The sequence below is a fragment of the Pigmentiphaga sp. GD03639 genome, assembly GCF_029845405.1.
GTDB lineage: Bacteria > Pseudomonadota > Gammaproteobacteria > Burkholderiales > Burkholderiaceae_B > Pigmentiphaga > Pigmentiphaga daeguensis.
Map to the genome: position 1 here is coordinate 1 of NZ_JAOCLR010000031.1, position 55,598 is coordinate 55,598.

The 55,598-nt window shown below is 68.9% G+C and carries 55 protein-coding genes (1 of these 55 running past the window's edge); 13 read left to right on the top strand and 42 right to left on the bottom strand.

The window, feature by feature from the left end; translation table 11 throughout:
* The 5 genes from N5K27_RS23840 to N5K27_RS23860 all read right to left on the bottom strand — a co-directional run.
* Positions 1-289: Kdo hydroxylase family protein (locus N5K27_RS23840; protein WP_279819537.1), on the bottom strand; the 289-nt coding region annotated here is incomplete at its 3' end.
* Positions 290-293: 4 nt separating this feature from the next.
* Positions 294-833, bottom strand: coding sequence for a TlpA disulfide reductase family protein (locus tag N5K27_RS23845; RefSeq protein WP_087836816.1), 540 nt, complete (start codon positions 831-833; stop codon positions 294-296).
* Between the two features lie 113 nt (positions 834-946).
* The gene (locus N5K27_RS23850) at positions 947-1,621 is read right to left on the bottom strand and encodes a BON domain-containing protein (protein ID WP_087836817.1); all 675 of its coding nucleotides are present in this window, start codon (positions 1,619-1,621) and stop codon (positions 947-949) included.
* Positions 1,621-2,211 carry a phosphoheptose isomerase gene (locus tag N5K27_RS23855; RefSeq protein WP_279819541.1) on the bottom strand — a complete coding sequence of 197 codons (591 nt, stop codon included), beginning with the start codon at positions 2,209-2,211 and terminating at the stop codon, positions 1,621-1,623. The genes N5K27_RS23850 and N5K27_RS23855 overlap by 1 nt, the downstream gene beginning before the upstream one ends.
* A 163-nt stretch (positions 2,212-2,374) precedes the next feature.
* Positions 2,375-2,860, bottom strand: coding sequence for a YraN family protein (locus tag N5K27_RS23860; protein ID WP_279819543.1), 486 nt, complete (start codon positions 2,858-2,860; stop codon positions 2,375-2,377).
* Between the two features lie 26 nt (positions 2,861-2,886).
* On the opposite strand from N5K27_RS23860, the gene rsmI reads away from it, so the two are divergent.
* On the top strand, positions 2,887-3,816 hold the full coding sequence (gene rsmI, locus N5K27_RS23865) for a 16S rRNA (cytidine(1402)-2'-O)-methyltransferase (protein ID WP_279819546.1): 930 nt from the start codon (positions 2,887-2,889) through the stop codon (positions 3,814-3,816).
* Between the two features lie 127 nt (positions 3,817-3,943).
* Here the strand turns inward: rsmI and N5K27_RS23870 are convergent, their stop codons facing one another.
* Both N5K27_RS23870 and N5K27_RS23875 read right to left on the bottom strand, forming a co-directional pair.
* Positions 3,944-4,822: an IclR family transcriptional regulator gene (locus N5K27_RS23870; protein WP_176400661.1), complete on the bottom strand. Its 879-nt coding sequence runs from the start codon at positions 4,820-4,822 to the stop codon at positions 3,944-3,946.
* A gap of 80 nt (positions 4,823-4,902) precedes the next feature.
* Entirely contained in the window at positions 4,903-5,571 is a 669-nt protein-coding gene (locus N5K27_RS23875) for a hypothetical protein (RefSeq protein WP_165963023.1), read from the bottom strand.
* A gap of 173 nt (positions 5,572-5,744) precedes the next feature.
* On the opposite strand from N5K27_RS23875, the gene N5K27_RS23880 reads away from it, so the two are divergent.
* On the top strand, positions 5,745-7,001 hold the full coding sequence (locus N5K27_RS23880; protein ID WP_279819549.1) for an MFS transporter: 1,257 nt from the start codon (positions 5,745-5,747) through the stop codon (positions 6,999-7,001).
* Between the two features lie 15 nt (positions 7,002-7,016).
* Here N5K27_RS23880 and N5K27_RS23885 read toward each other — a convergent pair whose 3' ends face one another.
* From N5K27_RS23885 to N5K27_RS23935, 11 genes are all read right to left on the bottom strand, one after another.
* The gene (locus N5K27_RS23885) at positions 7,017-8,003 is read right to left on the bottom strand and encodes a septal ring lytic transglycosylase RlpA family protein (protein ID WP_087837658.1); all 987 of its coding nucleotides are present in this window, start codon (positions 8,001-8,003) and stop codon (positions 7,017-7,019) included.
* A gap of 126 nt (positions 8,004-8,129) precedes the next feature.
* Complete coding sequence (gene rapZ, locus N5K27_RS23890) at positions 8,130-9,047, bottom strand: RNase adapter RapZ (protein ID WP_087837515.1); 918 nt, start codon at positions 9,045-9,047, stop codon at positions 8,130-8,132.
* Between the two features lie 345 nt (positions 9,048-9,392).
* The gene (hprK, locus tag N5K27_RS23895; protein WP_087837516.1) at positions 9,393-10,325 is read right to left on the bottom strand and encodes an HPr(Ser) kinase/phosphatase; all 933 of its coding nucleotides are present in this window, start codon (positions 10,323-10,325) and stop codon (positions 9,393-9,395) included.
* A gap of 38 nt (positions 10,326-10,363) precedes the next feature.
* The gene (gene ptsN / locus N5K27_RS23900; RefSeq protein WP_087837517.1) at positions 10,364-10,840 is read right to left on the bottom strand and encodes a PTS IIA-like nitrogen regulatory protein PtsN; all 477 of its coding nucleotides are present in this window, start codon (positions 10,838-10,840) and stop codon (positions 10,364-10,366) included.
* Positions 10,841-11,261: 421 nt separating this feature from the next.
* A complete protein-coding gene (gene raiA / locus N5K27_RS23905; RefSeq protein ID WP_132979082.1) occupies positions 11,262-11,591 on the bottom strand; it encodes a ribosome-associated translation inhibitor RaiA in 330 nt (109 codons plus the stop codon).
* Between the two features lie 275 nt (positions 11,592-11,866).
* A complete protein-coding gene (locus N5K27_RS23910; protein ID WP_087837519.1) occupies positions 11,867-13,342 on the bottom strand; it encodes an RNA polymerase factor sigma-54 in 1,476 nt (491 codons plus the stop codon).
* A gap of 9 nt (positions 13,343-13,351) precedes the next feature.
* Positions 13,352-14,161 carry an LPS export ABC transporter ATP-binding protein gene (gene lptB / locus N5K27_RS23915; RefSeq protein WP_087837520.1) on the bottom strand — a complete coding sequence of 270 codons (810 nt, stop codon included), beginning with the start codon at positions 14,159-14,161 and terminating at the stop codon, positions 13,352-13,354.
* Positions 14,158-14,766, bottom strand: coding sequence for a lipopolysaccharide transport periplasmic protein LptA (gene lptA / locus N5K27_RS23920; RefSeq protein WP_132979081.1), 609 nt, complete (start codon positions 14,764-14,766; stop codon positions 14,158-14,160). Before lptA ends, lptB begins: the two co-directional genes overlap by 4 nt.
* A gap of 7 nt (positions 14,767-14,773) precedes the next feature.
* Positions 14,774-15,391 carry an LPS export ABC transporter periplasmic protein LptC gene (gene lptC / locus N5K27_RS23925; protein WP_087837522.1) on the bottom strand — a complete coding sequence of 206 codons (618 nt, stop codon included), beginning with the start codon at positions 15,389-15,391 and terminating at the stop codon, positions 14,774-14,776.
* Complete coding sequence (locus N5K27_RS23930; protein ID WP_087837523.1) at positions 15,388-15,996, bottom strand: HAD hydrolase family protein; 609 nt, start codon at positions 15,994-15,996, stop codon at positions 15,388-15,390. Before N5K27_RS23930 ends, lptC begins: the two co-directional genes overlap by 4 nt.
* Positions 15,997-16,001: 5 nt before the next feature.
* The gene (locus N5K27_RS23935) at positions 16,002-17,018 is read right to left on the bottom strand and encodes a KpsF/GutQ family sugar-phosphate isomerase (RefSeq protein ID WP_087837524.1); all 1,017 of its coding nucleotides are present in this window, start codon (positions 17,016-17,018) and stop codon (positions 16,002-16,004) included.
* 211 nt (positions 17,019-17,229) lie between these two features.
* Between N5K27_RS23935 and N5K27_RS23940 the strand changes: the two genes are divergently transcribed.
* On the top strand, positions 17,230-17,769 hold the full coding sequence (locus tag N5K27_RS23940) for an adenine phosphoribosyltransferase (protein WP_087837659.1): 540 nt from the start codon (positions 17,230-17,232) through the stop codon (positions 17,767-17,769).
* Positions 17,770-17,806: 37 nt separating this feature from the next.
* On the opposite strand, the gene uvrA is transcribed toward N5K27_RS23940, so the two are convergent.
* Positions 17,807-20,713, bottom strand: coding sequence for an excinuclease ABC subunit UvrA (gene uvrA / locus N5K27_RS23945; RefSeq protein ID WP_087837525.1), 2,907 nt, complete (start codon positions 20,711-20,713; stop codon positions 17,807-17,809).
* A 384-nt stretch (positions 20,714-21,097) separates the two neighbouring features.
* Between uvrA and N5K27_RS23950 the strand changes: the two genes are divergently transcribed.
* From N5K27_RS23950 to N5K27_RS23960, 3 genes are all read left to right on the top strand, one after another.
* On the top strand, positions 21,098-22,312 hold the full coding sequence (locus tag N5K27_RS23950) for an MFS transporter (RefSeq protein ID WP_243724382.1): 1,215 nt from the start codon (positions 21,098-21,100) through the stop codon (positions 22,310-22,312).
* 160 nt (positions 22,313-22,472) lie between these two features.
* Positions 22,473-22,985, top strand: coding sequence for a single-stranded DNA-binding protein (ssb, locus tag N5K27_RS23955; protein ID WP_087837527.1), 513 nt, complete (start codon positions 22,473-22,475; stop codon positions 22,983-22,985).
* Between the two features lie 19 nt (positions 22,986-23,004).
* A complete protein-coding gene (locus N5K27_RS23960) occupies positions 23,005-23,403 on the top strand; it encodes a VOC family protein (protein ID WP_087837528.1) in 399 nt (132 codons plus the stop codon).
* Positions 23,404-23,459: 56 nt separating this feature from the next.
* Here the strand turns inward: N5K27_RS23960 and N5K27_RS23965 are convergent, their stop codons facing one another.
* Together N5K27_RS23965 and crcB are read right to left on the bottom strand one after the other, a co-directional pair.
* Positions 23,460-23,672: a hypothetical protein gene (locus N5K27_RS23965; RefSeq protein WP_087837529.1), complete on the bottom strand. Its 213-nt coding sequence runs from the start codon at positions 23,670-23,672 to the stop codon at positions 23,460-23,462.
* Between the two features lie 19 nt (positions 23,673-23,691).
* Positions 23,692-24,075 (bottom strand): fluoride efflux transporter CrcB, encoded by a 384-nt coding sequence (gene crcB, locus N5K27_RS23970; RefSeq protein WP_132979078.1) that lies wholly within the window; start codon positions 24,073-24,075, stop codon positions 23,692-23,694.
* 100 nt (positions 24,076-24,175) lie between these two features.
* Here crcB and N5K27_RS23975 point away from each other — a divergent pair, with 100 nt between their 5' ends.
* Positions 24,176-25,663: an AMP nucleosidase gene (locus tag N5K27_RS23975; RefSeq protein WP_087837531.1), complete on the top strand. Its 1,488-nt coding sequence runs from the start codon at positions 24,176-24,178 to the stop codon at positions 25,661-25,663.
* 60 nt (positions 25,664-25,723) lie between these two features.
* Positions 25,724-27,298, top strand: a complete 1,575-nt coding sequence (locus N5K27_RS23980) for an EAL domain-containing protein (RefSeq protein ID WP_279819573.1) — start codon at positions 25,724-25,726, stop codon at positions 27,296-27,298.
* Positions 27,299-27,304: 6 nt separating this feature from the next.
* Here N5K27_RS23980 and N5K27_RS23985 read toward each other — a convergent pair whose 3' ends face one another.
* From N5K27_RS23985 to N5K27_RS24015, 7 genes are read right to left on the bottom strand one after another with little or no spacing between them, the layout of a single operon-like run.
* Entirely contained in the window at positions 27,305-28,060 is a 756-nt protein-coding gene (locus N5K27_RS23985) for a citryl-CoA lyase (RefSeq protein ID WP_279819576.1), read from the bottom strand.
* Between the two features lie 14 nt (positions 28,061-28,074).
* Positions 28,075-30,192, bottom strand: coding sequence for an acetate--CoA ligase family protein (locus N5K27_RS23990; protein WP_279819579.1), 2,118 nt, complete (start codon positions 30,190-30,192; stop codon positions 28,075-28,077).
* Positions 30,189-30,674: a MaoC/PaaZ C-terminal domain-containing protein gene (locus N5K27_RS23995; RefSeq protein ID WP_087837535.1), complete on the bottom strand. Its 486-nt coding sequence runs from the start codon at positions 30,672-30,674 to the stop codon at positions 30,189-30,191. The genes N5K27_RS23990 and N5K27_RS23995 overlap by 4 nt, the downstream gene beginning before the upstream one ends.
* A gap of 7 nt (positions 30,675-30,681) precedes the next feature.
* A complete protein-coding gene (gene fabG / locus N5K27_RS24000; RefSeq protein WP_087837536.1) occupies positions 30,682-31,428 on the bottom strand; it encodes a 3-oxoacyl-ACP reductase FabG in 747 nt (248 codons plus the stop codon).
* Positions 31,429-31,471: 43 nt separating this feature from the next.
* Entirely contained in the window at positions 31,472-32,434 is a 963-nt protein-coding gene (locus N5K27_RS24005) for a tripartite tricarboxylate transporter substrate binding protein (protein WP_279819583.1), read from the bottom strand.
* A 49-nt stretch (positions 32,435-32,483) separates the two neighbouring features.
* The gene (locus N5K27_RS24010; RefSeq protein ID WP_279819586.1) at positions 32,484-33,950 is read right to left on the bottom strand and encodes an aldehyde dehydrogenase family protein; all 1,467 of its coding nucleotides are present in this window, start codon (positions 33,948-33,950) and stop codon (positions 32,484-32,486) included.
* Between the two features lie 4 nt (positions 33,951-33,954).
* Entirely contained in the window at positions 33,955-35,211 is a 1,257-nt protein-coding gene (locus N5K27_RS24015; RefSeq protein WP_279819588.1) for an iron-containing alcohol dehydrogenase, read from the bottom strand.
* Between the two features lie 95 nt (positions 35,212-35,306).
* On the opposite strand from N5K27_RS24015, the gene N5K27_RS24020 reads away from it, so the two are divergent.
* The 5 genes from N5K27_RS24020 (at position 35,307) to N5K27_RS24040 (ending at position 39,972) form a co-directional block, all read left to right on the top strand.
* Positions 35,307-36,092: an IclR family transcriptional regulator gene (locus N5K27_RS24020; protein WP_087837540.1), complete on the top strand. Its 786-nt coding sequence runs from the start codon at positions 35,307-35,309 to the stop codon at positions 36,090-36,092.
* The gene (locus N5K27_RS24025) at positions 36,089-37,114 is read left to right on the top strand and encodes a nitronate monooxygenase (protein WP_279819592.1); all 1,026 of its coding nucleotides are present in this window, start codon (positions 36,089-36,091) and stop codon (positions 37,112-37,114) included. The genes N5K27_RS24020 and N5K27_RS24025 overlap by 4 nt, the downstream gene beginning before the upstream one ends.
* Before the next feature lie 43 nt (positions 37,115-37,157).
* Positions 37,158-38,363 carry an MFS transporter gene (locus tag N5K27_RS24030; RefSeq protein WP_087837542.1) on the top strand — a complete coding sequence of 402 codons (1,206 nt, stop codon included), beginning with the start codon at positions 37,158-37,160 and terminating at the stop codon, positions 38,361-38,363.
* 105 nt (positions 38,364-38,468) lie between these two features.
* Positions 38,469-39,560 carry a glycosyltransferase gene (locus tag N5K27_RS24035; RefSeq protein ID WP_279819595.1) on the top strand — a complete coding sequence of 364 codons (1,092 nt, stop codon included), beginning with the start codon at positions 38,469-38,471 and terminating at the stop codon, positions 39,558-39,560.
* Between the two features lie 67 nt (positions 39,561-39,627).
* Positions 39,628-39,972, top strand: coding sequence for a hypothetical protein (locus tag N5K27_RS24040; RefSeq protein ID WP_087837544.1), 345 nt, complete (start codon positions 39,628-39,630; stop codon positions 39,970-39,972).
* Positions 39,973-39,983: 11 nt separating this feature from the next.
* Here N5K27_RS24040 and N5K27_RS24045 read toward each other — a convergent pair whose 3' ends face one another.
* The 14 genes from N5K27_RS24045 to N5K27_RS24110 form a co-directional block, all read right to left on the bottom strand.
* Positions 39,984-41,093 carry a sensor histidine kinase gene (locus N5K27_RS24045; RefSeq protein WP_176400663.1) on the bottom strand — a complete coding sequence of 370 codons (1,110 nt, stop codon included), beginning with the start codon at positions 41,091-41,093 and terminating at the stop codon, positions 39,984-39,986.
* Positions 41,094-41,175: 82 nt separating this feature from the next.
* Entirely contained in the window at positions 41,176-42,192 is a 1,017-nt protein-coding gene (locus N5K27_RS24050) for a UDP-glucuronic acid decarboxylase family protein (protein WP_087837546.1), read from the bottom strand.
* Positions 42,189-43,190: a glycosyltransferase family 4 protein gene (locus N5K27_RS24055; RefSeq protein ID WP_087837547.1), complete on the bottom strand. Its 1,002-nt coding sequence runs from the start codon at positions 43,188-43,190 to the stop codon at positions 42,189-42,191. The genes N5K27_RS24050 and N5K27_RS24055 overlap by 4 nt, the downstream gene beginning before the upstream one ends.
* Positions 43,183-44,268 (bottom strand): glycosyltransferase family 9 protein, encoded by a 1,086-nt coding sequence (locus tag N5K27_RS24060; protein ID WP_279819603.1) that lies wholly within the window; start codon positions 44,266-44,268, stop codon positions 43,183-43,185. The genes N5K27_RS24055 and N5K27_RS24060 overlap by 8 nt, the downstream gene beginning before the upstream one ends.
* Positions 44,265-45,254, bottom strand: a complete 990-nt coding sequence (locus tag N5K27_RS24065) for a glycosyltransferase (RefSeq protein ID WP_254914556.1) — start codon at positions 45,252-45,254, stop codon at positions 44,265-44,267. The genes N5K27_RS24060 and N5K27_RS24065 overlap by 4 nt, the downstream gene beginning before the upstream one ends.
* On the bottom strand, positions 45,251-46,990 hold the full coding sequence (locus N5K27_RS24070) for a carbamoyltransferase C-terminal domain-containing protein (RefSeq protein WP_279819607.1): 1,740 nt from the start codon (positions 46,988-46,990) through the stop codon (positions 45,251-45,253). Before N5K27_RS24070 ends, N5K27_RS24065 begins: the two co-directional genes overlap by 4 nt.
* Before the next feature lie 22 nt (positions 46,991-47,012).
* Positions 47,013-48,158, bottom strand: coding sequence for a glycosyltransferase family 9 protein (locus N5K27_RS24075; RefSeq protein WP_087837551.1), 1,146 nt, complete (start codon positions 48,156-48,158; stop codon positions 47,013-47,015).
* Positions 48,155-48,736 (bottom strand): HAD-IIIA family hydrolase, encoded by a 582-nt coding sequence (locus N5K27_RS24080; protein WP_087837552.1) that lies wholly within the window; start codon positions 48,734-48,736, stop codon positions 48,155-48,157. Before N5K27_RS24080 ends, N5K27_RS24075 begins: the two co-directional genes overlap by 4 nt.
* Positions 48,727-49,458: an SDR family oxidoreductase gene (locus tag N5K27_RS24085; RefSeq protein WP_087837553.1), complete on the bottom strand. Its 732-nt coding sequence runs from the start codon at positions 49,456-49,458 to the stop codon at positions 48,727-48,729. The genes N5K27_RS24080 and N5K27_RS24085 overlap by 10 nt, the downstream gene beginning before the upstream one ends.
* Before the next feature lie 16 nt (positions 49,459-49,474).
* Positions 49,475-50,767: a glycosyltransferase gene (locus N5K27_RS24090; RefSeq protein WP_132979160.1), complete on the bottom strand. Its 1,293-nt coding sequence runs from the start codon at positions 50,765-50,767 to the stop codon at positions 49,475-49,477.
* A gap of 146 nt (positions 50,768-50,913) precedes the next feature.
* A complete protein-coding gene (locus N5K27_RS24095) occupies positions 50,914-51,432 on the bottom strand; it encodes a hypothetical protein (protein ID WP_087837554.1) in 519 nt (172 codons plus the stop codon).
* 36 nt (positions 51,433-51,468) lie between these two features.
* Positions 51,469-54,189 (bottom strand): ATP-binding cassette domain-containing protein, encoded by a 2,721-nt coding sequence (locus tag N5K27_RS24100; protein ID WP_279819613.1) that lies wholly within the window; start codon positions 54,187-54,189, stop codon positions 51,469-51,471.
* Between the two features lie 81 nt (positions 54,190-54,270).
* Positions 54,271-55,200: a glycosyltransferase gene (locus N5K27_RS24105; RefSeq protein ID WP_087837556.1), complete on the bottom strand. Its 930-nt coding sequence runs from the start codon at positions 55,198-55,200 to the stop codon at positions 54,271-54,273.
* Positions 55,187-55,598, bottom strand: the 3' portion of a protein-coding gene (locus tag N5K27_RS24110; RefSeq protein ID WP_165963021.1) for a PIG-L family deacetylase. The gene runs 266 nt beyond the window's last position; the window shows 412 of its 678 coding nt (coding positions 267-678); its start codon lies off the right edge, out of view; the stop codon is at positions 55,187-55,189. Before N5K27_RS24110 ends, N5K27_RS24105 begins: the two co-directional genes overlap by 14 nt.

The window sequence follows — 55,598 nt, forward strand, 5'->3', positions numbered from 1 at the left end:
CGTAGTAGCGGCGCACCAGCGCGCCGATGGCGGCCTGGCGCTCGTCTTCCACGGCCACGCCGGTCAGCTTGCCGGTGGTGGCGTTCAGGCTGATGTTCTTGCGCTTCGGATCGACCAGCGCGGGGTCGAGCAGGCCGGTTTCGGCCTGGCTCAATTCGAACCGCAATTCGGGGAAGTACAGGACCTTGCCTTCTTCCAGTTCGGCCACGGGCGTGGACGCGCCGGCCTGGCCGGGCGCGTCGTCCCAGGAGCGGTGGTCGATGCGGACGATGCGGGAGGGCGCGCTCATGGCGTCAGCTGGCCAGCGCCTTTTCGATCGTGGCGTGGAACTCGGCCACGTTGGGCTCGCCCAGGTAGCGCTTGATGATGCGGCCCTGCTTGTCGATCAGGAACGAGGTGGGCGTGAGCTTGACGTCCTGGAAGCTGCGCGCGATCTCGCCCATCGGGTCGAGCGCGACCTTGAAGGGCAGCTCGCGCGACTGCGCGAAATTGAGCACGTAGTTGGCCGGGTCGTAGCTCATGGCCACCGCGACCATCTCGTAGCCCTGGGGCGCGTACTTCTTGTAGGTCTCGACCATCATCGGCATTTCCTTCACGCAGGTCACGCAACTGGTGGCCCAGAAGTTGACCAGCACCACCTTGCCGCGCAGGCTTTCGGTGGTGAACTTGTCGCCGTGGATGGAGGTGAAGGTGGTGTCGGGGGCCTTGGCGGCGGGGGCCAGCGCGAACCAGGCGCCGGCGGCGGCCAGCAGCGCGACCACGAGGATGGCGGCCAGCTTGGCGGCGCCGCGCTGGGCGCGGGCGGATCCGTTGACGGGAGCTGAAATCGACATAGGGGGCGATCCGTTGCGTGGCGGGCAGGGCGGCGCAAGTCCGCGCCCGCGATGCGACCCATTATAGGCCGGGATGCGCGACCCGCCCGCCTTGCGCCGGGCGGGGACGCCGGTCAGCGGTTGCCGGACGAACCGGTGGCGGCTTGCGACTGGTCCTGCTCGGCCTTCACCTTGGACAGGTCCTGCAATTCTTCTTCGGTGATGTAGTCGAACACCTTGACCACCTTCTTGACGCCGCTCACGCCGGCGGCGATCTCGGCGCCGCGCTTGCCTTCGCGTTCGGTGACGCGGCCCATCAGGTAGGCCACGCCGTTCTCGACCGTGATACGGAAGGAGTTGGCGAAGAGATCCTTGGCATCCACCAGCGAAGCCTTGATCTTGCCCTCGATGAATACGTCGTTCGAGCGGGTGGCCAGCGAGGTCGGGATGCCGATCTGGAGTTCGTTCACGATGGCGCGGACGTTCTCGACGCCGCGCGCCTGTTCCTCGGCATCGCGCTTGGCGGCCTCGTCCGGGACTTCGCCGGTCAGCAGCAGCTTGCGGTTGTAGGCATTGGCGTTGATGTGGCCCTTGTCGCCATAGCGGCCCGACAGGCGGCTGGAGGCCTTGAGCTCGATGTTCTTGTCTTCGACCTGGATGCCCACGGTACGGCGGTCGGTGGCGGCCATCGTGCCGACGTAGGCGCCGCCCAGGACGATGGGCGCGCAGGCGGACACCGCCCATGCCGAACTTGCGACCACGAGGGCCAGGACCAGGGGGCGTACCGCAGCGGCCGGTTTGCGAAACATCAGAGATCTCCCAGCAGTTGAGCGTCGATGCCGTCGCACATGGCGTGCAGCAGCAGGATGTGGACTTCCTGGATGCGCAGGGTGCGATCGTGCGGCACGCACAGGTGCACGTCGTCTTCAGTCAGCATCTGGCCGATGCGGCCGCCGCCCTTTCCCGTCAGCGCGATGACGCGCAGCTCGCGCGAATGGGCGGCCTCGATGGCCTCGATCACGTTGGCCGAGTTGCCGCTGGTGGAGATGGCCACCAGCACGTCGCCCGGCTGGCCCAGCGCATTGACCTGCTGGGAGAACACCCGGTCGTAGCCGAAGTCGTTGCCGACCGCGGTCAGGATGGAGGAGTCGGTATTGAGCGCGATGGCGCCCAGCGGTAGCCGTTCGCGTTCGAAGCGGCCGACCAGTTCGGCGGCGAAGTGCTGCGCATCGGCGGCGGAGCCCCCATTGCCGCAGGCCAGGATCTTGCCGTTGTTGGAAAGACTGAACACCAGCGCGTCCACGGCGGCCGCGGTGGGCGCCGCGAGGGTGTCCTGGCAGTGTTCGAACAGCGCGACGGCGTCGCGGAAATGGGCGGATATGCGGGCGATAAGGTCCATGCCGGGATTATCTCATGCAGGGGAAACGGCCGGCTCGCCGGCCTGGCCGGCAAGTGTGTCCGCTGTAACCGGCCGTGACGCTTCGGTTGCGGGGCGGCGGTCAAGACTTGGAGCGGCTTCGGCAATGATAGTTTCCCTGACTCGCCGATGGGAGTCCGCCCCGCTATCGGAAACCAGGCAGTGTCTCGAGCGAAAAGGCGTGGCGTATCCAGCGGGGTGGCGCGTCGGCCTCGAAGGCCAGGACGTCGAAGCGGCAGGGCGGCAGCGGTCCCTTCCAGCGGGTGCGCAGGAAATGGGCGGCGGCCCGCGCCAGGCGCACCCGCTTGGCCGGGCCCACGCTGGCGGCCGAGCCGCCGTAGCGTCCCAGGGCGCGCGCGCGGACCTCGACGAAGACCAGGACGGGGCCTTCGCGCATGACCAGGTCGATTTCGCCGGCGCGGCACGCCACGTTGCGGGCCACCAGGACCAGCCCCGCGGCGCGCAGGTGGGCCAGTGCCGCGTGCTCGGCCCGGTCGCCGGCCTGCTGCGTGGGCGAGCGGCGGCGCGGCGACTCCGCTTCCTGCCGGCGGCCCGGCCGGGGGCGGCGGCGCGCCGCCCGCCGCTGCGCCGCATGGGCCAGGGCGTAGGCCTGCGTGTCGGCAGCCGTCATGCGCGCCCTCGCGGTATCCTCGCGCCATGGACAACGAATTCGAATCTTCCGGGCCCGCCACCGGCGCCTGGGAACGGTTGGCCGGCAAGGTCGCGGTGCAGCACTGGCCCGCCCCCGCGCTGTATGTCGTGGCCACCCCCATCGGCAACCTGGGCGACCTGAGCCTGAGGGCCCAGGCCTGCCTGCAGCGGGCCGACGTGATCGCCGCCGAAGACACGCGCATGACGCGCCCCCTGCTGGACGCCTGGGGCATTTCCACGCCCTTGATGGCGGCCCACCGGCACAACGAGGCGCAGGCGGCCCAGGCCATCGTCGGCCGGCTGGCCGCGGGCGAGCGGGTGGCCCTGGTTTCGGACGCCGGCGCGCCCGGCGTCAGCGATCCCGGTTCGCGCATCGTGCGCGAGGTGCGCGCGGCCGGCTACCCGGTGGTGCCGGTGCCCGGCGCCAGCGCCGTGATCGCCGCCCTGATGGCCAGCGGCGCAACCTCGGACGAGAATCCGGCGTTCGTCTTCGCCGGTTTCCCGCCTCCCAAGGCGGCCGCCCGCCAGCGCTGGCTGGCCCAGTGGTGCGCGCTGCCGGCGCCGGTGGTCATGTACGAGTCGCCGCACCGGATGGCCGCGACCATGGCCGACCTGCTGGCGGTGTGCGGCGCCGCGCGGCGACTGACCGTGGCGCGGGAGCTGACCAAGCGTTTCGAGGAGATCGCCGCCATGCCGCTGGCCGAGGCGCAGGCCTGGCTGGCCGCCCATCCCCAGCGGGCGCAGGGAGAGTTCGTGCTGATCGTGGAGGCGGCGCCCGAGGAAGCCGCCGGGGCGCTGGATGCCCGGACGGACGAGGTGCTGCGGGCCTTGCTGGATGTGCTGAGCGTGCGCGATAGCGCCAAGGTCGCGGCCCGCATCACCGGCGCGCCGCGCGATGCCTTGTATGCCCGTGCGCTGGCGCTGAAGGAAGCGTAGCGGCAAGGGAAAGCCACGGCGGGGCGGATAGGGAAGGGACATGGCATGGCGACCCGGGATGCGAGTCGCCCAGCATGCCTCAATCGGACGGGCGCCGGCGCGCCGGTAGGACAGGCGTGTCCCGGTCTCAGCCCGGCGCGGCCGCGCCCGCCTGGCCCGCGCCCAGCACGGCGGACACCGCGGCGGCCGCCTGCATCAGCTCCCGCACGGTATCCGGATGGGCCCGCGCCGGCAGGTAGTGGATCGAGGCGACGATGGCCAGCGCGCCGAACAGCGAGCCGTCGGCCTGGAAGATCGGCGCCGCCAGGGCGTTGATGCCGGTGAAGATTTCCTCGGGCGCCTCGGCCCAGCCGCGCTGGCGCACGAGCTGGATCTCGGCGCGCAGGCGGTCGGGGTCGGTGATGGTCTTGGGCGTGCTGGCCGCCAGGGGCTGGGACAGCATCGCGTCGCGCAGCGACGGCGGACCGAAGGCCAGCACGACCTTGCCCTGCGCCACGGTGTGGAAGCCGGGGAACTGCGTGCCGGGACTGAGCAGGATTTCCAGCGCGCTGCGGCCGCGCACGACGTCCAGCACGACGACCTTGTTGGGATCGAAGGTGGTGATGACGATGGTCTGCCCGACGCGGTTGCGCAGGTCTTCCATGATGGGCTTGGCCAGCGATACGACGTCGAACTGCTGCACCAGCTTGCGTCCCAGCAGGAACAGGCGCCAGCCCACGCGGTAGCGGCTGGTGCGCTTGTTCTGCGTGACGTAGCCCTGCTGGCGCAGGGCGGACAGGTGGCGATGCACGCGCGCCTTGGGCATTCCGAGCAGTTCGGCCAGTTCCGTGACCCCGCATTCGGTGCCCTGGGCCGCCATCAATTCCAGGATGCGCAGGGAGATGACCGAGGTCGACGAGATCGCGGCCTCGTCGCCCGAGGTCGGCAGCGCATGGCCGGTCTGGGCGTCGTCCGCGGCGGGTGCGGTGGCGTCGGAGGGAAGAAGGTCCGGGGCGGGGGGATGCATGGATCGAAGCGTGTCTTGGCAAGGCCGGTGGATTCTCGATGGACGCATGCCCGCCCCGTGCCTGGGCCGGGAAGCGCCCGTCAGGGCAGGGTCAGCATGCGCTCGCCGTACACATGATAATGCTGACGCTTGGGCTTGCCGGCGTCTTCCGGCAGAACATAGCGCAGGGAACTGCGCAGGCGGCATCCCTGGGGCAGGATGAAGCAGCGGATGAAGCTGGTGTCCGTGGCCTCGGTGGTGGGCGCCAGGACCGGGGCGTGGCCGAGCTCGAACCACGCCGAGCCTGCCGGATGCACCGTGGTCTTGCCCTGGGTCTCGATGGTGATCTCGCCCTTCAGGCAACAGCGTATGCCGGGGCCCTGGTGCACGTGCGTCAGCGCCACGCCGCCGGGCGGGAAGTCGACGCGGTCGCAGCGCATCAGCCAGTCGAACTGGCTGTCCAGCTCGATTTCCTGTTGCAGCTTGAGGGTGGACGTGGCGCCCGGGGCGCTGCGCAGCGTGCCCGCGGGAGCATCGGGCGCCACCAGTTCCCAGCGCCACAGCACGGCGTCTTCCTCGCCCGCCACCAGCGCGATCTGGTCCTGCCCGACCCAGGCCGATTCCTGGCGCTGGTGCTGGGTGCCGTCCGAGAACTCTACCGTGATCCCGCCCTGCACCACGTAGACCGACCGCGGCATCCGCGGCAGGTAGACCGGCGCGTGGCCGGCGGGGATGCGGTCTTCGTAAAGCCTGATGATGAAACTGCGCATGGATGACTCCTGAAGATATGGCCGGCCCCATGCCGGGCAACGGACCATTTGTATCGATAAACAATACGTTCGTATCATTTATCGTAAACCATGAATGCATGGCTTGGGAATATTCGGATAGAATATTTATCGATACGTTTGTATCGTTGATCGATACACCAAGGAGACGAAGCATGGCATCCTCCGCGACCTCGCTATCCGGCGTGGCCCAGGAAAAATGGTACGTAGGGCGTACCAAGGAACAATGGCGCGCGTTCGGTTCGGCCTACATAGGCTGGATGCTGGACATCATGGATCTGATGCTGTTTGCCATGGTGATCACGCACATGCGGGCCGAATTGAATTTCGACAGCGGCGCGGCCGGCGTCATCGCCTCGATGACGCTGCTGGCCACGGCCTTCGGCGGCCTGATCTTCGGCTTCCTGGCCGACCGGCTGGGCCGCACGCGGTCGCTGGTGCTCAGCATCGCGTGCTATTCCATCGGCACAGCCCTGTGCGGGTTCTCGCAGAACGTCACGCAGCTGCTGATCTTCCGCTTCCTGCTGGGACTGGGGGTCGGCGGGGAATGGTCGGCGGGCGCGGCCCTGGTCACCGAAACGTGGCCGGCCAAGCACCGCGGCAAGGTGATGGCCTGGGTGCAGAGCGCCTTCGCGGCGGGCTACGCGCTGGCCGCCATCGTCGCGGCGCTGGTATTGCCCACGCTGGGCTGGCGCTGGGTGTTCGCCGTCGGACTGGCGCCCGCGCTGTTCGCGTTCTGGGTGCGCCGCCATGCGGCCGAGCCTGAAATCTGGGCGGGCCAGAAAGAGCGCCTGGGCGTCGGGGCGACCCTGAAGCTGCTGTTCGGGCAGCATCTGCGCAGCACGGTGGTCGGCCTGGCGTTCACGGCCGCCGCCATGTGCGGCTACTGGGGCTTGTTTACCTGGATTCCCACCTATCTCGCGACGCCCGTCAGCGCAGGGGGCGCCGGCCTGGACCTGACCAAGTCCACGACCTGGATCGTCATCATGCAGGTGGGCGCGGCGCTGGGTTTCGTCTGCTTCGGCTACATCGCCGACCGGATCGGCCGCCGCATGGCCTTCATCCTGTTCTTCCTGCTGTCGGCCGTGTGCGTGCCGCTGTACGTGCAGATCGAGTCCAGCCTGGTGCTGCTGGCGTTCGGGCCGCTGGTCGCGTTCGTGGGCACGGGCTTCTACAGCGGTTTCGCGCCCACCTTCGCCGAACTGTTCCCGACCAGTATCCGCGCGACCGCCCAGGGCTTCATCTACAACACCGGCCGGGCCACCAGCGCGCTGGCGCCGGCCGCCGTGGGGTTCTTCTCGGCCACCCACGGCGTGGCGAGCGCCCTGGGCGCCACTGCCGGGTTCTTCGCGCTGGCCGCGGTCATCGTGTATTTCTTCCTGCCCGAGACCAAAGGCGGCGAACTGGAATAGCGATCGCGCGCCCGGTCAGCGCACGACGATGACCGGGGCGATGTCCAGCCGCGCCTGCACGCGCTGCGCGGCCGCCAGCGCGCTCTCGCGCGAGGGGTAGGGGCCCAGGTGCACGCGGTGCAGGCTGTCGGTGTTCACGATGCGCAGCGGTTCGGCCTGCTCCCCCAGCTGGGACCGGATCCGGGCCGCCAGGTCTTCGGCGTTGCGCTGGCCGCTGAAGGCGCCTACTTGCAGGAAGATGCCCGATTGCGGCGCCGAGACCACCGGCGTGGTGGCGGCCAAGGGGACCTGCACGCCGCTCGCCATGGGACGAGGGACTGCCTGCATGGCGTTGCCGTCCGGCGAGGCGGACGCCAGCGGCGGCAGTTCCCGTATCTGGCTGGCCGGCGCCTGCGTGGCCACCGGAATGGCGACCACCTCGGCTTCGGCCGCCGGCGCGGGGGCGGCGGCCAGCATGGGGGCGCTGCCTCGCTCGCTGCGGATCCTGGCGATTTCCTCCGGTCCCAGCCACTCGACCTCGACCTCTCCGCTGCCCTGTGAGAGCAGGCCCAGCTTGTAGGCGGCCGTGTAGGAAAGGTCGATGATGCGGTCGCTGTGGAAGGGGCCGCGGTCGTTCACGCGCACGATCACCGACTTGCCCGTCCCGACCCGCGTGACGCGGGCGTAGCTGGGGATGGGCAGCGTGGTGTGGGCCGCGGTCATCGCGTACATGTCGTAGATCTCGCCGTTCGACGTGCGCGCGCCATGGAACTTGCGCCCGTACCACGACGCGATCCCGCGCACCTTGTAGGGCTGCATGGACGTGTCGGGCACGTAGCGCTTGCCGAAGATCACATAGGGCTTGTTGGCGCCGCTGGCCAGCGGCTCGACGGCCGGCAGCGGGTCGGGCACGAGATCCAGGTTGGCGGGCGGGTTGGACGGCGGACCGTCGTCCTTGTAGTAGCCGCCGCCGCGCGAACCCGAGGACCCCTTGGGCGTGGTGCCGCAAGCGGCCAGCAGCATCGCTGCGCAGACCGCCGCCAGGAGCAGGGGGCCTTCGGTCCTTCCGCGCGGTGGGCGGCTGGTGGTGGGGCGCGCGCCAGGCAAGGGAAGCCGGTCGGTCTGCTTCATCGTCTAGGGTCCTGAATGCTAAGGTCTGGCAAGCGGCGGCGCCTCGGTGGGGCCACCGCCCGGATCATAAAGGTCGAACTGCTTTTGTGCACGGTGGCGCACCAGCACCTGTCCCTGGCCCGCGAACATGGCGGCCAGTTGCTCCACCACGTAGACCGACCGGTGCGTCCCGCCCGTACAGCCTATGGCCACCGTCAGGTAGCTGCGCGTGTCCTGCATGTACTCCGGCAACCAGGTGCGGATGAAGGCGGCGATGTCGTCGATCATGCGCCCCACGCTGGGAATGGCTGCCAGGAAGTTCGCCACCGGGGCGTCCCGCCCCGTCAACGGCCGCAGGACCGGGTCGTAGTGGGGATTGGGCAGGCAGCGCACGTCGAACATCAGGTCCGCGTCCAGCGGCACGCTTTCCTTGAACGCGAACGATTCGAAGGTCAGGACCAGCGGCACGGTATCGGCCTGCACCACGTTGCGCACCCAGGACCGCAGTTGCGAGGGCGTCAGGCCCGTGGTGTCGATGACGTGCCCCAGTTCGCGCAGCGGCCCCAGCAACTCCCGCTCGTGCGCGATACAGGCTTCGACCGAGGGCGCCACGCCTTCGTGGAACAGCTTGTCGGTCAGCGGATGGCGGCGGCGCGATTCCGAATAGCGCTGCACCAGCGTGCCGGTATCGGCGTCCAGGAACACTACGCGGATCTCGGTGCCCAGCGCGCGCAGCGCATTGATGGTGCCGGGCAGGCTGGCGATGGCCCCGCTGGAACGCGCATCGATGGACACCCCGACACGCTGCAGCCCTTCATCGTGCGCGGCCGCGATGAAATCGTGAAGAAAGCGGACCGGAAGATTGTCGACGCAGTTGTAGCCGGCATCCTCCAGGGTACGAAGAGCCACGGACTTGCCCGAGCCCGAGATACCGGTGATGAAAACGACACGTAACACAGCAGGCTTTGCCTCGTAGGAGGTTCATTCATCGAAGCCTGAACAATAACGCACATTCGTCGCCCCCCCTACGCGCTTCGCGCGCCCCCCAGGGGGCGAAACCGGCGGACCGGCAAAGCCGGATCCGCGGTTTCCTGGGTCTAGGGAAACTATCTTGGATCGAAGCACTGTTGCTACCGCTGGCAGCCAGCGAAGCAACGGTGCCACAAACCAAGATAGCGGCACCAGACCCAGGATGCGGTGGATCCGGCTCCGCCGGTCCACCCGCATCGCCCCCTTGAGGGGGCCCGCGCAAGCGGGTAGGGGGTGGGCTTCCCTTGCGCCCGAAGGGCGTAGGGGGGGCCTCTACGGCTCGCCGTTCTGGATCGCGTCCATCTGCCGTTCCATGAATTCGGTCATGGTGTCGATGCCACGCAGTTGCAGGATGGCGTTGCGCACCGCGGCTTCGACCAGTACGGCCAGGTTGCGGCCGGCGGCCACCGGCAGGACGACCTTGCGTATGGGCAGGGCCAGCACGTCCTGCGTCAGGGCCTGGAGGGGGAGGCGTTCGAAATTGGCTTCGGGCGAGGTGGTGCGGACCAGGTGGACGATGATCTTGAGCTTCATCTTCCGGCGCACCGAGGTCTCGCCGAAGATCGCGCGGATGTCCAGCAGGCCCAGGCCTCGCACTTCCAGCATGTTCTGCAGCAGCGGGGGGCAGCGGCCTTCGATGATGTTGGGCGCGATGCGGGAGAACTCCACCGCGTCGTCGGCCACCAGGCCGTGGCCGCGGGAGATCAGTTCGAGCGCAAGCTCGCTCTTGCCCAGGCCGGATTCGCCGGAGATCAGCACGCCCATGCCGAGCACGTCCATGAATACGCCGTGGACGGTGGTGACGGGGGCGAGCTTCTTGCCCAGGTAGATGCGCAGGAGGTCGATGACCTGAGCCGCCGAGCGGGGCGATGCCAGCAGCGGCACGCCGCGCTGTTCGCAGTGCTCCAGCAGGTCGGCCGGCGCGGCCAGGCCGTCGGCCATGATGATGGCCGGCACGCCGCTGGCCAGCAGCTCGTCCAGGTGGTGGGCGCGTCGGCGTGCTTCCAGCCGGGCATAGAACGCCAGTTCCTCGTGGCCGAAGACCTGGATGCGCGACGGGTGGATGAGGTTCAGGTGGCCGACCAGGTCGGCGGCGGCCAGGCAGGTGTCGGGCAGCGGCGAGCGATTCGCGTTCGAGCGCCCGGCCAGCCAGCTCAAGGAAATCTTGTCGGTGTTCTCGTCGACCAGTTTTTCGATAGTAAGCATGGGGCACACGGAGAAGGCGGCCGGCCGGGCCCGCCGGGTCAGACCGCGGCGTCGGACTGGGCCGGCTCCCAGTGGGTCAGCAGCGAATGGATCGCGCTGGCCGACGGTTCGGTGGCCAGGGCCTCGCGCAGCGCGCGGTTGGACAGCATCTGCGCCAGCTCGGACAGGATTTCCAGGTGTACCTGCGTAGCCTGCTCGGGCACCAGCAGGAACACCAGCATCTGCACCGGCTTGCCATCGGGGGCGTCGAAATTGATGGGCTGGGCCAGGCGCACGAAGGCGGCCACGGCATCTGTCAGTCCCTTGATGCGGCCGTGCGGCACGGCAACGCCTTGCCCCAGGCCGGTCGAGCCGAGCCGTTCGCGCGCGAACAGGCTGTCGAACACCACCGAGCGGGCGATGCCGTGATTGTTCTCGAACAAAAGGCCGACTTGTTCGAAAACGCGCTTCTTGCTGGTGACTTCCAGATCAAGCAGCACGTTCGAAGGGGGGAGTATCCGCGAGATCAGATTCATAACGTATGCGCCGGTCGGGCGATACAAATTCGCACAATAGATGGACCAGGCGACATCTTTTGGAGATGGACGTCGATTATAGCCACCGGCCCGGTTCTGTCACGGAAAGCGGCACTTTTGTGCCCCGCAAACAACCCGTCCGTATCCCGACCCGGCATCACATGCCCTCGTCCCACGAAGGAAGCGCCCACCCGGGACCCTACACAGTCCCTCGAAAACCATGGCGCAGCGCGGCATTTCTCGATCCCGATCACGGCTAACTGGACGCAAACCCATCCCTTAAACGTTACAACGGCGGGAAAAGCCTCCTTTCCCCGCCGACCGATGTTTACCCCCAGGGCACAGCGGATCCGGCTTTGCCGGTCCGCCAGTGCCGCCCCCTTGAGGGGGCGCGCGAAGCGCGTAGGGGGTGGGCTTCCTTTCAGGGCGTAGGGGGGGGAATTCTTTTTATTGCTTCCTCGACCCGAGGTCGCTGGACCTTGTCCTTGTACTTGATGACCTGGCGGTCGACTTTATCGACAAGGGCATCGATGGCCGCGTATAGATTTTCTTCTTGGGCCTCGCAATGGACGTCCTTGCCTCGGAGATGCATGGTGATTTCCGCGCTGTGGCGCAGTTTTTCCACGGAAAGCAGCACCTGGATATCGATGACGTGATCGAAATGCCTCAGCACCCGCGTGAGCTTGTTCAGGACGTACTCACGTATGGCAGGGGTCACGATGAGGTGATGTCCGCTGATGCTCAGATTCATGTAAAGCCCTCCTTGAAGCAATGTACCGGGAGACTTCCCCGGAGCCCGCGCCCATGTCCGCAGGGCATGGGCGCTTGTGGCACGAGCGTGCCACTTTGCTTGCGTCGCTCCGATGTTCCGGATGTCGCCACGCAATCGAAGTGGCTGGCACATGCGTTTTCAGCGGTTGCTATAAAGATGAGCCTTTATCCGGGGCTTTCAAGTACGGTCTAACCCTAGCATCGCGATTGGGTGATGGATACGCGGCATGCGATGCCGCGCGGGCGCGATCCGTACTAGATGCTCTTACGCAGCGAAACCGGCGGAATCTTGAGCGCTTCGCGGTATTTGGCCACCGTGCGGCGGGCCACGACGATACCCTGCTCCCCCAGCGTCTGCGCAAGTTGGCTGTCGGATAGTGGCTGGGTAGGATCCTCCGCACCAATGAGTTGCTTGATCAGCGCACGGATCGCCGTGGACGATGCCGCTCCTCCGGTCTCCGTGGCGACGTGGCTGCCGAAGAAATACTTGAGCTCGAAAGTCCCCAGGGGGGTAAGCATGTATTTCTGCGTAGTGACGCGTGAGATCGTCGACTCATGCAAGCCTAGTGTATCTGCTATTTCGCGTAATACAAGAGGCCGCATGGCGACTTCGCCATGGTTGAGGAAACCCTGCTGCCGGTCGACGATGGCCTGGGCCACGCGCAGGATGGTGTCGAAGCGTTGCTGGACATTGCGTATCAGCCAGCGCGCCTCCTGCAGCTGCGAGGACAGCCCGGGATGGGCCGAGCTGCGTTCCGATTTCAGGATCTGCGCGTACATCTGGTTGATGCGCAGCCGCGGCATGGCTTCGCCGTTGAGCGTCGCGCGCCACTGGTTGCCGACCTTGCGCACGATCACGTCGGGCACGACGTAGTCCGCCGCGGGCGACGAATAGCGCGAACCGGGCCGGGGGTCGAGCCGGCGGATCAGGCTCTGGGCCGCGCGCAACTGGTCGTCGTTGCAGCCCAGCGCCTTGCGCAGCTTGGCGTAGTCACGCGCACCCAGCAGGGGCAGGTGCTGGGCCGCGATCTGGCGGGCCAGCGCCAGCACCTCGGCATCGCGGGCCTCGGGCAGGCAGTCGAGGTCCGGCGTGCGCAATTGCAGGCAGAGGCATTCGGAAATGTTGCGGGCGCCCACGCCGGCAGGGTCGAAGGACTGGAGCAGCCCCAGCGCGGAGCGCAGTTCGTCGGCGTCGATTTCCAGCTCGGGCGGGAACAGCGCGGCGAGCTCTTCCAGCGACACGTCCAGATAGCCGTTGTCGTCCAGCTCGTCGACCAGCGCCGTCACCAGCGCCGCATCGCGCGGCGTGGCCTGCGTGAGCGCGAGCTGGCCCAGCAGGTGCTCGCGCAGCGACGCGTCGGGCGCGGCCAGTTGCGGCGCGGTGTCGTCGTCGTGTTCGCCGCCGGGGCGGTGCAGCTCCGGCATGTCGGGCAGGTCCGGTCCGTCGCCGGCGTCGGCCGGCGTCGGGGCTTCCACGGTCTCGCCGCCGGGTTCCCCGTCGGCTTCCGGCGCGGCGGGCGCGGTCGTGTGCATGCTGCCGTCGGCGTCGACCCGCAGCGTAGCCGCCACGGGATCGTCCTCGCGTTCGAGCAGCGGGTTCTCTTGCAGGATCTGCTCGATCTCGTGCTCGAGTTCGAGGGTCGACAGCTGCAGCAGCTTGATCGACTGCTGCAGCGCCGGCGTCAGCGCCAGGTGCTGGGAGGTGCGAAGTTGGAGTCCGGGTTTGAGCATGGGCACCGCTTACATGCGGAAGTGTTCTCCGAGGTAGACCCGCCGCACGGCCGGATCGCCGACGATCTCCTCGGGGTGTCCGCTGGCCAGTACCGTGCCGTCGCTGATGATGTAGGCGCGGTCGCAGATGCCCAGGGTCTCGCGCACGTTGTGATCGGTGATGAGCACGCCTATGCCGCGTCCCTTGAGGAAGCGCACGATGCGCTGGATCTCGATGACGGCGATGGGGTCCACGCCGGCGAAGGGTTCGTCCAGCAGGATGAAGCGCGGATTGGTGGCGAGCGCGCGCGCGATCTCGACGCGGCGGCGTTCGCCGCCGGACAGCGAGATTGCGGCGTTGCTGCGGATGTGTCCGATCTGCAATTCGTCCAGCAGCGATTCCAGGCTTTCGTTCACCTGTTTCGCGTCCAGCGGCGCGCCCTGTTCGTTGCGCTGCAGCTCGAGCACCGCGCGGATGTTCTGTTCGACGTTGAGCCGGCGGAAGACCGAGGCGTCCTGGGGCAGGTAGGAAAGCCCCAGCCGCGCGCGCTTGTGGATGGGCAGGCTGGTGACCGAGACGCGATCGATATCTATGCTGCCGGCGTCGGCGGGCACCAGTCCGACGATCATGTAGAAGCAGGTGGTCTTGCCCGCGCCGTTGGGGCCCAGCAGTCCCACCACCTCGCCGCCGTCCACGTGCAGCGACACGTTCTTGACCACCGTGCGTCCTTGATAGGACTTGCGCAGGCCTTCGGCCCGCAGGCGGCCGTCGCCCCGGGCGGACTCTTCGGCGCGCGGCGCCCCGGCCGGCGTTCCGGCCTCGACGAGCGGCGCGTTCATTGTGCCGCCTTGCCCGAGGTCGGGGCGCCGCAGCCCGCCGCCGGCGCGCCGGCGGCCGTCTGGCCGCGCGGCTGGATGATGGTGCGCACGCGCTGGTTGGACGTCGGGGCTTGCGGCCCGCCGGTGGCGGTGTAGGTATCGGTGCGCTGGTTGTAGGTCACGCGCTGGCCGCGCACTTCGTCGACCATCTGTTCGCAGGCCAGGCGCTTGACGACCGCCTTCGAGATGAAATGGATCAGCTCGCCGCGTCCGTCGTACTCGACGCGTTCGGCCACGCCCTCGACGTATTCGTCCGTGCCTTCGCGCCGCTGGCGCACGTTGACAAGCTTGCCGCCGTTGGCGGTGGCGACGCCGAACTGGTAGCCCTCGGCGTCCTCGCGCAGCTCGAGGCGGTCGGCGCGCAGGATCAGCGAGCCCTTGGTCAGCACGACGTTGCCGGTGAAGATGCTGGTCTGCTTCAGGTCGTCGTAGCGCAGCGCGTCGGCATCCACCGTCGTCGGCTGGTTGCGGTCGGCGGCGGCCGCGAGCGCCTGGGCGCCGCAGGCGAGGGCCGCCAGGGCGAGCATGGCCTGGGCGGCGTATCGGGAAAATCGGTGATGTGGCACGGTGTTTCTATCCTTTGGATGGCTGTCGGGCCGAGGGAGCGGCCGGCCGCGTGCTGCCCGGCACGATCTGCACCCGCGTCTGCTCGTTGACCTTCAGTTCGCGCGAGACGTTGTCATAGCGCATGCCGCGTCCCTGTATGCGCGTGGTGCCGTTGACCACGGTGGCGGGCAGGTCCGTGTAGGCGACATCCTCGTCGGGCAGCAGGGTGACTTCCTCGCTGCGTATGTCGAGCTCGGGACGTCCCTGCCCGGCCAGCCTCCGCAACTGGACGTCGCCGCGCATGACCACGCGCGCGCCGTCCTGGTCCATCCTGGCGTGCTGCGAGGTCGCCGTCATGGTCGGCCGCTCGGTGCGCTGGCTGACCGCGCGGAACTGCGTGACTTCCGAGGAGTCGTCGTCCGGGTAGTGCTCCAGCCGGTCGCCTTCCATGCGCGTCATCGGCATGCCGTGCTCGTCGCTGCGGACCATGACGAACTGCTCGACGAAGGAGTCGATCTCGTGGGTCAGCCGGCGCGGAGGATCTTCCTTGACCGCCCGCTTGGCATAGTCGGCCGCCCACCACGTGCCGGCCACCAGGGCGGCCAGCAGCGCGATCGATACCCCGGAGGCGAGTCGGTCTTTCATTGGGGAGAGGATCCGGCGGTGATGGTCGTGCGGGTGCGGCTGGTGATGTAGCCGCCCAGCCGGCCCTGCGCGGCCAGGATCAGGTCGCAGCACTCGCGTGCCGCGCCATCTCCGGCGGGGCGGGTGGCCACCCAGTGGGCGGCCTGGGCGACGTAGACCGGCGCTTCCGCCACGCTGGCGGCGAAGCCCACGCGCTGCATGGCGGCCAGGTCGATGATGTCGTCGCCCATGAAGCCGACCGCGTCCAGCTCGACGTTGCAGCGCTGCGCCAGCGCGGTCACGGCCGCGCTCTTGTCGCGCACGCCCTGCTGGACCTCGGAGATGCCCAGCTCGGCGGCGCGCCGCGATACGGTGGGCGAGTCGCGCCCGGTCATGAACACGACCTCGATGCCGCTTTCGTGCAGCATGCGCAGCCCGAAGCCGTCCAGCGCATGGAAGCGCTTCACGGTCTCGCCGTGCTCGCCGTAGTAGAGGCGGCCGTCGGTCAGGACGCCGTCGACGTCGAAGATCATCAGTCGCAGCCGGGAGACGCGTTCGCGCACGTCTTGCGGCACGCGGGCCAGGATCAGGGCTTCGGCCGGATGGGGAGTGAGGGGGATCGCCATGGAACTCAGAGCACCTTTGCTGCCATCAGGTCGTGGGTATGGAGGGCGCCGACCAGCCTGCCGGTGGCGTCGAGCACCAGCAACTGGTTCTTGCGGTTGTCGTCCATCAGCGCGGCTGCCTCGGTGGCGAGCGCGTCAGGACCGATGTGAAGGGGGTTGCGCGTCATGCCGGCGACCACGGTCAGGTTGCGGATGTCGCCTTCGCGCTCGATCAGGCGGCGCAGGTCGCCATCGGTGAAGATGCCGACCACCCGGTCGCCGTCGAGGACTGCGGTCATGCCCATGCTCTTGCGGGTGATTTCCACCAGGGCTTCGGTGACCGAGGCCGTGACCGGCACGATGGGCAGGTCCTTGCCGGTGCGCATGACGTCGCTGACATGGGTCAGCAGGCGGCGGCCCAGGGCGCCGCCCGGGTGGGACCGGGCGAAATCCTCTGGGCCGAAGCCGCGCGCCTCGAGGCAGGCCACCGCCAGCGCGTCGCCCAGCGCCAGCGCGGTCGTGGTGCTGGCGGTGGGGGCGAGGTTCAGCGGGCAGGCTTCCTGGGGCACGCTGGCGTCCAGGTGCACGTCGGCGAGCTGGGCCAGTTCGGAATCCGGGTTGCCGGTGATCGCGATCAGCGGCGATCCCAGGCGCTTGACGACGGGCACGATGGTCAGCAGTTCGGCCGTCGTGCCCGAATACGATATCGTGACCAGCACGTCGTTGGCGGTGATCATGCCCAGGTCGCCGTGGACGGCCTCGGCCGCGTGGACGAAGAAGGCCGGCGTGCCGGTCGAGGCGAACGTGGCGGCGACCTTGCGGGCGATGTGCCCGGACTTGCCGATGCCGCTGACCACCACGCGTCCGGGGCAGGCCAGCAGGATGTCGACCGCGCGCACGAACGTGCGGTCCAGGCGGCTGGACAGGGCCTTGAGCGCCTCGATTTCCACCGCCAGGGTGCTGCGGGCCGAATCGATGATGTCGACGGGGCCGGAAGCGCCGGGAACGTATACGTTGGACGTGCCGTTGTCTGAGGTGTTCATGATGGGTCTGAGCCGGTACCGTGGAAGGGCGGGCAGCGAAAAACGCGCCTCGTGTCGCCTTGCGCGGCAACGGTCATTCAATTGCGACGATCTACCAGTATAGTAGCAAGGGCACGATCCTTGCTTCACGCTCTTTGCGTTACAGTGGCGTCCTGTGTCGCCGGGGCCTCCCATCCCGGTTTCCTCCGATTCCTTCCTGTCCGAGCCCGCCATGTTCCTGGACCCGAACTACATCCGAGACCGCATACGCACGGTGCCCGACTGGCCCGAGCCCGGCGTGCAGTTCCGGGACATCACGCCGCTGCTGCAGGACCCGCGCAGCTTCCGCGTGCTGATCGAGCTGTTCGTCTACCGCTACATGAACCAGCGCCTGGACCTGGTGGCGGGCATCGATGCGCGGGGATTCATCGTGGGCAGCGTGATCGCGCACGAGCTGAACCTCGGTTTCGTGCCCGTGCGCAAGAAGGGCAAGCTTCCCTACGACACCATCGCCGAGCAATATGCCCTGGAATACGGCAGTTCGACGGTGGAGATGCATGCCGACGCCGTGCGCCCCGGGCAACGGGTCGTGCTGGTGGACGACCTGGTCGCCACCGGCGGCACCATGCTGGCCGGCATGAAGCTGCTGCAGCGGCTGGGGGCCAACGTGGTCGAGGCGGCCGCCGTCATCGACCTGCCGCGGTTGGGCGGATCGAAGGCGATACGCGATTCGGGACTGAACCTCTACACCGTCTGCGAATTCGACGAGTAAGCGGCCCGGCCTTCGGGGGCCGGCCGGGCCTGGCGCGTCAGCCGGCCTTGCGCCGGGGCGCGCGCGCCGCCCTGGCCGGCGCGGAAGGGGCGCCGGCGGCCAGGAATTTCTTCAGATAGCTGCCGGTATGGCTGCCGGGCGCCTGCGCGATCTCCTCGGGCGTGCCCTGGGCCACGATGCTGCCGCCGCCGTCGCCGCCTTCCGGACCCATGTCGATGATCCAGTCCGCGGTCTTGATGACGTCCAGGTTGTGCTCGATCACGACCACGGTGTTGCCGGCGTCCACCAGGTGCCCGATCACTTCCAGCAGCAGCGAGATGTCGTGGAAATGCAGGCCGGTGGTGGGTTCGTCCAGGATGTAAAGGGTGCGGCCGGTGCCGCGCTTGGACAGTTCCTGTGACAGCTTGACCCGCTGCGCCTCGCCGCCCGACAGGGTGGTGGCGCTTTGTCCCAGGCGGATGTAGCCCAGCCCCACGTCGATCAGCGTCTGCAGCCGCCGGGCGATGGCCGGCACGGCCTCGAAATACTCCAGGGCCTGCTCGACGGTCAGGTCCAGCACCTCGCTGATGTTGCGGCCGCGGTAGCGGATTTCCAGCGTTTCGCGGTTGTAGCGGCTGCCATGGCAGACGTCGCAGGGGACGTAGATGTCGGGCAGGAAGTGCATCTCCACCTTGACCACGCCGTCGCCCTGGCAGGCCTCGCAGCGGCCGCCCTTGACGTTGAAGCTGAAGCGGCCGGGATCGTAGCCGCGGGCGCGGGCTTCCGGCACGCCCGCGAACAGCTCCCGTATCGGGGTGAACAGGCCGGTGTAGGTGGCCGGGTTGCTGCGCGGCGTGCGGCCGATCGGGCTCTGGTCGACGCTGATGATCTTGTCGAAATGCTCCAGCCCCTCGATGGACTCGTAGGGCGCGGGCTCGGTCTGGCTGTTGTACAGGTGGCGCGAGACCACGTTGACGAGCGTGTCGTTGATCAGGGTCGACTTGCCCGAGCCCGAGACCCCGGTGATGCAGACCAGGCGGCCCGCCGGGATGCGCAGGTCCACGCCTTTCAGGTTGTTGCCCGAACAGCCCCTGAGCTCCAGCCACGGCAGTTCGTCCTGGCCCGCCACCGGCCGGCGGGGCGGGATGGCGATGGACTTCTGGCCGCTGAGGTATTGGCCGGTCAGGGACTGCGGGTCGGCCACGATGTCGGCCGGCGATCCCTGCGCCACGACTTTCCCGCCGTGTTCGCCCGCGCCGGGGCCCATGTCCACGACCCAGTCGGCCTCGCGGATCATGTCCTCGTCGTGCTCGACCACGATCACGCTGTTGCCGAGGTTGCGCAGGTGCCGCAGGGTGCTGATCAGCCGGTCGTTGTCGCGCTGGTGCAGGCCGATGGAGGGTTCGTCCAGCACGTACATCACGCCGGTCAGGCCCGAGCCGATCTGGCTGGCCAGGCGGATGCGCTGGGCCTCGCCGCCCGAGATGGTATCGGCGCTGCGGTCCAGCGACAGGTAGCTCAGCCCCACGTTGTTCAGGAAGGTCAGGCGGGCGGAAATCTCGCGCACGATGCGGTCGGCGATCTCGCGCTTGGCGCCGGTCAGCGCCAGTTCCTCGAACCAGTGCAGGCAGTCGGACAGCGGCAGGGCTTCCAGCTGGTAGATCGCGCGTCCCTGGTCATCCTCGCCCACGCGGACGTTGCGGGCCTCGGCGCGCAGCCGCGAGCCGCCGCAATCGGGGCAGGTCCGCACGTTCCTGTACTTGCCCAGTTCCTCGCGCACCGTGGCCGAGTCGGTTTCCTTCCAGCGGCGCTCGAGGTTGGGAATCACCCCCTCGAAAGGGTGCGAGCGCACGGTCGTGCGTCCCTTCTCGTTCACGTAGGTGAAGGCGATTTCCTGGTCGCCCGAGCCGTACAGCACCCGCTGCTGGGTGTCCTCGGACAGTTCCTCGAACGGCGTGTCCACGTCGAAGTCGTAGAAGGCCGCCAGGCTGGTCAGCAACTGATGGTAGAACGGGTTGCGCCGGTCCCAGCCGCGAATGGCGCCGCCGGCCAGGCTCAGTTCGGGAAATGCCACCACCCGTTTCGGATCGAAGAAGCCTACGTGGCCGATGCCGTCGCAGCTGGGGCAGGCGCCGATGGGATTGTTGAAGCTGAACAGCCGGGGCTCGAGCTCCGGCAGGCTGTGCCCGCATACCGGACAGGCATAGCGGCTGGAGAACAGATGCTCGCGTTCGTGGCCATCGGCATCGGCGTCCATCTCCAGCACGATGGCCCGCCCCTCGGCCAGGCCGATGGCCGTCTCGAAGCTCTCGGCCAGCCGCTGCTGGGCCTCGGGCCGCACGCGCAGGCGGTCGATCACCACGTCGATGCTGTGCTTCTCGGTCTTCTTCAGCGGGGGGACGCTGTCGATGTCCAGCACCTGGCCGTCCACGCGCACCCGCACGAAGCCCTGGGCCTGCAGGCTGGCCAGTTCGTCCTCGAAGCTGCCCTTGCGGTCGCGTACCAGCGGCGCCAGGATCGCCAACCGGCTTTCGGCCGGCAGCGCCAGGGTGATGTCCACCATCTGGCTGATGCTTTGCGCCTGCAGCGGCAATTGGTGGTCGGGGCAGTAGGGCGTGCCCACCCGCGCGAACAGCAGGCGCAGGTAGTCGTGGATTTCCGTGACCGTGCCCACGGTCGAGCGCGGGTTGTGGCTGGCGGCTTTCTGCTCGATGGAAATGGCCGGCGACAGGCCCTCGATCAGGTCGACCTCGGGCTTGTCCATCAACTGCAGGAACTGGCGGGCGTAGGCGGACAGGCTTTCCACGTAGCGCCGCTGGCCTTCCGCGTACAGGGTATCGAACGCCAGGGAGGATTTGCCCGAACCGGATAGCCCAGTGATCACGACAAGCTGGTGGCGGGGCAACTCCAGCGAGACGTTCTTCAGATTATGGGTGCGCGCACCCCTGATGCGGATGACATCCATCAAGCAAACCTTTACGCGAGCGGTGGCGAAAGCCAACTTGGTAATATAACCCCCCCGTACGCGCTGACGCGCGCCCCCCAGGGGGCGGGCGGCGGGGGACCGGCGGAGCCGGATCCCCCGTGCCCTGGTCTAGTGGGGCTTTCTTGGGATGTGGCGCTGGTGCTGTCGCTGGCTGCCGGCGTTGGCGATGGGTGACATGACAAAGAGACTCGTATTGGATTCAGAGGATTGCGGGTTCGGTTCCGCCGGCCGGTCACTGTCCTTCGGGCAAAGGCCCGCGTTGCGAAACACGGTTACACGACTCAGGATGCCGCGGATCTGGCTCCGCCAGTCCGCAGGCATCGCCCCCTGGGGGGCGCGCGTCAGCGCGTACGGGGGGGCCCAATGACTTCATTTCGGATGACCCCTTTCGAGCGCCGCGCCAGCTTGTCGCTGGCGGCGCTGTTCATGTGCCGGATGCTGGGGTTGTTCCTGCTGCTGCCGGTGTTCGCGGTGGCGGCGAAGGCCTTGCCGGGGGGGAATGATCCGGCGAGGGTGGGATTGGCGCTGGGCATGTATGGGCTGACCCAGGCGTTCATGCAGATCCCGTTCGGGCTGGCCTCGGACCGCTGGGGCCGGCGGCCGGTGGTGGTGATGGGACTGGTGCTGTTCGTCGCCGGCAGCGTGGTCTGCGCCACGACCGACGACCTGTTCTGGATCACGATCGGGCGGGCCATCCAGGGCTCGGGCGCGATTTCGGCGGCGGTGACGGCGTGGCTGGCCGATGCCACGCGCGACGAGGTGCGGACCAAGGCCATGGCCATGATAGGCGCCTCGATCGGCCTGACCTTCGCGGTGTCGCTGGTGCTGGCTCCCGTGCTGGTGGGCTGGGGCGGGCTGACCGGCCTGTTCTGGACCATCGCCGCGCTGGGCGTGGCCGCGCTGGGCGTGGCCGCCTGGGTGGTTCCGGCCGCGCCGCCCGCGCCGCGGGGCGAACCCGCATCCATGTCCAGCGTGCTGTCGCACCCCGACCTGCTGCGGCTGAACCTGGGCGTCTTCACCCTGCACCTGATCCAGGTCGCCCTGTTCGTGGTGGTACCCGCCGCGCTGGTGCACACCGGCGGCCTGGACACGGCCACCCTGTGGAAGGTCTACCTGCCGGTGGTGCTGGCCTCGTTCGTCGTCATGGTGCCGGTGATCGGCGTCACCGAACGCTACGCCACCCACCGCAAGACCCTGCTGGGCGCGATCGCCGGGCTGGTGCTGGTGTGCATGTTCCTGCCGTGGGCCCAGGACCACTATGGATGGCTGGTGGGCGCCATGATCGCCTTCTTCTCCGTCTTCAACATCCTCGAGGCCATGCAGCCTTCGCTGGTATCCCGCGTGGCGCCGCCGTCGCTGAAGGGGCTGGCCCTGGGTTTCTATAATACGAGCCAGGCCATCGGGCTCTTCGCCGGCGGGGCGCTGGGCGGCTGGCTGGTCTCCCACCTGGGGGCCGCGGCGGTATTCCAGGCGGCGGCGGGGCTGGCGGTAATATGGCTGCTGGCGGCCTGGGGGATGAAGCCCCTGCCCGCCAGGCGGACCGCTCGGCCGGAGCGGGTGTCCCATCCCGCGTCCTGAGCCCTTCCTGTCCCATTTACGCACGAGACCGTATTGCGGTCGGCGCATTTTCAACCAATGATGTTTTTTTTCTTGTGGCCCGTGGCCGCGCCGGGCGGGGGTGGCTACAATCCACCCGCCTCGCCGCGGGCCGGTGAATACAGTCAATAGGAGTGTGGTAATGGCATCCGTCAACAAAGTCATCCTGGTCGGCAACCTGGGCCGCGACCCCGAAGTTCGCTACACGCCCGACGGCGCAGCGATCTGCAACGTGTCCATCGCCACCACGTCCCAATGGAAGGACAAGAACTCGGGCGAACGCCGCGAGGAAACCGAGTGGCACCGCGTGGTGTTCTACAACCGCCTGGCCGAGATCGCCGGCGAATACCTGAAGAAGGGCCGTTCGGTGTATGTCGAAGGCCGCCTGAAGACCCGCAAGTGGCAGGACAAGGACACCGGCGCCGACAAGTACACGACCGAGATCGTCGCCGACCAGATGCAGATGCTGGGCGGCCGTGAAGGCGGTGGCGGCGGTGGCGAAGGCGGCTACGGCGGTGGCGGCGGCTATGGCGACTCCGCGCCGGCCCAGCGCCCGTCCAACCGTCCGGCCAGCGGTGGCGGCGGCCAGCGTCCGGCCTCGCAGTCGAGCTCGGCGCCGAACTTCGCCGACATGGACGACGACATCCCGTTCTGACGGGCGCGCCATCCCGTCGATGCTCCATCACCTTTCTTTCGGCGTGGCCGACCTGCGTGCCGCCGCCGATTTTTATGATGCGGTGCTCAGGCCTCTGGGGTACGAGCGTGTCTGGACGGATTTCGACGGCGAGCCCGACAGGCAGGCCGTCGGATACGGCCTTCCCGGAGGGGGCGACAAGTTCGCGCTCAAGCAATGCCCGAAAGGCGGGGCCGTACCCGGGCCCGGCTTTCACCTCGCTTTTTCCGCGCCAAGCCGGGATGCCGTCGACCGTTTCCACGAGGCGGCCCTGCGCCATGGGGCCGTCGACAATGGCGCTCCGGGGCTGCGGCCTCGCTACGGCCCGGATTACTACGCGGCGTTCGTGATCGATCCGGAAGGCAACCGCATCGAGGCCGTCATCAGCACGGCGGCCTGACGAGCCGAACCCCGCCCGACCCGGCGGGGTTTTTTGTTGCAACCGATCCTGGCGTTTCAGCCCGCCGCCGGCGCCCGAGCGCCCACCCGCCCGAACTCCACCGGCTGCTTCACGTAGAACAGGTCGATGGGTTCTTTCGCCAGGGCGTCCAGCAGGGTGCCGCCCAGGGCGCCCTGGGCCTGGGCGAAGGCCAGCAGCCAGTGGGCCAGGGGCTGGCCGCCGTGGCGCCGGTCCTGCCGGGTGAAGAAAGTCAGTTGGAAACCGTTCACGATGCGTCTCCTTGCAGGGTCAGGACTGCCGCAACCCGGCGTAGGTGGCGATGCCGAGCAAGGTCATCGCGACGGAACCGCCCACGTGGACCAGGATGGTCGCGGCCACCCAGCCCAGCCGCTGCTGCTGGATCAGGGCGACCAGTTCGGCCGAGAAGGTGGAAAAGGTGGTCAGGCCGCCGCAGAAGCCGGTGATGATCAGCAGCCGCCAATGCGGCGGCAGGGCCGGGTTGCCGGCGAAATAGGCCACGGCCAGGCCGATGATGTAGGCGCCGATGAGGTTGGCGGCCAGGGTGCCAGGTGGCATGGCGGGCAGCAGGGCGTTCAGGCCCAGCCCCAGGACCCAGCGCAGCAGCGCCCCGACGGCGGCGCCGACGGCGATCGCGATTACCGCGAGCAGCATGACGGACTCCTTGCGAAGGCGGGCTAGTGTAGTACGAGGCCGCGGGACCGGCCAGGCCGCGGTAGGCTAAGCTATATCAGGACCTTCTCCAACTCCGATCATGACCCCGCCCGCCAGTGTCCTCCTTCGCCATCCCGCCCCCTGGCCCACCGAGTCCTTCCGCGATCCCGACGCCGCCGTCCAGCGCCTGATCGACATCTACGCGCGCAATACCGCCTTCCTGTGCGACAGCTTCCGCGAGGTGGTCGCCACGCAGGCATCCTCGCCCGGGCGGTTCCGCGCCTGCTATCCGTTCATCCGGATCAGCGTGGACACCTACGACGAGGTGGATTCGCGCCTGTCGTATGGGCACGTGGCCGAGCCCGGCGTCTACCAGACCACCGTCACCAAACCCAGGCTGTTCCGCTCCTACCTGACCGAGCAGCTGCGGCAATTGATGGCGAACCATGGCGTCGCGGTCGAGATCGGCGAATCCGACGTGCCCATCGCCCTGCACTTCGCGTTTCCCGACGGCATCTATGTCGAGGGCGAGGACATCGAGGCGCTCAAGCGGCCCCTGCGGGACCTGTTCGACACGCCCGACCTCGCGGTCACCGACGACGCCATCGTCAACGGCACCCACCGCCATCCGCCGGACGGGCCGCAGCCGCTGGCCCCGTTCACGGCGCCGCGCATCGACTACTCGCTGCATCGCCTGCAGCACTACACCGCCACCGCGCCTTCGCACTTCCAGAATTTCGTGCTGTTCACCAACTATCAGTTCTACGTGGACGAGTTCTGCCTGCGCGCGCGCACGCTGGTGGCACAGGGGCACTACGACGCGCTGGTCGAGCCGGGCAATCGCGTCACCCGCGCGGGCGACCCGCTGCCGGACCCGGCGGCGCCGATGTCGCGGCTGCCGCAGATGCCCGCCTATCACCTGGTGCGCGAGGGGCATTCGGGCATCACCCTGGTCAACATCGGCGTGGGGCCGTCCAACGCCAAGACCATCACCGACCACATCGCCGTGCTGCGTCCGCATGCCTGGCTGATGCTGGGGCATTGCGCCGGGCTGCGGGCCTCGCAGCGGCTGGGCGACTACGTGCTGGCACACGGCTACGTGCGCGACGACCACGTGCTGGACGCGGACCTGCCGACCTGGGTGCCGATTCCCCCGCTGGCCGAGGTGCAGGTGGCGCTGGAGCAGGCGGTGGAAGAGGTGGCCGGGCTGTCGGGCTGGGAGCTCAAGCGCATCATGCGCACCGGCACGGTGGCGACCATAGACAATCGCAACTGGGAACTGCGCGAGCACCTGGAGCCGGTGCAGCGTTTCTCGCAGTCGCGCGCCATCGCGCTGGACATGGAGTCGGCCACCATCGCGGCCAATGGCTTTCGCTTCCGCGTGCCCTACGGCACCTTGCTGTGCGTGTCGGACAAGCCCCTGCACGGCGAGCTGAAGCTGCCGGGGATGGCCAGCGCGTTCTACCGCCGGCAGGTGGGCCAGCACCTGGACATCGGGCTGCGGGCGCTGGAGATCCTGAGCAAGATGCCGCCCGAGCGGCTGCATTCGCGCAAGTTGCGCAGCTTCCTGGAGACCGCGTTCCAGTAGCGGGGTGTGCCGCCCGCACGGTAGGATGCGATCCATGATCGGTACGTGCAAGGGGGGCGCGTGACGACCGGGGAACGGCAGGACAAGCGGTGGTGGCTGAGGTGGCTGCTGGTGGCGGCCGCCGCCGCCTTGCCGCTCGCGGTGGCGGTGCCCTTCGTCTACATGCAGGCCGGCCTGCTGGCGCGCCACGACGCGCGTGGCGCGGCCGAAGTGGTGATGCGCCAGGCCGATGCCATTTTCGCCGAGGCCGACAGGCTGGCGGCGGAGATGGCGCCGCAGGCCGGCAAGTCCTGCGCCGAGGCCGACTCCACCCTGCACGATGCGGCCTTCCAGCCCTACTTCCGCGCCATCGTCCTGGTGCGGCACCGCGTGCTCTATTGTTCCTCGATCACGGACGCCTTCACGCTGCCGCTGGCGCAACTGCTGCCGGACAGCGCAGTGCCGCCGGGGCGGTCCTTTCATTTCGTTCCCGGCACACCCATGGTCCCGGACCGGCCCGCGGTAATGGCGGTCCGGCTGGACGCGGCCGGGGACGGCGTCATCGTCACGGTGGACGGCCGCTATCTGCGGGACCTCCTGGACGCGGTGGGCGGCAGCGGCCGCTACCGGATCGGCATCGAGTCGCTGGATGGCCGGCAAGGCCTGGCGGGCCGGCGCGCGGGCGTCCCGCCGCCCGGCGCATCGTCCGTGCAGGAGGTGGTGTCGACGATCTATCCGTTCCGGGTGCGGTCCCTGGCGGATGCCGCGCTGCTGGCCGAATACCGGAAGCGGCTGGCGGGCAGCTACGCGCCTTTCGTCGTGCTGCTTGCCCTGCTGCTGGGCTATCTGTGCCACCACTTCCTGAAGTACCGGTTCTCGCTGGTGGCCGCCATCAGGCGCGGCATGCGGCGGGGCGAGTTCGAGGTCCACTACCAGCCGGTCATCGACCTGCGCGATGGGTCCTGCGCGGGTGCCGAGGCGCTGATGCGCTGGTTCCGCCCGGGCCTGGGCGCGGTGCGGCCGGACCTGTTCTTCGCCGTGGCCGAGTCCAGCGGCCTGGCGATTCCGCTGACGCGGCACCTGTTCAAGCTGGTGGGGCGCGACCTGCGCCGCTGTCCGATGGGGCCGCTATTCCGCGTGGGCCTGAACATCACCGCCAGCCATCTGGTGGAGCCGGGCATCGTCGACGACGTTGCCCGCCTGCGCAAGGTGGTCGGGTCGGGGGCGGCGGACTTCGTGCTGGAGATCACCGAGCGCGAGCCCTTGCCTCCCATCGAGCAGGTCTACCGGAACATGGGCGTGCTCAGCGCCAGCGGCGTGAAGCTGGCCATCGACGATTTCGGCACGGGCCACAGCTCGCTGGCCTACCTGGAGCGGTTCCCGGTCGATTACCTGAAGATCGACCGCGGCTTCGTGGCGGCCATCGGCACGGACGCGGTCAATGCCTCGGTGCTGGAGATGATCATCGGGCTGGCCGCGCGGCTGGGGGTGGAGCTGACGGCCGAGGGCGTGGAGACGCACGGGCAGCGCGACTATCTTGCCGCCCAGGGCGTGCACTACGCGCAAGGCTTCCTGTATGCGCGGCCCATGCCCATCGAGGCCCTGCGCGCCTGGGTGGATGAGCTCCGCGGTGGGCCGATGCCGGCGGAGCCCTGAAGGCGGTCAGGCCTGCAGCTTGCCCGCCGCCATGTCCCACACCTGCTGGCCCAGGGGGGTGCGCTGTTCCTCCAGAATGTGCGCCATCAGGCCCGCCGTGCGGCCGATCAACGTCAGCGCCTTGCCCTGCTCCGGCGTCAGCCCCATGTCCAGCGTGATCGCGCCCTTGGCGCCCGTGGCGTTGAGCGGAATCTTGCGGCCAGTGGCCCGGCTGGCGGCGGCCGCCAGTTCCACCGCGAAGCGGCAGTAGGTGCCGTAGTAGCCGCAGTCGCGCGCGATCTCGAACATCTTCTCGCAGCGCGGGTCGCCGTCCACATGGACGGGGTGGCCCACGCCGGGGATCTTGCGCTTGGCCGCGCGCGTCTCGCGCACGCAGCGCTCGGCGGCTTCGCGCAATTGTTCGTCGGTCCAGCTTTCCTGCCGGGGCAGCGCATCGCGCAGGAAGCGCGCGCTGTATTCGATCACGCCCAGGAAACGGCTGCCGGCGCCCAGCAGGCCGGCGGCCAGCGCGCCCTGCATGGCCTCGGGCGCGCCATGCAGCGTCAGGCGCGCCGACAGGGCGCTGGGGGTCAGGCCATGATCGGTGGCGCTGACCAGGAACAGGTTGAGCATGCGCTTGAGCCTGTCGTCGGGAAACCTGCCGAGCAGCTCCAGCGACATCACGTCGATGAAGTCGCGTTTGTCGAACAGGTCGTGCACGAGGTCATGGCCTCGCACGGTGATGCGGTGGGCGTCGCCGCCGCCGATTTCGCTGCGTATCATCCGGGATTCCATCATCAGTGAATGACGCCGTCCAATGCGACGGCGCCCTGGCCCTGTTCGAGCACGAGCAGGGGGTTGATCTCCAGCGCTTCCACGCCGTCGCCCAGCGACAGGAAGAGCGCCGCGGTTCTTTCTATCGCGTCGACCAGGGCATTCCGGTCGTAGGCGGGCCGGCCGCGGTGGGCCGGCAGCAGCCGCGCCACCCGGGTCTGGTCCACCATGGCTTCGATGGCCGGGCGGTCGGCGGGCAGGCGGCACCGTGCCACGTCGGCCACGATTTCCACCGCCACGCCGCCCGCGCCGAAGGACAGCATGGGGCCGAACACCGCGTCGCGATGCACGCCGACCAGGGTTTCGATGCCACCGCGCACCATCTCCGCGACGATGACGCCGCGTATCGCGGACGCGGCCACGCCGTGCCGTGCCGCCGCGTCCATGATGGAGGCGAAGGCGCGTTCGGCGGCGGCCTCGTCCCGCACGCCCAGCACGACGCCGCCGACATCGCTTTTGTGCTGCACACCGTCGGCGACCAGCTTGAGCGCCACCGGAAAGCCTATCCGGGTAGCCGCCTGCGCCGCCTCGCGCGCGGTGGCCGCCGTGGCCTCCCGGGGAACGCGAATGCCGTGCCGGGCGAAAAGGGCCTTGGCCTGCGCCTCGTTCCACGGTCCGGCCGCCGCCGGCGTGGCGGGAGCGGCCAGCGGCAGGCCGGCCAGCCGCTCCCGTGGCGCGCGCACGTAGGCGTCGCAGCGGGCCATGGCCCGCGTGGCGTTGCGCAGGCTGTAGAGCGGCGCGAAACCTTGTTCGATGAGCAGGTCGTGGGCCGGGCCGCGCCGGCTGCTCATCCAGACCGGGACGAACGGGATGGGCGCTTCGCGGGCGATGTCCATCAGGTTGCGCACCGAGGTTTCGGTGGTGGCGGCGTAGTTGGACGTGATCGGATAGATGACCGCGTCGATGCCGGGATCGGCGAACAACGGCACCAGGCAGCGGCGGGCCAGCGCGGTATCGGTCAGGGCCTTGGTGGTCAGGTCGACGGGATTGGCCAGCGCGGCATAGGACGGAGCATGGCGCGCCATCTCCTGGATCGTGGCGGCAGACAGTTCCGCCATCTCCAGGCCCGCGGCGCTGATCATGTCGGCCGCCAGCACGCCCGCGCCGCCCGACGACGAGTACACGCAGATGCGCCGGAACGGGCGCCCGCCCGCTCGTGCCAGCAGGCTGGCGACGTCCAGCATCTCATCCAGGTCGTCGACGCGGATGACGCCGTACTGGGCGAACACGGCCTCGTTGACCGCGTCCTCGCCCGCCAGTGACGCCGTGTGCGATTGCGCGGCCTGGGCGCCGAAGCTCGACCGGCCGACCTTGAGCACCGCGACCGGCTTGCCCGCCCGGTGGGCGGCTTGGATGGCGGCCAGGAAGCGGACGCCGTCCTTGATGCCCTCCATGACCACGCAGATCGCCCGCACGTCGTCCTGCCGCGCCAGCCACGCGATGAAGTCGGCGCTGTCCAGGTCCACTTCGTTGCCGGTGGAGAACCAGCGGCCGAAGCGCACGCCGCGGTCGCTGCCCTGCATCAGCGATCGTCCCAGCCCGCCGCCCTGCGTGACCAGCGCCAGCGGGCCGCCGTGGCCGTCGTTGCGGAACTCGGTCGAGAACGTCAGGCCCAGGCGCGGTGCCAGCGAGGTCAGACCCGCGCAGTTGGGGCCGTAGATGCGCATGCCCGTGTCGCGCGCCAGGTCGCGCATGGCCCGTTCGGCCGCCTTGCCGTCGTCGCCGACCTCGCCGAAGCCGCCGGTAAAGACCACGGCCGTGCCCACGCCGCGCGCGGCGCAGCGGCGCAGCGCGTCCAGGACGGCCTCGGCGGGCACCAGCAGCAGCGCCACGTCGATGGGGCCGGCGGGGACGCTGTCGATGTCGGGATGGAGCACATGTCCCTTGAGCTCGCCGCCGCGGGGGTTGACCAGATGGACGTCGCCCTGGAAGTCGGAGTGCTCCAGCACATTCTCCACCGTCGTGTGGCCCAGGGAACCGGGCGTGGACGAGGCGCCCACGATCATGATCGAGCGCGGCTTCATGAGCCGGTCGAGGTCGGCGAAGGAAATGCCGGCCGTCGTCGTTGCGGATGCCGTCATGCCTGCGACTCGCGAAGTTTCATCAGGGTGATCCAGGCGCTTTCCATGACGACCTCCCCATGCTGGTTCAGCACGGTGCGCTCGAGCGTGACCTTGCCCGTGCCGGGACGCCTGCCGGACAACCGCTTCTCGCCCACCGACAGGGCGACCTGGATCGTGTCGCCGATGAACACCGGCTTGCGCCAGCGGCACGACAGTTCGGTCAGCGCCAGCCGCGATGGGTCCATCAGCCGGTAGACCGGCATGCGTGTCGTCAGGCCCGAGGCAATCGCCAGCGTCAGCAGGCCGTGCGCGGCACGTTGGCCGAAGGGGTGCTGCGCCGCGTGGACGGCGTCGGTGTGCAGCGCGTTGTAGTCGCCGGACAGGCCGGCGAAATTGACCACGTCCGCCTCGGTGACCGTGCGGCGCGGGCTGAGCCATTGCCCGCCGGGTTCGAGGTCGTCGTAGTAGAGCGCCTCTTGCAGGTAGCGTTCGATGTCCATGCCGGCCTCAGGAGCGGCCGCCGGTGACGTGCACCGTCTCGCCTGTGATGAAGCCCGCCAGCGTCGAGGCCAGGAAGGCGACGGTGGCCGCCACGTCCTCCGGGTCGCCCAGGCGCGCGACCGGCGTGTTCTGCCTGGCCCGTTCGGTCAGCGTCTCGTAGTCGGCGCGCTGGCGCATCCGGGGCGTGGAGATCACGCCGGGGGCCACGGCGTTGGCCGTGATCCCGAACTTGCCCGACTCCAGGGCCAGAGAACGGGTGAAGCCGATCAGGCCGGCCTTGGCCGCCGAGTAATTGGTCTGGCCCGGGTTGCCGCGATGCGCGCGGGAGGCGATGTTGACGATGCGCCCGAACCTGTTCTGCATCATGCCGGGCAGCACGGCGCGCGAACAGTGGAAGGCGCCTTGCAGCGTGACGTCCAGCACGGCCTGCCAGTCTTCTTCCTTCATCCGGGTCAGGTAGGCATCGCGGGCGAAGCCGGCGTTGTTGACCAGGATGTCCACGCCGCCGAAGCGTTCCTGCGCCCGGGCCACGGCCGCGCCGACCTCGTCGCGCGAGGTGACATCGGCACGGCACCCCAGCACATGGGCGCCTTCGCCCTCCAGGATGCCCACGGCACGGGCAATGGCTTCTTCGTTGGCGTCGCAGATGACGATCCGGGCCTGTTCCCGGGCGAGGCGCTGAGCCACCGCCAGCCCCAGCGTGCCGGCGCCGCCGGTGATGAATGCGGTGCGGTCCTTGATTCCTAGATCCATGATTCCTGTCGCAAGTGTTGTAAAGAGTCGGGGTCGGGCAGGTTCAGTCGATACGGATCCTGGCCCGTTCGATCAATTCCTTGGCGGCCTTGCGTTCCTTGTCCAGGAACACGGCGAACTCGTCGGGAGTGCTGCCGACCAGCGGCGTATTGATGGAGGCGAAGCGTTCGCGCACGACCGGGTCCTTGAGCGTGTCGCGCAAGGCGGAGGCCAGCTTGTCGATGACGGGGCGCGGCGTTCCGGCCGGAACGACCACCGCCTGCCAGGTGGTGACGGAGAAGCCCGGCACGCCGGCCTCGGCCACGGTGGGCACGTCCGGCAGGTCTTCCACGCGCTTGGGACCGGTCAGGGCAAGCGCGCGCAGCGTGCCGCTCTTGATGTGCGGATTGGTGGTCGAGCGACTGTCGGCCATGAAATCCAGCCGGCCGGCCAACAGGTCCTGGATGGCGGGGCCGCTGCCCTTGTAAGGTACGTGAGTCATGGATCCGCCCAGCGCGAGGGCGAGCGAGGCGCCGGCGATGTGCATGGAGCTGCCGTTGCCCGCGGACCCGTAGGCCAGCGGCGTTCCTTTCCTGGCCGCGGCGATCAGGTCGCCCATGGTCTTGTAGGGCGAGTCCTTGGGAACCACCACCACCAGCGGCGAATCGGTCAGCTGGGTTACCGGCGCGAAGGCCTTGGCCGGATCGAGCTTGTTGCCGGCGTACAGGTACTGGTTGACCGCCAGCGGGCCGACGTTGGCCCACAGCACGGTGTAGCCGTCGGGCGCGGCGGCGGCCACCGTGTCGTTGGCGATATTGCCGTTCGCGCCGGGCTTGTATTCCGGCACCACGGGCTGGCCGAGCCGCTTGGACAGTTCGTCCTGCACCATGCGGAACGCGATGTCCGAGGCGCCGCCGGGGGCGAAGCCGATCACGACCCGCACGGGCTTGGCGGGATAGTCGGCCATGGCGGGCGCGGCGGCGGCCAGTGCGGCGCCGAGCAGCAGGGTCCGGTGGAAAGTGGTCATGCCTGTCTCCTTGTACTGGGGTGAAAGGGTGGGGCGCCGCGGGCAGCCCTCATAGCGAGGTGTCGTATTTCACGTTCTTGAGCTGGGTGTTCTCCAGGATGGCCTCCAGCCCCCGCTCCTTGCCGATGCCCGAGTGCTTGTAGCCGCCGAAGGGCGCGTCCACCGACGTCCTCACGCCGGTATTGACGGCCACGCTGCCGGATTCCAGGCGCCGGGCCATGCGCAGGGCGCGCCCACCGTCGCGGGTGAACACGACCGCGGCCAGTCCATAGCGCGTGTCGTTGGCGAGGCGCAGCGCCTGCGCCTCGTCCTTGAAGCCGATCAGCGACTGGACGGGACCGAAGATCTCTTCCTGCGACGTTCTCATGCCGTTGTCGGCCGTGGTCAGCAGCGTGGGCGGGACGTAGAAGCCGCGCGCCGTCTCCGGGCGGCTGGCCGGATCCGGGTAGGACCGTGGCGTGGCGCCTTCCTGCCGGGCGATGTCGAGGTAGGCACGCACGCGTTCGGCCTGGGCGCGGCTGACCAGCGGCCCCATCTGGGTCTGCGGGTCGGCCGGATCGCCCATCCGGATCGCGGCCAGGCGGGTTTCCAGTCTTGCCTGGAAGGCTTCGCGGATGCCGTCCTGCACCAGCAGCCGCGTGCAGGCGATGCAGACCTGGCCCGAATTCTTGACGATGTCGCCCACCGCCACGTCCACCGCCGCATCCAGCGCGGCGTCGTCGAACACGATCAGCGGCGACTTGCCGCCCAGCTCCAGCGTGACGCGCTTGACGTCGGCGGCGGCCGCGGCCTGGATCGCGGCGCCGGTGGCGGTGCCTCCGGTGAACGAGACGCGCGCGACGCCCGGATGCCGCACCAGCGCTTCGCCCACGCTGGCGCCGGAGCCGTTGACGACGTTCACCACGCCATCCGGAAAGCCTGCCTCGGCGAACAGCGCCGCCAGCGCCAGGGTGGAGAGCGGCGTGATCTCCGAGGGCTTGATCACCACCGTGTTGCCCGCCGCCAGCGCCGGCGCCAGCTTGTGCAGCGTCAGCGTCATGGGGTAGTTCCATGGCATGACCAGCGCGCACACGCCCAGCGGCTCGCGCAGCGTGAAATTCAACACGCTGGCGTGGTTGAGCATGGGAATGGTGTCGCCTCGTACCGCCGGGATGATGCCGGCGAAATAGTCCAGCGAGGCCGGCATGGCGGACAGCGATTCGCGCGAATGGGTGATGGGCTTGCCGACGTTGCGGGTCTCGATCCAGGCGAGCTTCTCCACTTCGCGCTCGAACAGCGCCGCAAGCCGGCGCAGCAGCCGGGCCCGTTCGCGCGGCGTCGTATCGCGCCAGTGTTCGTCGTAGGCGCGGCGTGCCGCGCGGACCGCCGTGTCCACGTCGCGCGCGGTGGCGGCGTGGACCTGTGCCAGGACGTCGCCCGTGGCGGGATCGTAGGTGGGGAACAGGGCGCCTTCGCCGCCGGCCTGCCAGCGGCCGTCGATCAGCATGCGATAGGGTTGGTCGTCGATGGGGTTCATGTCGCTACGGGGCGGGAAGGATGACGGTGGATGGGGCGGCTTGGCTGCGCGCGGCGATGTCCAGGTAGAGGCCGGCGATGTCGTCGCGGTCGAGGGCGCGCGGGTTGAGCCGGGTCGATGGGCTGAGCAGGGCCTGGTCGGCCAGCGCCAGGGCGTCGTCGCGTGTCAGCGCCAGCGGCGGCGGGCGGTCGGGCAGCCCGCCCAGGGCGCGCATGCGGCGTATCGCGTCCAGCAGGCGGCCGGCGGCCTGCGCGTCGTCTTCATCGGGGCCGGCCAGGCCGCAACGGCGCGCCGCACGGGCGTAGCTGGCGGCGGCTTTCCGGGCGGTGTGGTCCGCGATGGGATCGAAGATGGCGGCCAGGACTTCGGCATGGGCCATGTCCACCCGGCCTTCGAGCGGCGTGCACAATCCATGCACGGCATCCACGCGCTTCATTCCTATCGCGACGCCGGCCAGGTAGCTGGCCATCAGCATGGCGGCACGCGCGTCGGCATCGTCGGGCGTGGCCAGGACGCGCGGATAGGCATGAAGCGCCCGGACCAGGGATTCGGCGGCCAGGGCCGCGCCCACCGGAGCGTCGCAGTCGTTGACCAGGGCCCCCATGGCATGCAGCAGCGCGTCGAAGCCGCCGGCGGCAGTGGCCGCGCGCGGCAGCCCCAGCGTCAGTTCCGGGGCCAGGACCACGGCTCCCGGACGGCTGCGCGCGCTGCGGAACATCAGTTTGCGGCCGTGCTCGTCCTTGACGAGCGCGGCGGTGCTGCTTTCGCTGCCGGTGCCGGCGGTGGTGGGCACGGCCAGGAAGAGCGGGTCGTCGGCCTGCGGGGCGCCAGCCATCCAGGCATTGCCGGGGGCCAGCAGGTCGGCGGGGTCGGCCTGGCCGCCGAACACGGTGGCGTAGGCCACCTTGGCGGTGTCGATCGCGCTGCCGCCGCCGATCGCTACCAGCGCGTCGCATCGGTCCGCGCGGATCGCGGCCGCCGCGGCGCGAACCTCGTCCAGCGACGGATTGGGGCGCACGCCGTCGTACACGGCGGCGATGCGGCAGCCGGCCCGGTCCGCCGCGCGTTGCAGCGCCGGTGATGCCAGCGGCCAGACCCGCGGGTCGGCGATGACCGCCACGCGCCGCGCGCGGCGCAGGACCTGGGCCGCGAAGGGCCACGCCGCCTGGCCATGGCCGCAATGCCCGGGCCACAGGACGACTCGCTCCAGATCGGCAAGCACGGCGGCATCGCCAATGGCGGGCGCACTTGCGTTTGACATGCGTCTCCTTTATAATTTGCACAGCGAATTAGTAATTCGCTAAACGGATTCAGATTAACGTCCAAGCTTTCCGTCCGTCAATCCCTGGAGGCTGCATGGCCGACGCTCCCGCTCGCTCCGAACCCGAAGACCGCCAGTTCGTCGTGGCGCTGGCACGCGGGCTGGAGATCCTGCGCTGCTTCGACGCGGAACACCGCCAGCTCGGCACGACCGAGATCGCCGCCCGCACCGGGTTGCCCCAACCCACGGTGTGGCGGCTCGCCCATACCTTGCAGAAACTCGGCTACCTGGTCATGGAGTCCGGCGCGGACAAGCTGCGCCTGGGGCCCGCGGCCGTGGCGCTGGGGGGCGCCGCGCTGGCAGGCCAGGAGTCGCTGGACATCGCGCGGCCGCGCATGCAGGAATTGGCCGATCGCTACCAGGCGGCCGTCGCGCTGGGGCGGCGGGACGGCGACAGCATCGTGTACCTGGCGCGCTGCCAGGGCGACTCGCCGCTGCTGATGAACCTGCGGGTGGGGTCGCGCATCCCCCTGTACCGCAGCGCGATCGGCTGGGCCTACCTGGCCTCGGGAGCCGGCGGCGAACGAGACCTGGCGCTGGCCGAGGCGGGCGCGCCCGGGCCCGAGGCCCTGCAGGCGTTCCAGGACGCCGTGGACCTGTACGACGAGCGCGGTTTCGTCATCCATTGCCGGCCGCAGCATCACGTCAACACCGTCGCCACCGCCATCGTGGTACAGGGCAACGACCGCTATGCCATCAGTTGCGGCGGCCCGGCGTCGGCCCTGCCGGTGGAAGCCATCCTGGACGAAATCGGGCCCGCGCTGGTCAAGCTCGCGGCCGAACTGCAACCCATCTTCCTGCTCGGCAGGCGCTACGCATGAACTCCGCATCCGCTCCCCAGGCTCCGGCCATCGATACGCCCATTACTCGCCTCTTCGGCATCCGCTATCCCGTGCTGCTGGGCGGGATGATGTGGCTGTCGGACGCCTCGCTGGTGGCCGCGGCCGTCAATGCGGGAGCCATGGGCTTCATCACGTCCCGCTCCTCGGCCGATGTCGGCGCCTTCCGGGAACAACTCCAGAAATGCCGCGCGCTGACCTCGGGCAAGGCCTATGGCGTGAATCTCACGCTGTCGCGGCGCCAGGGCGCCAACGACATCGTGTCCGACATGCTGCGCGTCGCCCTGGACGAAGGCGTGCGCCATTTCGAGACCGCCGGCCTGCCGCCTTCCCCGCTGCTGCCCGCGCTGCGCGAGGCGGGCGCCGTGGTCGTGCACAAATGCGCCCACATCCGCCACGCCGTCGCGGCCGAACGCATGGGGGTCGACGCGGTCACCCTGGTTGGCATGGAAGAAGGCGGGCATCCCGGCTCCAACCCGTTGCCGACCTTCGTCAACGGCGCCTTCGCGCTGGACCGCCTGTCGATCCCGCTCGCGCTGGGAGGAGGCATCGGCCACGGCAGGCAGATCGCCGCCGCGCTGGCCATGGGGGCGGCGGGCGTGGTCATGGGCAGCCGCTTCACCACGGCGGCAGAGACACCGGCGCATCCGGCCTACAAGCAGCGCGTGGTCGAGGCGGACGAACACTGCTCGCGCACCGTGCTGTCCACGTTGGGCGATACCTGGCGCGTCCTGGACAACGAAAACGCGCGCCGCGTGGCGCGGTTGGAAAACGAAGGGGCCCGCAGCTACGAAGCCTTCGGCGAATGGATACGCGGCCATCGCGCACGTGACTACGCCTATGCCCAGGGCCTGCACGAGGAAGGCATGCTGTCGCTGGGGCCGGCCGCCGGCTTCTCGCGGGCGGTCGAGCCCTTCGCGCAGACGCTGCAGGCGCTCATGCTGCAGTGCCGGGAAGCCCTGCTGGGCGCCGGCAGGCTGGCGGGCGGGGGCGAAGCGCCGTGAGCTAACATCCTGGGACGTCCCGCCCACTCACGCCGCCCCTCCCATGCTGCAGCTCGAACGCGTATTTCCCGCATTGTCCGAACCCACGATGCGGCGCTACCTGATGGGGCAGGGGGTGTCGGTGCTGGGCAGCTGGACCCAGAACGTGACGCTCAACCTGGTCGTCTACCATCTGTCGGGCTCGGCCGCCGTGCTCGCCCTGCTCAATTTCCTGCTGTACGGACCGCAGCTGGTGATCGCGCCGCTGGCGGGGGCGCGGGTCAACGCGGGCAACGCGCGCCGGTCTACGCTGAGCGTGCTCTATTCCTCGATGACCGTCGCCTGCGTCCTCGCGGTGCTGTCGATGCTGCACTGGCTGACCTTGCCCATCATCCTGGCCCTGGCACTGTGCGCCGGCGTGCTGAACGCGATCGAGACCCCATCGCGCCAGGTCCTGCTGCTGACCGGCCTGGAGGATCCGGCGCTGCTGCCCAACGCCATCGCCATGAACACCATGGTCTACAACGTGGGGCGCATGGTCGGGCCGAGCATGGCCGCCATCATCTATCCCACGTTCGGCCAGGCGGCGGCCTTCCTGACCTATGCCGCCGCGCTGGTGTTCATGGCCTGGTGCGTGCGATCGATGCCGCGCCGCGCGACGGCGGCGGCATCGCCCTCGCACGACCGGGGAGGGCTGCGCAATGCACTGGTCTACGTGCTGGACGACCGCTTCACCGCCAAGTACCTGTCCATCCTGGCCTGCATGGGCCTGCTGGCAGGCAGCTACCAGACGCTCGTGCCGCTGCTGGCGGACCGGGTCTTCCACGACGCCGCCCGCTACACCGGCGTGTTCTTCGCCTGCGCGGGCATGGGGGCGCTGGCCGCCGCGGTCGTCCTGTCCTCGTCCATCGCGTCGCGCACCGCCAGTCTGCTGCGGTTCGCCCCCTGGATCGCGTGCGCGGCGCTGGCCCTGTTGTCCACGAGCTGGAGCAGCGTCGTCAGTGGAGCCGCCTTCGTGCTGCTGGGCTTCTGCCTGAGCTTCTCGGCCACCTCCACCAACGCGACCATCCAGCGGCGCTGCCCGGAGTCCGTCCGCGGCGCCCTGGTCGGCCTCTACGGCATGGCCTACAACGGCACCATGCCTTTCGGCTATCTGCTCGTGGGGTCGTTCTCGGAGGCCTTCACGGTGACCGGGGCGTTCGGCACCATGGCCGTGGTACTGGCTGCGTGCATCGGTTTCTTGACGCTGCTGTACTGGCGCAAGACCTGAAGGGAAAGCGCCGATCAGAGGGAGGATTCGCACGCTGGAGCATCGACTCCCGCCCGCCATGGCCGGTAGAATGGACTGCGCTTCGAGCAAGGTTCGTTTTTCTCCATGCGCGTGCTCCATATTTGCAGAGTCTATTTTCCCGATGGATGCGGCGTTGCCGAGCGTTCCGTCCACGGCATCGCTTCCAAGGGCGGCGCCCACGGGATCGACAGCCGCGTGTTGACCGTGTCGGCGCGTGGGGGCTGCGACGAGGCCGATCTGTCCGGATATCGCATCAAGCGCTATCCCGCATGGCGCAGTGGCGTTTCTCCCTCTTTCATCGCCAGGTTCCGCGGCGAGGCTGCGTGGGCCGACCTGCTGCACTTCCACTTTCCATGGCCATGCGCCCAATGGGCCTACCTGCTGGGCCGCGTGGCGGTGCCGGCCCTGGCGACGGTCCATGCCGATGCGGCGGGCGGCGGATTCCTGGCCCGGTCCGCGCGAGACGGTTTCCTGCACCGCATGCGGCGCATCATCGTGACTTCGCCGAATTACCTGGCGGGCAGTGCGGTCCTGCGCGGGCTGCAGCAGCGGACGGAAGTGGTGCCCACGGGCGTCGAGGATGTTCCTGCGCGCGATCCCGAGGCCGTGTGGCGCTGGCGGCAACGCATCGGCCAGCGCTTCTTCGTGTTCCTGGGGGGCTTGCGCGACTACAAGGGCCTGCATCACCTGCTGGACGCCATGGAAGGGCGCGATTACCCCCTGGCCGTCGCCGGAGACGGGCCCGAGCGGTCCTCGCTCGACGCCCATGCCCGGGCGGCAGGGCTGCGCAACATACGTTTCCTGGGACCGCTGGACGACGAGGACAAGCACGATCTGCTGGCCGCGGCATACGGCTTCGTCCTGCCGTCCTGTCGCCGCGACGAAGCCTACGGGCTGGCGCTGGTCGAGGCATCTGTCCATGGGTTGCCCATGATCTCCTGCGAAGTCGGAACGGGCACGAGCTACATCAACCTGAACGAGGAAACCGGCCTGGTCGTCCCTCCTGGCGATGCCCGTGCACTGGGAGCCGCGCTGGATCGATTCTGGCTGGAGCCCGGGCAGGTCCGGGCCTGGGGCGGCGCCGCCCGCCGGCGCTACGTGGAGCGGTTCACCGACGAGGCGATGGTTGCGCGACATGCCGCATGCTACGGCGAGATACTGGAGCAAGCCGCCTGACGCAGCGGGCGTCCGGGCGGCGGGCACGCGCATTGCTGATCGATGCAGTGATTCCAAGGAGACCACCATGCCCATCGACTCCAGGCGCGGCCAGCCCCCATCGTCCGCGCATCGCCCCGGCGGCCCCTCCGCCCCCGCCAACCTGCCCGAAGCCGCGGTGGACGAGACCGGCAATGAAGATCCGGGTGCCGAATTGACCGAACTGCCGGATCACGAACAGCAGGAACAGGCCGGCACCCCGCCGCGCGAGCGGGATGGGCAAGCCGGGCGCGAACGCACCATCGGCAATCATCCCGTGGATCCGAACAGCATGCCCTCGCGCATCGGACTGCCGGTGGGCGTCGATCGGGAGACCGCCGCCGACCCGGGAAACCAGACGCCAGACGCCCCGGAGACGGACAACCGGAGCTGAGCAACGCCGTGTCAGTCCGGGGACGGATCGTCGGGCAGCCATAAGGTGAAGGTGGTGCCCGATTCGGACGAGGCGACGGTCAGCGTGCCCCGGTGTGCCACCGCGATCTGCCGGGCGATGTACAGGCCGAGCCCCAGCCCCGTACGGCGTCGCTCGGTGCCGGGACGCTGTCCTCGCATCAGCGGGTCGAAGATCTGGTGCCGCATGTGAGGCGGGATCGGCGCTCCCTCGTTATGGACTTCGGCGATCACGCAGCCCTCGTCGCGGCGCACCCGCAGCGCGACCGGGCGGCCGGCGTAGCCATGCTGGACCGCGTTGCCCAGCAGGTTGGCCAGCAGCTGGGCGAGGCGATTGGCGTCCCAGCGGCCGGCAAGCCGTCCGTGGCATTCCAGCAGAAAAGTCTGCTCGGGATGGATGGCCCGGATCTCGTCCAGGGCGCGCGTGCAGATGTCTTCCAGGTTGGCGTTCGAGAGCGCCAGCGGCAGCGGACTGCCCAGGCGGGTACGGGTAAAGTCCAGCAGGTCGTCGATCATGCGCTGCATGCGCGAGCCGCTGTGTCCGATGCGCGTGGCGGCTTCCCGGCACCGGCCGGGCAGTTCGTCGGCGAGCATGAGCGCCTGCGCGGACATGGCGATGGCGCCCAGCGGCGTCCGCAAGTCGTGGGCGAGAATGCCGACGAACAGATCGCGCGCCCGCTCGAGGCCCGCTGAATAGCGGGAGATCGATTCCTTCAGCGCCTGGTCCAGCGCCTGGTTGAAGCGAACCAGGTCGTCGTGGGCTTGGGCGTCCATTTCACCGTTTTCGCGCGCCCATCGTTCCAGGATGTTGGCACGCAACGCGCAGAACTCCGACACCATCTCGGTCAGGGTAAAGCCGGCCCGCAGCCGGTTGCGGGCATGGACGTGCGCCAGGCGGGTGGCGCCGGACGGCCGGTGTCCGGCGGAGGGCTCGTGGGGCTGGGCCCGCAGGTCCGCGGCAAGCTGCCGCAGCAGCGACCGGGCCGAGGTCTGCAAGGCGTGCTCGGATACGGCCGTTCGCCGCAGGTCCAGTTGCCGGGCGAACGCGCGCCAGTCGCTTAGAAGCAGGTCCAGGTTCGCGTCGATGAAGTCGGCCAGTCTCATAGCCCCTCCCGGCATATATGGCCACGCGTGGGACAGCGCTGCACGGCAGGGCGCCAGCATGTCTGCCGGCAGATTGTAGATCCTAGGGCGGACTGGCGGCCGCATGAGCAAAGCTGGTTACAACGTTGGCGGCGGGAGCGGGTGCATGCTGGAAGAAATGCTCCCGGAAATAGTCCAGGGTGCGGCGCAGTCCTTCTTCCAGGGGCGTAGCCGGCTCCCATCCCAGCATGCGGCGGGCGAGATCGATGTCGGGGCAGCGCCTGACCGGATCGTCCTGGGGCAGCGGCCGCAGTTCGATGTCCGAAGCCGAGCCGGCCAGGCCGCGGATCGTGCGCGCGATATCGAGCACCGTGGTTTCGTGGGTGTTGCCCAGATTGACCGGCCCGTGGAAATCATCGGGGCTGTTCATCAGGCGCACCAGGCCGTCGATCAGGTCGTCCACGTAGCAGAATGACCGTGTCTGCCCGCCGTCGCCATAGACGGTCATGGGCTCGCCTGCAAGCGCCTGCATGATGAGATTGGATACCACGCGGCCGTCGTCGGGCCGCATGCGGGGACCGTAGGTGTTGAAGATGCGGGCGATCTTGACCTGCAGTCCGTACTGGCGCTGGTAATCGGCGAACAGTGTCTCCGCGCATCGCTTGCCTTCGTCGTAGCAGGCGCGTATCCCGTTGGGGTTGACGTGGCCCCAATAGTCCTCGCGCTGGGGATGGCGGTCGGGGTCGCCGTACACCTCGCTGGTCGACGCCTGCAGGATACGGGCGTTCAGCCTCCGGGCCAGGCCCAGCATGTTGATGGAGCCGTGCACGCAAGTCTTGGTGGTCTGCACGGGGTCGTGCTGGTAGTGCACCGGCGAGGCCGGGCAGGCGAGGTTGTAGATCTCGTCGGCCTCGATGTAGAGCGGGAAGGTGATGTCGTGGCGCAGCAGCTCGAACGAGGGGTGGCCGATCAGGTGCGCGATGTTGGCCTTGGTGCCGGTATAGAAATTGTCGACGCACAGGACTTCGTGCCCGGCCTCGATCAGGCGGGTGCACAGGTGCGATCCCAGGAAGCCGGCGCCTCCGGTGACGACGACGCGGCGTGGCAGGCGCGGGTTCATGATGACATCTCCTCGGGTTGGTCGACGTGCTCGGCGGCCGTGCGGGTCGCTTGTGCGAAGACGTCCATCCAGTCGCGCACGAAGCGGTCGATGCCGAAGCGCTGCAAGGCGCGCAGGCGCGCCTCCTGGCCCCAGGCGCGCGCCAGTTCGGGATCGGCCAGCAGCTCGTGCATGACATCGGCCAGGCAGTCCAGGCGCGTGTCCACGTAGCCGTTGACGCCGTTCTCGATCACCGTGCTCATCTCCGTGGTGGCCAGGCCGACGACGGGAACGCCGGCCATCATGGCTTCCACCACCGCCAGGCCCAGGCTGGTATAGCGTATGGGATTGAAGAAGAACCGATAGCGGGCCATGAGCGCCGGCAGCTCCAGGTTGGGCACTTCGCCCAGGCCGCCCAGCGACTGCGCATCCATGCCGGCCAGGTCCAGCGGAACGCGCGCACGCAGGGCATCGAAGACATCGGCCCCCAGGCGACGGCCGCGCCGTTTCAGGTGGTTCACGACGACGATCCCGCGCGGCGTCGTGCCCTGGTACTCGACGTCGGGCGGAAGCCGCACGCCATGCTCGACTACCCGCATGGGAGTGCAGCCGCTATCCCACATCAGGGCATTGAACGGCGTGACGTGCACCAGGGTTCCGCGCGGCTCCTGGAACCAGTGCACCGTGTTGGTCGGATGCAGCTGCGGCGGGTCGTGCTCCAGATAGATCTGGGGCAACTGGCGCTGCGCGGCCGACAGCAGTTGCTCCCTGTCCTCCAGGTAGGCCTGCTTGGACTGGTAGAGCACGCAGTCGAAGCGCATGTCGCGCACCTTGTCCGCGGAAACCTCGTGGACGTTGCGGCCCCAGGGCAGTCCGGGGCCCAGCGGCGCGTAGCCGGGGCCGCCCTCGGGGCGGATGACGACATGGAATTCGTGCGGCACCTGTGTCAGGTAGTAAAGATAGTTGCCGTGTACGTGCCAGGTCAGGATGCGCAGTGGCCGCGCGAGGGTTTCAGGCATGAGTGGGCTCCTTGCAAAGCATGCGTTCGGCCTGGAGGATCACGTCCGAGGCCTTGACTCCGAGCGCGCACGGGTGGCCGATCGGACAGTCGGGGAAGGCGCAGGGCCGGCAGGCGACGTGGTGCCAGAGCACCACGTGCCGCGAGCGGTCGGCCGGCGCCCAGCGATGTACGTCGCTGCCGCTGGCGATCACCACGCTGGGCGTGCGCATCGCCGCCGCCACATGGGAGACGCCGGTATCGTTGCAGACCAGCAGGCGGCTGCGTTCGAGCATCGCCGCCAGCGTGCCCAGGCCCGTGCGGCCGGTCAGGTCGCGCAGCGGCTCGCTGGCCAGCCGGGCCACCTGGCGCGTCAGGGGGCGTTCTTCGTCGGTTCCCGTCAACGCCACGTCGAAGCCTGTCCGGGCGATCGCGGAGGCCACGGCGGCATAGCGTTCGGCCGGCCAACGGCGCGACGACAGGCGGGCGCCGGGGTGGACGAGCACCGTGCGGCCCGGCCTGAGTCCTTCCTGCCCGGCCAGCATGGCGGCCGAATCGCGGTCTTCGTCCGTCAACGGGAACTCCAGCGTGGCGTCGGGGCAGGGAATGTCCAGGAACCGCATCAGCGCCAGATAGCGTTCGACTTCGGGCAGGTGGTCGGGCCAGGCCAGCCACCAGGCGTCGCGTTCGGAATCGCGCGCCTGTCCGGGCTGGAAGCCGGCGATGCGCGCCGCTCCCAGGCGGCGAACGATATCGTTGGTCAAGCGGCCGCTGCCGTGCAATTGCAGGGCGACGTCGAAGCGCTGCGCCCGGGCCCAGTCGAAGAAGGCAGGCAACGCGTCCTCGCGGAACGGCTGTTCCGGCATTCCTTCCATTCCCGGAAAGGGGGCCAGTTCATCGACATAGTTGGCGAAGCGTTGCTGGAACGCCTTTGCGCCGGCCAGGCCGATCAGGGTGATGCGGGCCCGGGGAAAGCGCGCGCGCAAGGCCCGCAACGCCGGCACGGTGCACAGCATGTCGCCCAGTTGCAGCGCGCGGAACACGGCGATGCGGCCGGGTTCGGGCTGCCACAGCGGATGGGAGCCGGGTACGCGCGTCATAGGAACCTCGCCTTGAAATGCCAGGCCCCGCGCAATCTCCAGAATAGCGAAAGCGGGGGAATGAGCACCGACGTGACCAGCATCTCGATCACGTGCGACGGCGCGAGCGACGCGCCGCGCAGCCGCGCGATGCAGAAATGCAGCGTCAGGGCCGACCAGATCGCCAGTCCGCCCCACGCGAGCCAGGCGAGACCGGCCGCCGCGCCCGTGACGGTGGCCAGTGCGCCGGCGACGATGGCGAAGTAATTCCAGGGCGGCCGGCGGCGTATGCGGGAGCGGTAGAGCGACGGATGTTTCTTGTAGAGAAGGGCATCGAAGAACACCTTGCGCTGCTGGCCCACGCTGATGCCGATGGGAGCGGGCCTGACGGGATGCAGGACGATGGCGTCCTCGGCCCTGGCGATGCGATGCCCGCGCGCCAGCAACATGAATTGCAGGTCGGAGTCCTCCCGCCAGGCCAGCGTGAACCGTTCGTCGAAGCCGCCGACGGCGACGAGCGCGCGCTTGCGCACCAGGCAGTTGGCCGTGGCGAATTCCGCCCGTTCCAGTCCTCCCGTATCTCGTTCGTGATCGCGCGGCCTGTCCGGCAGCGGTACGCGTATCCGGCCCACCACGGCATCGACCCCGTCCGTCATCGCATCCAGGCCATGGCGCAGCCAGGACGGGGTGGGAATCGTGTCGTCGTCGGTGAAGGCCACGACCGCCGCACGCGCCTGTTCCCAACCCCGGTTGCGCGCGCCCGACGGCCCCTGCGTGCCTTCCGCCTCGAGATAGCGCACGGTCAGTCCACGTGGGGCGTGTTCCCGCGCGAGCGTCTCCACCACGCGCCGGGTGTGGCGATCGGGCCCATCGTCGACCACCAGTATCTCGAAGCGGCGGGGATCGATGTCCTGCCACGTCAGCGCCCGCAGGCAGCGTTGCAGCATGTCGGGCCGGCGATACGTCGGCACGACCACCGACACCAACAAGTCCGAAATGCCGTTCATGCCGCTTTCTCCAGCAGGAAGGAGCCGATGGCCAGGGCATCGAGCGGGGAAGTCCAGAAGCATTCGATCGCATCGCGCGGCGAGCACACGACCGGTTCCCCGCGGGTATTGAAGGAGGTGTTCACCAGCACGGGCACCCCCGTGCGCCGCTCGAACGCCGCGATCAGGTCGTAGTACGCGGGATGCTGTTCGCGCCGCACCGTCTGCACCCGGGCGGTTCCGTCGGTGTGGCGCACGGCCGGGATGCGGTCGGCCTTGTCCGCCAGCACGTCGAAGACGAACAGCATGAAGGGCGCGACGATGGGGCCCGGGCGGGACGTGGCGAACCATTCTCGCGCGCGTTCTTCCATGACGACCGGCGCCACCGGGCGGAAATCCTCGCGGTCCTTGATCTCGTTGAGCCGGGATTGCATGTCCGGGGAGATGGGCGAGGCCAGGATGGACCGGGCGCCCAGGGCCCGGGGACCGAATTCCATGCGGCCCTGGAACCACCCTATGATCTTGTCCTGGGCCAGCAGCTCCGCGGTGGCCTCGGCGATGTCCGCCGGCTTGCGGTAGGGCAGCTTCGAGCGTTGCAGGAACGCCTCGATCTCGTCATCGTCGAACGCCGGCCCGAGGAAGGCATGATCCATGGTCCAGCTGCGGCCTTGTCCCGGGCGCTGCTGGCTGTCCACCCATAGCGCGGCGCCCAGGGACGTGCCGGAATCACCCGCGGCGGGTTGCACCCAGACCTCGCGAAAGGGACCGCGTTCGCGCAGGCGCGCGTTCATGACGCAGTTCAGCGCCACGCCGCCGGCCATGCAGAGATTGGGCGAGCCCGTCTCGCGATGCAGCCACCGTGCCATGCGCTCGACCGTCTGTTCCAGCGCGAACTGCAGCGACCTGGCCAGATCGTAGTGGTGCTGCTCCAGGGGGCCGCCGCGCAGTCGCGCCGGACCGAAGCGCTGCGCCAGCGACAGCGGCGATACCGTATAGCCGCCATCGTCGCCCACGCGCATGACCTCCTCGAAGAAATCCGCATGGCGCGGTTGGCCGAAGGAAGCCAGCGCCATCACCTTGTATTCGTCGGAAGAATGCAGGAATCCGAGATGGCGGGTGACTTCCTCGTAGAGCAGGCCCAGCGAGTGGGGAAGATCGATCTGCTTGATCCGGCGGTAGCTGCCGTCGACGTAGTGCCCGTAGCTGGTGGTTGCGCGCTCGCCCCGGCCGTCCATCGTCAGGACCGCGGTATCGTCGAAGGGAGCGGCCAGGAAGGCGCTGGCCTCGTGCGCCAGGTGGTGCTCGACGAAGTGCCAGCGGCGCTGGATGTCGCCGGACGTGGCTCCGCGAAAGCGTTCCTGCAGGTGATGCGGGGCGCCGTCGGCCAGTTGCCGCGGCGCGTTGACCACGTAGGACAGGAACAGGGGGTCCCAAGGAGAACTCGTGGCCGTGGGGCTGCCGCTGCGCGAGGGCTCCAGCGGCAGGGTGATGTGGCCGTCCGCGGCCTGCTCCTGCAGCAGCAGGGACGGGTCGTACGAGTAGGCGAAGTGGTCGACCTGGTGGATGTCGATGCCCGCCTGCGCCAGGCAGTAGTCGATGGCGTGGAAGGGCAGTTGCCATGTCGTGAACGGCAGCGGGCGCTTGCCATGCTTGACGCGGGAGAACCGCTCCTCTTCCGCCGCCGCCAGCACCACGCCGTCGCGGACCAGCGTGGCGGAACAGTCGTGGTAGACCGCGTTGATTCCCAGTGTGTACATGGACGGACTCCTTGAAAGGTGTTCAGGCGGCCTGTGTGGCGGCGGGGGAGTGACGCCGCCACGCCAGCAGTTCGTGCGCTGCCTGGACGACGGCCGCGGGGTCGACGCCCGTCAGGCAGGCGTGATGGCCTTCCGGGCAGACGCTGCGGTAGCAGTACTTGCACGGCACGTCGCGATTCAGCAGCCGATGCTCGACCCCCCAGGGCGCGTGCTGGGGATTGGTCAGCGCATACAGGTCGGCCACCGGCGTGCCGACGGCCGCGGCCAGGTGCACGGGTCCGCTGTTGTTCGATACCAGTACCGCCGCGTCGGCCAATAGCGCGCCCAGTTCCCCCAGGCCCAGCTCGCCCGACATGTCGGTCGCGCGTCCGCCCGCCAGGACGTTGACGTGCCCGGCCAGCGGCCGTTCGCCGGCATCCCCGGTCAAGACGACGGGAGCGGCGGCGGACAATTCGCGGACGACCTGCGCGAACAACTCGGGCGGATAGCGCCGCGAGGGCGCGCTGGCGCCCGGATGGACCACGATGCACGAGGCCACGTCGGCGATGCCGCGCGCGGCAAGCTTTCCCCGCATGGTCTCGCGGTCGGCCGGCCGCACGGCGAACTCCAGTCCTTCGGCGGCCGGGCGCACGCCGATCGATGCCACCAGATCGAGTTGCCGGCGGGTTTCATGGCGCCCGCCGTCCATGGGGGCGTCGTCCTTGACCCACTGCGTGACCAGCCGGTAGGGGTTCTCGCGCGCGTGGGCCAGGATGCGAGGGATGCCGGCCAGCCTGCACATCAGGGCCGCGGGCAGCGCGCTCTGGCTATAGACCGTGAAGATCACCGCCGCATCGAAGTTCCCGGCGCGCAATCGTTCGATCATCGCCAGGTCGGGGGCGGGGTTGGCGGTGCGCAGGTTCTTCACCCAGGGCGCGTCGTAGGCGATCGCCGCATCCACGCTGGGCAGGTAGGGGGCCAGGCGCGCGCCCGCCGGCGAGCACAGCAGCGTGATGCGCCGGCCGGCCGTGGCGCCCTTCAGGGCACGTACCGCCGGTGTGGTCATCAGCACGTCGCCCAGGTTGTCCAGCCGGACACACAGGACGTTCGCCGCCCGGTCCCAATCCGCGCGGGCCGTGTCCTCGTCCAGGCGCTGCGCGACGTCGTCGCCATGAATGGCCGCGTTCATGCCACCTCCCTGGCGCGCAGCGCCACCGCCACGATGGCCGCGGCCTGTTCGAATCCGTCCACGATGTAGTCGGGCTCGCGGAACGGGCCGCGCACCCATTCGGTCTCGTGGCCGTTGTTCAGCAGCACGGTGCGGCAGCCGGCGCGCCGGCCGGCCTCCACGTCGTCCAGGATGTCGCCGATGAACCAGGAGCGTTCCAGGTCCAGGTCCAGGTCGCGCGCGGCCTGGCGCAGCAGTCCGGGCTGGGGCTTGCGGCAGGTGCAGGGCAGGGCGTAGGGGCGGCGCACCCCGCGTGCCAGGTGGGGGCAGTAATAGAATCCGTGCAGCCTCGCATGGGCGTTCTCGAACATGCGGGCGAGCTGGAGATGCACGCCGATCAGCGCCTCTTCCTCGAACAGTCCCAGCGCGACGCCCGGCTGGTTGGTGATGACGACCATCGGGGCGCCCGTGCTTCCCAGGCGGCGCAGCCCCGCTTCCACGCCTTCATCCAGCCGCATCCGCGCGGGATCGACGTTGTAGGCGTCGTTCACCAGCAGCGTGCCGTCCTTGTCCAGGAATACCGCCGGTTTCAAGGCCATGACGTTTCTCGCATCGGCAGTACCATCACCTCCGGTATGACGGTTTCATCGGGTTGCAGCAGGACGAAGCGCACGGTGCGCGCCACGTTGGCCGGATCCTGGAGCGTGCCCGCGTCGATGTCGGGAAAGCGGTCCAGCAGGAAAGGCGTGCGCATGCCGCCGGCGACCACCGCCGAGACCTTGATGCCCTGGGGGCGAAGCTCGGCGTGCAGCGCATGCGACAGGCCCAGCAGGCCCCATTTGGTGGCGTGGTACACGGCGGCGTTGGGCCAGGCGCGCTTGGACGCCGTCGAGGCGATATTGACGATATGGCCATGCCCGCGTTCCTTCATGTGGGCGCACGCGTGCCGGGACACCAGGAAGGGGCCGGTCAGGTTGGTGCGCAGGATGCGCTCCCAGTCCGCCAATCCCAGCTCGTCTATGGGGACGGTCAGGTCGATCGCGGCATTGTTGACCACGGCATCCAGGTGGCCGAAGCGCGAAATCGCGCGATCGATGGCCGCCCGCACGTCGCTTTCGTTGCCCACGTCGAAACCGATCGCGTCGGTGTGCGCGCCGATGCGCCGGGCCATCGCATGGGCCTTGCCCTCGTCGATGTCGCCGATCAGCACATGGGCTCCGTCGGCGGCGAGTTCCTGGCATATCGCCGCGCCCAGCCCCTGGCCGCCGCCTGTCACCAGTACCGTCCTGCCCGCCATGTTCGTAGGTGTCCGGGATGTCATGCATTTCTCCTTGAAGTCATTTGGCGGCCAGCGCGGGCTCGGCCATGGGTTCCCGCCGCATGCGGCGGGACGCGGTCGGCGCCTGGGTCAGGCCGGCGTAGGCGCGCAGCATGTCGCGGGCAACGAAGGTCCAGGTGAACATCTTCTGCGCGCGCCGCAGGCCATTGCGCCCCAGTCGCCTGGCGGTCTGTTCGTGCCGCGCCAGAAAGGCCAGGCGTTCGGCCAGCGCCTCGGGGTCGCGGGGCGGGACGAGATAGCCGGTCTTGCCATCGATGACGGTCGACCGTATGCCGCCCACCGCGGCGCCCACCACCGGCCGCGCGCAGGCCATGGCCTCGACCGGCGTGATGCCGAAGGGCTCGTACCAGGGCGTGGTGACGAACACGTCGCAGGCTCCGTAGAACATCGACAGGCGGTCGCGGTCGCACCTTCCGCAGAAGTGCACCGCCTCGCTCACGCCTTTCTCGTCCGCGATGCCGCGCAGCCGTCCCAGTTCGGGCGTGGCCAGGTCGTCGGGCCGCACCGCGTCGCCTCCCACCACGCGCAGGACGGCGTCCACGCCATGGCGGCGGCGCAGGATGGCAAGTGCGCGGATGACGTTGTCCACGCCCTTGCGCGGCACCATGCGGCCGAGCTGGAGCAGCGTGAACCGTCCCGGCTCCCATCCCAGGGCCATGCGCGCGGCGGTCCGGTCCATGGGGGCGAGCTCGGTGGCGTCGAAGCCGCAGGGAATGATGTCTATCTTCGCCGGGTCGGCGGCATAGTGCTCGACCAGGTCTTCCAGGTCCTGCGGGCATTCGGCGATCAGCTTCTCGGCCCGGCGCACGAGCTCGAGCTCGATGGCATAGCGTTCCGCGGGAAACTGGTCGGCACTGCCCTGATGCTTGCGGCGCACGCGGTCCAGCGCATGGAAGGTCATGACCAGCGGCACGCCGAATTCCCGCGTGACCGGCAGGGCCGCCAGCCCGGACATGAAGAAATTGGCGTGGACGACGTCGTAGATTGGCCAGTTGTTGCGGAAGTAGTGAAGCAGGAACTCCGAGAAGTGCCCCATGTATGGCAGCAGCGCTTCCTTGGGGATCGGGCGCGCCGGTCCGGCGGGAACATGGATGACCCGCACGCCGGGCTGCCAGGCCAGCGTGCGGGGGAGCGAGGGATCGTCCTGGCGGGTGAATACGTCGACCCGGTTGCCCTGGGCCGCGAGTTCGCGCGCCAGGTGGGCGACATAGATGTTCTGGCCGCCGCTGTCCACGCTGCCGGGAGGAGCCAGCGGGGAAGCATGTTCACTGACGAGGGCGATGGTGCGCATGGTGATGTCCCTTTCGTTGATCAGCACAACTACAGGGGCAGCCATGGCATCTTCCGTTCCCGGCCCGAGAAGCGGCTCCAGTGCCCATGGGGCTCCCGGCTTCACCAGTAAGGTCTACACAAGCGTGAACTTCTTGCCGGGTTTGCCTACAGGACCAGTCCTCGGGACTCCGACAGCGCGCGGCCCTTGACGATCGCCCGCAGGCAGGCCGCGACCGTCATCGCGAAGGCTTCGTCGTACCAAGGGTTGACGCCGCTGGACGCGACCACGTAGCCGTCCAGGCACGCGGTGCCCCACAGCGTGGAGTCGTTCTTCTGCAACAGGTGCGGATAGGCGGTCTGCACGAGATGGCTTTCGAGTCCCGTGCGCCAGCTGATCCGGGCCTTGCCGCGCGCGAAGGCGGCATAGTCGGCGTCCCACTGCTCCGGGTCGCCCACCGCGTGCTCGTAGAGGATGGCTTCTTCGAACTGGTCGCGATCGGGACAACTGGCCGGGTCCATGATGACGAGATAAAGAAAGCCGCTGTCGCCGACGTGGGGATCGCGCATCGCGGCTTCGATCATCGGCATCGCCATGCGGACGGCCTGCGCCGCGGCCTGCCTGTCCGCGTAGAAGCTCGGCGCGGACACCGTGGGGGCCGAGGCCAGGAAGGGATTGCCGTTCATGGGGATACTCCTCTGTCGTGGGAATGTCGGACAAGCTCAGGCGGCCGGGCCGGGCGGGGGAGCGGGCCGGGCGTGGTCGCGCGCCAGCGTGGCGACCGTGGCGGCCAGTTCGTCGGGGTTCACGGGCTTGGCCAGGTGAACCTGGAATCCCGCCAGCAGCGCGCGCATGCGGTCCATGGGTTGGGTGCGCCCCGTCAACGCGACGGCCGGCATGAGGTCCGGCAGCGAGATCGAGCGCCGGGATTCGAGGGCCCGGATCTCCTGCAGGACCTGGTGGCCGTCCTCGTCGCCCAGCGACAGGTCGCACAACAGTACGTCCGGCCATTGTTCCGAAGGGGTGCGTTCCAGGTACGACAGGGCGGCGCGGCCGGAGTCCATGGGCAGGACCTTCGCGCGGTAGGTCTCCAGCACGGCGCCGATCTGCTCCAGCACCTCGGCCTGGTCATCGACCGCCATCACTGTGATGCCGTCCAGCAAGACCTCGCCCGCCTTGCCGTGCGCGGGGGGCGTTTCCTCGGCGACTGCGCGCAGGGGCAGGCTGAGCACCCGCGTCTCGCCCCGGCCGGTGCGGACGGCGTGCGTCGTGAGCTTGCCGCCCTGGCCCTCGACCACCGCCCGGATGTGCATGGGGTCGAAGACCGCCGAGCCGTCCGGCGGCAAGGGCGGCGGCGCGGCGCCGTGCTCCAGTGCGACGATGGCCTCGTCATCGCGCCCGTCGGTGATGGACAACTGCGCGTTGCCGTCCGTCGTATCCAGCCGCAGTTCCATGCGGCCGCCAGGGGGGCTGACGGCGATGGCGTTCATGCAAAGCTCGGACACGACTTGCTGCAAGGTGCTGGGGTCGCCGGTGACCCGATAGGGATGGGATCCCATGAAGGTGTAGAGCTCGATGGCGCGTTCCTCGATCAGCGGACGCAGGCCGTCCAGCACGCTGGCGACCAGCGCCACCATGTTGACGGGCTGCCTGCTGAGCTGGCGGCTGGTGCGTTCCAGCTCGCTCTGTTTGAGTTGCAGGTTCCACATCTGGGCATACATGCCCTGGCCGGCCAGCAGGGCTTCGTGCGTACCCCGCTCGACGATGCGGCCCTGGTCCAGCACCAGGATCTCGTCGGCATCGACCACGGTGGACAGCCGGTGGGCGATGATGAGCGTGGTCCGGTCGCGCGAGAGCTGCGCGAGCTCGGTCTGGATGGCGCGTTCGGCCATGGTGTCCAGCGCCGAGGTCGCCTCGTCGAAGATGAGAATGGGAGGATTCTTCAGGATCGCGCGGGCGATCGCGATGCGCTGGCGCTCGCCGCCGGACAGCTTCACGCCGCGTTCGCCCACCATCGTGTCGTACTGGGCGGGCAGGGCATTGATGAACTCGTGGATGCGCGCGGCCCGCGCCGCTTCGATGATTTCCGCCATCGAGGCGCCGGGCCGTCCGTAGGCGATGTTGTAGGCCACGGTCTCGTTGAACAGCGCGGTGTCCTGCGGCACCATGCCGATATGGGCGCGCAGGCTCTTCTGGTCGACGCCGGCCAGGTCCTGATCGTCGATGGTGATCCGGCCGGTGTCGGGTTCGTAGAAGCGGAACAGCAGTCGCGCCAGCGTCGATTTCCCCGAGCCGCTGCCGCCCACCACGGCCACCGTCGCGCCGGGCGGGATCCGGAAGTCCACGTTCCAGAGTATCTGCCGGCCGGGCTCGTAGCTGAAATCGACCGATTCGAACCGTACCTCGCCCCGCTTGAAATCCAGCGGCGGCAACTGGCGCGCCTCGTCCGCTTCGGGCGGCGTGTCCAGCAGCGCGAACAGGCGTTCCGCGTTGATGATGGCGTCCTTGGACTGGCGGAACACCATGCCCAGCGTATTGAGCGGCAGGCTGATCTGGATGATGTAGGCATTCACCAGAACCAGGCTGCCCACGGTCATGTGGTCCAGGACCACCTCGCGGCCGGCCAGCAGCATGACCGAGGCCACGCCCATCGCGATGATGGCGCTCTGGCCGACGTGCAGCACGGACAGGGCGTGCTGGTTGGCCACGCCCGCCTGGCGCCATCGTTCCAGCAGCTTGCGAAAACGCACCAGCTCGTAGCGTTCGTTGGTGTAGAACTTGACGGTTTCGTAGTTCAGCAGGGTATCGACCAGGCGTCCGCTGGTGGCCGAATCCGCAACGTTCATCTCCCGCTGCAGCGCGGCCCGGCGTTCGGTCAGCGCGAAGGTGAAGATGCCGTAGCCCAGCAACGCCAGCACCACGATGACGGTGAACCAGATGTCGTAGCCGATGGACAGGACGACCGCGACCACGCCGATCTCGAACAGGGTCGGCACGACGGTGAACAGCGTGGTGCCGAGCAGGAACGTGATTCCCGCCGAGCCGCGGTCCACGTCGCGCGCCAGCGATCCTGTCTGGCGTGCGATGTGGAAGCGCGGCCCCAGGCGGTGCAGATGCGCGAACGTGCGCTCGTTGAACTCGGCCACCACCTGGTGCAGCACCGGCGAAAACACCACGTCTCGCAGTTCGTTGAACAGGGTGCCCAGGAAGCGCAGCAGCGCATAGGCCAGCAGCAGGAAGACGGGCAGCACCAGGGGATGGGTGGGCTGGCTCAATTCGTCCACGACGCTCTTGAGCACCATGGGAACCGCGACCATGACCAGCTTGGCCAGGATGAGCAGGGCAAGCGCCGTGAGCACCCGCCGTCGCGCCGCCCATATGGGCGGCCCCAGCGTGCGGGCGAGTTGTTGAACGAGGGGCTTGGCGCTCGGGTCCTGGGCCATGGACGACGGACTCCCGTGGCGGCGCGGTCGCGCCGGAACGCGGCCCACAGCAATATGCATACCCGGGGAATCCGGGTAGCGTCAGCGTTCGCGCGAGGATGGGGCCGAGCGCCGGCCCGGCAGCGGCACGGGGCCCGCGCCGGCCTGCGCATCGTGCGCCAGCGTCCGCCGCATGGCCAGGACTTGCGGCGGAACGACCCGGCGCTGGCCGGGAATCCACAGCAGTCCCCGCAACGCCGACCAGGCAACGCCAAGGCGGGCGGTTCCCCGCAGGCCGCGCAGGATACGCAGGGTTTCACGGCCTGCCTCGGCCAGGGGCAGGCGCAGCCACGCCGTCCAGATCTCGTTGCGGGCCAGCAGTTGCCGCCGCAGCGGAGCGTCGCGCCGGGCAGATGGGTAGTGGCGTGTGAAGATGCGCGGGCAATAGACCATGCGCCAGCCTGCCGCCGCGAAGTCCAGGGCCATCAACGCTTCCTCGGCCCCGATGAAGAAGGCGGGATGATAGCCCCCGGTCTCGAGGAAGGCGCAGGTCCGCATGACGGCGGCACCGGCCAGGAAGCCGAGCAGGGCCTTGCCCGGCATCCCGCGCGACGGCAGCGGACTGCGCGCCATGCGCTCGCATGCGGGATCGGGCCGTCCGTCGTCACCCACCTGTACCTGTGCGCAAAGCACGGCGATGTCCGGATGGCGGTCCAGGATGTCGGCGGCCAGGTCCAGCGAATGAGGCTGCCAGCAGGTGTCGTCGTCGCAGAACGCGACGTAGGGCGTGCGGGCCCACCGTACGCCCAGGTTGCGCCCGGCGGCGCCCAGGTTGCCGCCGGCCTCGATGACGTGCACGCCGGGAAAGGCCGCGCGCAGCGCGTCCGCGCTTCCGTCCCGGCTGCCGTTGTCCACCACGCACCGCCGTACCCTGTCGGGCAGTGCGCTCAGTCCGCCGACCGTGCGCAGCACTTCGTCGCACCTGTCATGAGTCAGTACCACGACGGTGACGCGGGGTTCAGCCGATGTCATGGCGCTCCAGCCTCCAGAGTCGTTCAGGCAGGTCCGTATCCTCGTAGCCGCCTTCGCCGAAGGCGCGCAACTGGCTCGCATAGGCCCTTACGGCGCGCGCCTTGGCGCCTGACGCGGAGGTTGGCGCGATGACCGGCGTGAGCCGCCATCCCGATCGCAGCAGCGAGGCCAGGCGGTCCTGCAGCAGGCCCGGCAGTCGGCGGTACAAGGCGTCCTCGTAGCACAGCCACTCGAGTTCCGGATGCCCCGCATGCAGGCGCAGGCACGCCTCATGGACCACCTGATGATCGGAGTGGAACAGGCCCAGCGGCACGGCCACCATGCCGCCGCGCCGGCGGTCCAGGCAGGGGGCGAGATGCTGCTCGATGTCCTCCGGCCGATAGGCGCCGCCGTACTGC

Coding starts and splice junctions, on each gene's coding strand:
- N5K27_RS24015 (WP_279819588.1), bottom strand. CDS start 35,211: ATGTCAAACGCAAGTGCGCCCGCCATTGGCGATGCCGCCGTGCTTGCC.
- N5K27_RS24010 (WP_279819586.1), bottom strand. CDS start 33,950: ATGAACCCCATCGACGACCAACCCTATCGCATGCTGATCGACGGCCGC.
- N5K27_RS23940 (WP_087837659.1), top strand. CDS start 17,230: ATGTTCCTGGACCCGAACTACATCCGAGACCGCATACGCACGGTGCCC.
- N5K27_RS24040 (WP_087837544.1), top strand. CDS start 39,628: ATGCCCATCGACTCCAGGCGCGGCCAGCCCCCATCGTCCGCGCATCGC.
- N5K27_RS24075 (WP_087837551.1), bottom strand. CDS start 48,158: ATGAACGCGGCCATTCATGGCGACGACGTCGCGCAGCGCCTGGACGAG.
- hprK (WP_087837516.1), bottom strand. CDS start 10,325: ATGCTTACTATCGAAAAACTGGTCGACGAGAACACCGACAAGATTTCC.
- uvrA (WP_087837525.1), bottom strand. CDS start 20,713: ATGGATGTCATCCGCATCAGGGGTGCGCGCACCCATAATCTGAAGAAC.
- N5K27_RS24090 (WP_132979160.1), bottom strand. CDS start 50,767: ATGCGCACCATCGCCCTCGTCAGTGAACATGCTTCCCCGCTGGCTCCT.
- fabG (WP_087837536.1), bottom strand. CDS start 31,428: ATGGATCTAGGAATCAAGGACCGCACCGCATTCATCACCGGCGGCGCC.
- N5K27_RS24055 (WP_087837547.1), bottom strand. CDS start 43,190: ATGCCTGAAACCCTCGCGCGGCCACTGCGCATCCTGACCTGGCACGTA.
- rsmI (WP_279819546.1), top strand. CDS start 2,887: ATGGACAACGAATTCGAATCTTCCGGGCCCGCCACCGGCGCCTGGGAA.
- N5K27_RS23850 (WP_087836817.1), bottom strand. CDS start 1,621: ATGTTTCGCAAACCGGCCGCTGCGGTACGCCCCCTGGTCCTGGCCCTC.
- N5K27_RS23985 (WP_279819576.1), bottom strand. CDS start 28,060: ATGATACGCAGCGAAATCGGCGGCGGCGACGCCCACCGCATCACCGTG.
- N5K27_RS24030 (WP_087837542.1), top strand. CDS start 37,158: ATGCTGCAGCTCGAACGCGTATTTCCCGCATTGTCCGAACCCACGATG.
- N5K27_RS23995 (WP_087837535.1), bottom strand. CDS start 30,674: ATGGACATCGAACGCTACCTGCAAGAGGCGCTCTACTACGACGACCTC.
- N5K27_RS24025 (WP_279819592.1), top strand. CDS start 36,089: ATGAACTCCGCATCCGCTCCCCAGGCTCCGGCCATCGATACGCCCATT.
- N5K27_RS24065 (WP_254914556.1), bottom strand. CDS start 45,254: ATGAACGGCATTTCGGACTTGTTGGTGTCGGTGGTCGTGCCGACGTAT.
- N5K27_RS23845 (WP_087836816.1), bottom strand. CDS start 833: ATGTCGATTTCAGCTCCCGTCAACGGATCCGCCCGCGCCCAGCGCGGC.
- N5K27_RS24050 (WP_087837546.1), bottom strand. CDS start 42,192: ATGAACCCGCGCCTGCCACGCCGCGTCGTCGTCACCGGAGGCGCCGGC.
- N5K27_RS24035 (WP_279819595.1), top strand. CDS start 38,469: ATGCGCGTGCTCCATATTTGCAGAGTCTATTTTCCCGATGGATGCGGC.
- N5K27_RS23950 (WP_243724382.1), top strand. CDS start 21,098: ATGACTTCATTTCGGATGACCCCTTTCGAGCGCCGCGCCAGCTTGTCG.
- N5K27_RS24060 (WP_279819603.1), bottom strand. CDS start 44,268: ATGACGCGCGTACCCGGCTCCCATCCGCTGTGGCAGCCCGAACCCGGC.
- N5K27_RS24095 (WP_087837554.1), bottom strand. CDS start 51,432: ATGAACGGCAATCCCTTCCTGGCCTCGGCCCCCACGGTGTCCGCGCCG.
- N5K27_RS23855 (WP_279819541.1), bottom strand. CDS start 2,211: ATGGACCTTATCGCCCGCATATCCGCCCATTTCCGCGACGCCGTCGCG.
- N5K27_RS23875 (WP_165963023.1), bottom strand. CDS start 5,571: ATGCGCAGTTTCATCATCAGGCTTTACGAAGACCGCATCCCCGCCGGC.
- lptB (WP_087837520.1), bottom strand. CDS start 14,161: ATGAACGCGCCGCTCGTCGAGGCCGGAACGCCGGCCGGGGCGCCGCGC.
- N5K27_RS23935 (WP_087837524.1), bottom strand. CDS start 17,018: ATGAACACCTCAGACAACGGCACGTCCAACGTATACGTTCCCGGCGCT.
- N5K27_RS24085 (WP_087837553.1), bottom strand. CDS start 49,458: ATGACATCCCGGACACCTACGAACATGGCGGGCAGGACGGTACTGGTG.
- N5K27_RS23880 (WP_279819549.1), top strand. CDS start 5,745: ATGGCATCCTCCGCGACCTCGCTATCCGGCGTGGCCCAGGAAAAATGG.
- lptC (WP_087837522.1), bottom strand. CDS start 15,391: ATGAAAGACCGACTCGCCTCCGGGGTATCGATCGCGCTGCTGGCCGCC.
- N5K27_RS23860 (WP_279819543.1), bottom strand. CDS start 2,860: ATGACGGCTGCCGACACGCAGGCCTACGCCCTGGCCCATGCGGCGCAG.
- N5K27_RS23990 (WP_279819579.1), bottom strand. CDS start 30,192: ATGACGGCATCCGCAACGACGACGGCCGGCATTTCCTTCGCCGACCTC.
- N5K27_RS23910 (WP_087837519.1), bottom strand. CDS start 13,342: ATGCTCAAACCCGGACTCCAACTTCGCACCTCCCAGCACCTGGCGCTG.
- N5K27_RS24070 (WP_279819607.1), bottom strand. CDS start 46,990: ATGTACACACTGGGAATCAACGCGGTCTACCACGACTGTTCCGCCACG.
- ssb (WP_087837527.1), top strand. CDS start 22,473: ATGGCATCCGTCAACAAAGTCATCCTGGTCGGCAACCTGGGCCGCGAC.
- ptsN (WP_087837517.1), bottom strand. CDS start 10,840: ATGAATCTGATCTCGCGGATACTCCCCCCTTCGAACGTGCTGCTTGAT.
- N5K27_RS24100 (WP_279819613.1), bottom strand. CDS start 54,189: ATGGCCCAGGACCCGAGCGCCAAGCCCCTCGTTCAACAACTCGCCCGC.
- N5K27_RS24005 (WP_279819583.1), bottom strand. CDS start 32,434: ATGACCACTTTCCACCGGACCCTGCTGCTCGGCGCCGCACTGGCCGCC.
- N5K27_RS23885 (WP_087837658.1), bottom strand. CDS start 8,003: ATGCTGCTGGCCGCTTGCGGCACCACGCCCAAGGGGTCCTCGGGTTCG.
- N5K27_RS23975 (WP_087837531.1), top strand. CDS start 24,176: ATGACCCCGCCCGCCAGTGTCCTCCTTCGCCATCCCGCCCCCTGGCCC.
- N5K27_RS24080 (WP_087837552.1), bottom strand. CDS start 48,736: ATGGCCTTGAAACCGGCGGTATTCCTGGACAAGGACGGCACGCTGCTG.
- N5K27_RS23960 (WP_087837528.1), top strand. CDS start 23,005: ATGCTCCATCACCTTTCTTTCGGCGTGGCCGACCTGCGTGCCGCCGCC.
- raiA (WP_132979082.1), bottom strand. CDS start 11,591: ATGAATCTGAGCATCAGCGGACATCACCTCATCGTGACCCCTGCCATA.
- N5K27_RS24105 (WP_087837556.1), bottom strand. CDS start 55,200: ATGACATCGGCTGAACCCCGCGTCACCGTCGTGGTACTGACTCATGAC.
- crcB (WP_132979078.1), bottom strand. CDS start 24,075: ATGCTGCTCGCGGTAATCGCGATCGCCGTCGGCGCCGCCGTCGGGGCG.
- N5K27_RS24020 (WP_087837540.1), top strand. CDS start 35,307: ATGGCCGACGCTCCCGCTCGCTCCGAACCCGAAGACCGCCAGTTCGTC.
- N5K27_RS23870 (WP_176400661.1), bottom strand. CDS start 4,822: ATGCATCCCCCCGCCCCGGACCTTCTTCCCTCCGACGCCACCGCACCC.
- N5K27_RS24045 (WP_176400663.1), bottom strand. CDS start 41,093: ATGAGACTGGCCGACTTCATCGACGCGAACCTGGACCTGCTTCTAAGC.
- N5K27_RS23930 (WP_087837523.1), bottom strand. CDS start 15,996: ATGGCGATCCCCCTCACTCCCCATCCGGCCGAAGCCCTGATCCTGGCC.